Source organism: Chloroflexota bacterium (assembly GCA_034717495.1).
Taxonomy (GTDB): domain Bacteria; phylum Chloroflexota; class Anaerolineae; order JAAEKA01; family JAAEKA01; genus JAYELL01.
Genome location: JAYELL010000084.1, coordinates 2,761 through 60,431 on the forward strand (window position 1 = coordinate 2,761; position 57,671 = coordinate 60,431).

The window sequence follows — 57,671 nt, forward strand, 5'->3', positions numbered from 1 at the left end:
CAAGCGTATTGCCGCTGGCAGCCATGGCCTCGCCGAAGCTACCAGGCGTATCTTCGCCGCTGAGCGTAAGCATGGCATCAATCGCATCGGTATCAGCCCAGCCATTGGCCGGCTTATTCCACACGAAGACAGCGCCGGAATTCCCATCGGGAAAACTATCGTCGTGGTAGTAGCTGTCCCCGGCGAGGATCGAATCGCCCATGATGGCTACAGATCCACCAGGACCAGCTTCATAGCCGCCGCTGACAAAACGTAACCTGGCGGTCTCGGTCATATCCTGCCAACCACCGGGCGGCTTGATAAATACGTATACTGGACTGTAGAACTCACCGACCACGATGAGATCATCACTGATAGCGACTGAAAGGCCAAATTCGTCTATGGCATATCCCGTGCTGGAGGTGAGGGTGGCTGTCTCATGCGCGTCCTCCCATTCACCATCTTCCGGCTTTGTGAAGACCCGAACCAGGCCTACATCATCGTGGTAGATGTCACGTTCGGGGACGCCGGCGACGATAGTATTGCCATCTTGGCTGATGGCAAGAATGTCGCCAAAGCCATCACCCTGCCCTTGTGACTCGCTAAGTTCGGCCAGATGCACCCAGGGTGCGTAGGGGGGCGGCTCGTCCATGGGTTCCGAAAGCCCGACCTGTGATTCTGTCGCTCCAACTTCTGTGCTGTCTCCGGCTGCCGGATTCGGGAGCAGGAGACAGCCGAACAGCATTGCGATGAATGTCAGTGCTGCGAAGTGATATGAGTTAACCCGAAGCGAAGAGATAGACGTTGCGGAATATCTGGTCATAGTCGGTCCTCACGAATGATGGGGATTGGTGGCTCCGCCGAAAAATGTTCGCCGGAAGGTACTGTCACCTGACGAAAAACCACCCCCTTTATAGAAAACAGTGTACAACAGTTCCAAATGTGGCGCAAGCGAGTTACAAGAATCGTGTAGAACGGACCTGATCAATCATAGGTGTAGAGTCCGGCCGACACGACAGCCTGAGCATCGGGATTGATGACTGTCAGGTTGACCGTTCCTGTGCCAGACGGCGCCTCCATTCTGATCCACTGGGGCGTCAACACCGTGACGGTGGTCGCCTGTTGCGTGCCAAATCTGACAACCGTGCTGGTGGACCCGGGCACAAAATTCTGTCCGTAGATATACACCGTCGTACCGCCACCCGCGGGGCCATGGGTCGGTGTGAAAAACACGATGCAGGGTGGGGGGTCGGCGCTGTAGGCGTAGGGCACGGGAGAGGTCCCCTGGAGCCCATCAGGATTTGTCACTTCGAGTTCAATCTGTCCAGTACCGGAGGGGGCTGCCACCGTGATGAGATTCGGTGTGACAGATTCAACGGTGGCCGGCCTGTCGCCGAACAACACGGTGGCACCGGGCTGGAAGCCATATCCACCGAGCCAGACCGTGTTGCCACCATCCAGTGGCCCTGCTTCAGGTACGATCTTGAGCAAGGTTGGCGGATAGACGAAGGTGAAGGCATCCAACAGTTCGCCTGTCTGGAAATCGGGATTGAGCACCAGGACCCTGGCAACGCCATTACCCATGGGCGTCACTGCCTGGATCTGCGTGTCACTTAACACAGCGACATCGGTTGCCTCCAGGTTGCCAAACCAGACTCTGGTGTCGCTTGATCCGGCGAAGAACCCCTGCCCGCTGATAGTGACCTGGGTCCCACCGGTCGATGATCCCGAATCTGGTGTCACCGATAGAACCGTCGGAGGAGGCACAAAGGTGTAACCGCCGGTCAACACGGCTGTTTGAAGATCGGGATTGGTGACGACGACGTCAACGGTTCCCAGTCCAACGCCCGGCGGGGTATAGGCTGTGATCGCGGTGGGATAGACGTCGACCTGCGTAGCGGGGATACCACCGAACAGAACCTGGGTGTCGGTCGAGCCGGTCACGAAGTTTTCGCCCTCGATCATAACCCAGCGACCACCTGTTTCGGGGCCGCTGTTGGAGGAAATACTGGTGATCGTCGGTGGTGGATCGTAGACATAGGCATTCGGTTTAGTGCGAGTCCGACCATCGGGACTCTCTATCGTCACCCCGACCGTACCGCTGCCGGCCGGCGAGACCGCAGTGATCGTACTTGAATCAACCACCACGCCGTCGGTGGCTGTCATATTGCCGAATTTCACAACGGTAATGCTGCCCGGCAGAAAATTCTTTCCCGTAATCGTCACTACTTGATTAGCACCGGGACCGCTTTGCGGTCCATGGTCAGGAGTGACCCCCGTTACGACCAGAATGTTGGTGGCGGTGGCAATGTTTTCATAGGTTTGACCGGTTCCCGTCATGATGCCATTACGCATATTATCGTAGGCGGCCAACTGGTTTGACAGGATCCGATTGGCGGGCGTCATCAGAATTGCGTCGCCATAATTCAGGTAGGAAAACAGGTACCAGGTTCCCCAGGGGGTGAAGGTCGTTAATCCCTTGGCACGTGAGACATGGCTGAAGAGTTCCAGGAATTTCTGGTCCAGCGGTTCCCAGTAGCTGTAGACATCCCTGGAAAGAACCTCCGGGGAAATAACAGGGTAGGTGCCCAGTTCGCCGGCAGTGGCTTTATACATCCATGAGGGGCCAATGGTAACCAGCTTGTTGGGGTCATGAGAGCGCACCAGATCGGTCCAGGCAAGGACAGTTTCGAAGTAATTCTGATGGTCGTTGGTAGCAGGATAGATGTGAAAGTCAATGTAATCGAGTTGGGGCATGGGAGCAAAGAGATTCATGTACTCCTCGGTGTCCCAGGTGCCGGCACCCGCGCCGAGCATAGTATCATGGGACGGATAGAGTCCAATCGCCGATACCAGGTAGTCTCTCCATTGAACTGGCGTGCCAAGAACCTCGCCATCGATGAGTCCAAACGCAGCGTTCAAGGTACCCGGCTCTTCCAGAAGAGTAAGATAGTCGGGAGCGAGTTGCGTCAGGATGAGATAGCTTTCCTGAGCCCGCTCCTGGTTATGGCGCTGACGAGCGACGGTCGGACCAAAAACCCTGATGGTATCGAAATAGAAACGAGGGTCAACTACAGCAAAATCTCCGAAAATGATCCCATGCTCGATGTGGACTGCGAGACCTCGCGCCCGGGTTCTCGCAATCACCTCGGCATAGAAATCGATGTAATCAGCGACAGTTTTGTCGTAGTTGCTGTTCTGGCTGTTCAGGTAGGTGTGAAAGGCAGGGGTCAGAAGCGGATATGCGATGTTTATGGCTATCGTATTCACGCCCATCTCGGTCAGGCTATCCAGTTCCATCTCGACATTCTGCATGTTCCATTCAGCCAACAGATCGGGCCCCATGTTGCTGCTGGCAAGGGTCAGATGTGCAGCGTAGTTCGGGTAATAGCCTGGATTAGCAATGCCGATTCCACAGGCAGTTTGCTGAAAATCAAGCAGATAGGATGCCAACTCCTGGCAGTGATCGGCGGGCGCACCCGCTGGTGCGGCGACACATAGCTCCTCCGCCGTGAAAGGGGTACAGGCATCCGCACTGGCTTCGCCGGGGTAAAAAACCATGGTGAGAATCGCGACCAGTATTGCAAATGCAACGCTCATTGGTCGATGCACAATGTTCATGAAGTGTGGGCTCCTTAAGGAAACGTGTGAGATTCGATCGAGCGAATATTTCTATCGGGAGTTACGCACTTGGCAACATTCGGGTCAAATGCCGCCCTTCGAAGTCCTCCCGGACCTCCTGCTGGCTCACGCACCGCCTAGCTCACGCATCGTCTGCTGACGTGCTGGCGTGGCGAGGCTCAGGATGTCATTTGACCCGTTCGCACACTTCGATCGCTCCCCTCGGTCGCACTCAGTATGCGAACTGCGTAACTCTAGTTACTATCTCACGAAACAGGTCGATTGATCAATAGGACTTTCGTACTAGAACGCACACGCGGAAGGTGTACCTCTCCTTGAAATCCGACCATACTGTCGTCAAGACCAGGTCTGCCCTTTTTTGGGGACGGGGATTCTTTCTCGACGTTCCAGAGGGAGGTGTCAGCACCCTGAAAGAGCGAAAGGAACGTGCCAAAGAGATAATAGCAGAGGTGAACGGGAATCGCCAAATCTGTTTGTGAATAATTTTTCGTTATTGGGGAGAAGATGTGGGGATGGGCAAAAGGTCGGGCAGAGCCAGCGCCTCCTGCTGATCGGGATCTAAGTTCAGGTAAGATCTTTCATAGGAAGCGAAGCTGGCTATCGCCTCCAGGGGGATTCCGTGCAATGTTCGCAACAACGTCAAGGAAAACGGGTCGTAGGAAGATAAGAGGCGCAGGCGCAGCTCCGACGCCTGCATCCCCAGTTCGGCGATTGTGGAAATCGATGCATTGGGCACCGCCATCAGGTCAATTCTGATCGGAACGGCCGCGCCCTGATCATTCAGAAACACCAGGGGCTTGGCCCGCTGGCGCAAGCTGATCAGAAACTCCGACCTGTCAAATTCGGGTACAGCCTGAGACAAGACCGCCTCCACGTTGACCTCGGCCGGCGCCTCGGGGCGGCTCAGCCTGGCCGCATATCGCTCGATGGCCAGGCTCATCGCCTCTGCGAGATTGGGCTCAGGGGGAGAGGCTGCATGGTCCCCATCCAGTGCCGTCGTTTTTACAGGAATCGTGCGCAGCCAGGCCTGACTGATGCCCTCCTCGGTGTCTGGCGACCCCTTGAAGACCACAGGCGCTACGTCCTGGTCCGGAAGATGGGCCGAGCGGTCGCGAAACTCTTCGTACAGTTCTTCCTGGGCAAGAGGTTGACGGACGAAGGAATGGGGCACAGTCAATGGCTCGCTCAACTGCGTCGCCAGGACATTGCGGTCCTCTTCCAGGCTACTCAGCGTAGCCGAAAGCGCCTGCTCCCGTTGAGCAACGGCTCTTTGCAAACCGGCCAACAACTTGTCGAGATCGCTGGCAAGGGATGCGTTGGCCAACGCATCTACCCGCCTCTGCCGCATGGATCGATAGGCATCCACCCGGCCTTGAACCGTTTTCTTCAGCACCCGGCGCAGGGCCAGGCTGAGAAGCAGCACAACAATCCCAGCCCCCACCGAGGCCGCGGCCAACGCCCCGGTATCGACCCCTCTTTGGTTCAACACAACAGCTACGATGAGCATCGTTAGCAACCCGACCCCTGCTGTGATCGCCAGCCAGAGCCAGGGTTGTTTGACCAGATGTTCGAGCTGTGCCCACCGCGACCACTGAGCATCCTTTTCCACAGGTTCAGGCTCGGGTCGGTGAAGCCGTTGCCATTCATGAATGGCGGCGCGCCGCCGCTCCAGCTGCGAATGAAAGGCAATTACCATCGACAGAGCCGCTTGCAGGCCCTGGTCGTGATCAAGTATCAGGGAAAGAATCTCATCGTCGAGCTGTTTGAGCGTTGTGGGCCGGCTATCGGCATCGCCGGCATCGGCCGCTTGCGACAGGGAATCGGCCAGGACCGCTCCGGTCTTCTGCCACTCAGATAAACCCTCTTGCTCGAAACGATCGAATTGTTCACTGACATCAGCGACCCGCGAGACAAGGTCGGCATCCTTTTCGGGAGTCTCAGCCGGCGCTGGCGGGACCACCGCTCGAACCTGGGGAATATCGACGGCCTCGCCGCCGTGCATGGCCTGGGAACTCCCGCCCGCTCGTGCCATTGAATCCGAGGCCAAAAAGCGTTCAGCCAGTCGATCCAGATCGAGGAAAATATCGGCCAGACTGCCGGCAATCCGCTCGGCCTCGGCCTGCTGTATTTCAGATAGAGCAAGCAGGAAACGATCGCGCAGCAGTTCCAGCATGAGGCGTTGCCGGGCCTGGGTCCACATCTCGTCCAGCGGGATATAGACTGCCGCGGCCCCGATGCTGCTAAAGGGACCCAATTCGCGCAGCGCCGCCGTATCTGGCGCCAGTGCGTTTCGCAGATAGATGTTGGCGTCTGCCGTCAGAAAGGCCTCCAGCACATTGCCCACGACTGTGGTCAATTCCCCCTCATCCTTGACCAGCGCTCCACTGGTCTTAACCCGATCGAACAGGTAGCTACGGTCGAAGGGACTAAACTCTGAGGCCACCGTCTGAAGGGAATCCATGAAATCATTGCCGCCGCGGGCACCTGGTGTGGTCAGATGAACCAGTTCCCGGGCAGCCAGGTGCACCGAGGCCTCCTCGCGTCTTCGTTCAGGAGGGGGCGTGAAGACAGCGGAGCTCAGCAGGCCGATCTGTTCCAGTATCCCCCCGACCTGATTTCGCAGAAGATCGGTCAACGGCCAGAGCAGTGCGGTGGCATGTTCATCCGCCAGGGAAGCCACCACGAAAACGGATAGCTGACTCTCTTCCTCCTCTGGTTCCGTTTCATCGTACCTGGCCTGCTCGATGATGGCAAGGAGATCGGCAGCTATCGCTGGCTGGCTGCGACAGAAATGCTGGTACCAGAGACGACGGGACATGGAGGACCCTGTATCATCAGGGGCAGCATAGTGCCCCACGATATCCAGGGTGGGCCAGAGCAGGCGGTGTGTATCCCGCTGCATTTCCAGCACGCTGGGATGGCTGTCAGACAGCGCCCGGGCAGGATCTTCAAGCGACTCACGGGCCAGGAACTGCTGCCGGTAAAAGCTCACATCATCCCAACGGTCGGGCCCTGGACGAGCCACAGTGATGCTGCCATCTTCGTCGGGAAGGACAAGCACATAGCTAACGATATCGCTGAGGAGCGGCAGCCCCATGAATCGACTCGCGACTCCACGCCCCCGCCCGGCAGTCCCGGCAAAAAGGCTGGGCGCCAGAACACGGGAGCGGTCGCGAGTACGTAACCGAGGCCACATGTGTGCCACGACCCGCGCACCCCATCCGCCCACTCCGACGATGGCGGCTCGATTGCGACTTCCTTGATGCATGGTAGCCCTTACTTTTGCGGGAAACGATCGCTGTCTCCAGCGTCAATCTCCGTAGGCGTGAGATCCTCAACAATCAACTTGCCGTTTCCTTGCAAATCGCCTTGCAGAACAATATCCGGCAGGTTACGCCAGCTGCTATCGAGATGCAACGGACCGCGCTTGATAAAGTCCAGGTAATGGCGAAAGTAATCGCTCATCGCCTCCAGGTAGGTGATCGGAAGGCCATGTTCGATCCGACAGGCATCGATCCGGGTGGGATCACCGGTCGAGACCCGTTCATACTCAGCGTAATCCCTCAGCAACCCGTCGTAAAGCTTGACATGCCGGAGGTCGTCGTCGACACCAACCAGGATCGTGTGTTCCAGATCCTGTTCATCAAACCCACCCTTGTCCAGATCGTAGCGCCAGAATGGATGGCAGCGAGAGAAAAGCTGCTTGAAGCGCTCCCCGAGCATGGCCCGGTTGGCAGCCAGAATGCGTTCGAGACGGAACTCCTCCACCGGAATCGCGTGGTCGACAACACGCCGGCTATGAGCCATCAGGTATTCGTGCATATCGAGCCAACTCAAGGGCCGGCTCTCTGCCTCACCCAATACCTGGCCCGCGTCGGTCCGCAGGGAGAGGGTCTCGCTGAACGAGGATTCCAGCAAGGTTCGACGCTCGGCCAGCGTTACCTGCACCTGGAAAATGAGGGGGTCGCCCACCAGGTTGTCAAGGGAGTCCTCGAGACGGTGGGCCAGGATACGGCGCCAATTGTCGGGTTCAAACTCATCAGTGATATATGCTTCGTCGACGGCATCGCTGGTCAGATCATAGATCGTCTCCTGTTCCGCTTGCCGGCGCAATCGGAAGAAAAGGCGCATCCCTTCCGTAATACCCTTATTGCGAGCGGTCTCTGCCTCACCGATACGTCCTTCGATGCTACCTTCCATGCCATCGAAAACGGGTAGCAGCCGACTCCAAACCCCCTTGGCGGCCTGTTCCATGCGCAGATCGTATTGCAATTGACCGAGATGATCGGAGAGTACCATCCGTTCCTGTTGGGTGGCACGCTTCAGGTTGTTGACGAAAAGCATGTCGAAGGGCCAGAAGCCCAGCAGATTGACGATCGCTGGATCCCGTACCTGCCTGAGCCGGTTCTCTACAGTCTCGATGCGCTGAATCAACGCCTCCTCGTCGGCACGACTGGCCTGCTGGCGCGCCGTGTTCAGCCGGTGCAGGGCACTGGCGAAGAAGAGGGCACCGCGCAGCCCATAGCGGCGAGCGGCGTCATGGATTTCAGCCTGCAACTCGTCGAGCAGCCGGTGAAACGACTCCGGCGACCATTGAGCGGCATCTGCCGCCGCCTGGGGTTCATCCACTTCCTCCTCCCAGGGAGAAGATGGCGAAGTCGCCGAGTCGTCCCATTCCTCCTCCTCGTCCCACGCCTCCTGGGGGGCCGAACCAGGATCGACCGGCGTTGTCTGTCCACCCGCGGCAGCGTGCCGGTGGTGCAACACATCATCCAACTGCAGGGTCAGTGCATCGGCCCGCCCCTCCAGGCTGTTCATATCAGCCGGGGTCAACTCCCGGAGCAGGCCCTGATCGAGTAACCGGGCGGCGTATTGCAATGCACAATACTCCCGCATGCGCTCCTGCGGCACAACCAACGAAGAGGTAGCAAAGCTACTGTAGGCCAACAGACTTTGGCCGGCATCACTACGCTCTTGAGTGATATTGACATCATAGGCCCAGATGTGGGAGCCTATGTGGGATACGGTCTCCAGAAATATCTGGTGCCCGCTCATCTCCATCACATCCTCGATGCTGTCCAGGACCTCACCCCGTCGATTCTGGCGATCTACCAGGTAGATCCGATCAAAGGGCCGGCTGATCACAAGAGCTTGCTCGCCAGGATATTGAACCTCAAAATCGTGGCCGCTCTGGAAGTAGTCCAGCTCTTTCAACGCGGCATAGGCGTTGGCCTGAACGCGGGATTTCTGCAGGTCGCTATCAAGTTCATCCACGAAAACAGACGGCAAAGTGAAAACCCCGGTAATGATCGCCTGCTCCTGAAAGGTATCCCGAAGCTTTTGTGCCACGTCGAGGAAGATTCCAGATCCGGTGCCACCGCATAAGGAGGACACCACGTAAATGTGACGTAATCCTCCCTGGCGAACAACCGGATAACCCTGGTTTTCAGCCTCCTCGATGGTTGCGACCGACGCCATTCGATTCAGCTTCGGTTCCAGGTGATTCCAGAAGGTGCGATAGCGGCGGAAGAAAGAGAGCCGGCCAACGCAGCGAGTCTGGCGGGCACCGCTGTGAATCTGGCCAAGAGGCACCTGCCGGGCATCCCAGTTCCACCAGGCACTCACCGTAGGGTGATTTTCCAGGTGGCGAAGCACCTGGGTAGCATTATAGCCACCGATGTAGGCATATTCGTGTCGCTGCAGATACTCCTCGCCGGGCAGATTCGTCCAGGGAACGGTATCCACACCCAACAACTGGATGATCCCCGGTCCCTCCTCGCCGGGCGGGATGCCCCAGGCCTGACGCAGGCGTCGTTTGAAGGCGCGCACCGTGCCCACGCCGGTGCCACCCAGGCCAACGATCAGGGTCGGAACCAGGGTTGGTTTGCGTTGCATCCAGCCGTTGTCTTTGATATGGCTGTCACCATCTGCCATCGTATCCTCCAACGAAGTCCTTGTTAATCGATTGCGTAACGAAAGTGGTAGCGCGCGCCGCGATCGGGAAGCCGCAGGCGGATTCGGGCGCCATTCCACAGGATCTGCCCGTCTTCCTTGATTAAACGCCAGCGATTGCTCTTTCGCTGCCAATAGGCCAGGCGCACATCCTCCGGAGCCAGCGGATTCGGCCTCACGACCGGACGCCACACGAGCTGCTCATCCCTGGTATCGACTTGCTGTTCGAAGCTAACTGTGGCCAGTGCACGGGGCCTGTCTTGTTTTTTGTGACTGAGGACCACGTTGCTGCCATTTGTTACCAGGTAAAGAGGACTATTGTCGCGGACAGATGCTTCCTTGCCGGTCTCCTCGGCGTGAATGACGCCCTTGGTCTGGTTATTGCCTGGCCTCAAGCGCAACAGCGTATTGATGAGCAACAGCAGTAACAGCCATCCCACCAGACCCTGGAAGCGAGGGAACGGCAACGGCACAAACCAGGTAGTCAGGAAACTGGCGACCGGAGAAAGCCGTTGTTGCCAGACCTGCAATGGCGTCAATTGTCTCACCAGGAAGCCAAACTCCGATGGCTGCAGCAGTACATCGTCGAGCGTCTCGACCCTCAACCGGCCTTGATAGAGTCCTGGTACAGGTCGGCCCGCTGAGCTGACAAAAAGTGGCAACTCAAAAGTGCCGTCACCCAGAGCCCGTGCAGTACCTGTGCTGACCGTCAAATCCTCCACGCTGCCTGCTTCAAGCTGGTCATGGTTAAGATCGAGCATCGTGATCTGAAGGAGCGGCGGTTGGTCGAGAATGGATTGGTTGAGGGTTAGGCTGGTGCTGATCGGCTGTGCCAGATTCGCTGAGGCGCCGAAGTCCAGCAGATCGCCCGGTACCAGAAACGATGTAACCGGTTGAGGCACATTGAACGCCACCTGCATCCGGTGGGGTTCCACACTGAGGCCCTCGGGCGAGGAGAATTGAATAGTCCCCTGATAAAGCCCTGGCTTCGGGCGCGTTACCGCGCTGAGGTAAACCGGCACATTATGACGATGTGAGCCAGCCTGCTCAGGTTGAGCGGTCCCCACCCTGACCTGAAAATCGCCGCTGTCTACGGCACGGCCACCCGAAGTGAATTCTACCAATTGAGCCTGAATATCACTGGCCTCACCGCTGAAGGTCGCCTGGACGTTAAACTGGCGCGGCTCTCCCGCACGGGCAAGATCACCCAGGTCGGTCGAGGCGGGCAGCGTCAAATCGATCTCCGGCGTTGGGATCGAAAATTGCAGCGCCACAGCGGAAGGTTCCACCGCCACGCCCTCCGAGGAACTGAAGCGAATACGGCCACCATATTCACCGGGTGGCAATGCATCGAAGCCAGTTAATTGCAGCATCGAAACATATCGATCGCCCTCTTTGTGTGTCGGCTGTGACAGAGTCATGCCCAAGGCGCCTGGGGGCACCTCCAGACCTGGCGAGGTCAACTCCAGTTCGGCATCGAGTTCGACCGCCTCATCAGTCAACGCGGTCAATACCAGTTCCCGCTGGATTGTATCCTCATAGGTGGGCACCTGACCAAAATCGAGGATCGGTGGCAGCGAGTCCATGCGCAAAGCATCCCGCATGGTCAAGCCGCCTTGAGCGAAATCGGTATAGGGCGTTCCGTCGGCAGCGATTGCATCCGTCACAAAGACGACGTCATAGCGGCGCCCTTCGATCGGCACAAAGCTGCGGTCCTCACAGATGCCGTCGGCGTTGCAGGGAATCTCCACAGATGTGACCGTTTCATCAGCGGAGTCAGATACAAAGGCCACGACCCGGGCCTGCGCCGGCGGGGTTTCCCCGTCGAAGCGAGCCCTTAGCAGCATCCGTCCATCCTCCAGCAGCCCGCTGGCCCGCTCCGTCGGCGAATCAGCCAATAGACGGGGCAGGTCTGCTGCAACCAGGGAAAACTCCTTCCACAGGCGAATCGGGGTCACCTCGTTGCCGATCTGCACCTCAACAGGCGTAGACTCCCCGACCACATTGCTTTTGTCCGGGGAAACGATAGTCCAGAAGAGGCTACCGTCGTCGGCAAGGCCACTTGCCTGCATGGGATGCTGCACGCCGTCCACAACAGCCTGAACCTGCAGGTCCGATGATCTCCTGCCGGCCTGTTCCACAGCCGCAGCAAGCAATACCGGCTTCCCCGCGGGATAAAAGCGCGGCGCTGCCGTACTGGCGATGTCGTCGGCGCCGGGATACTGGAGCACGAGAGAGGCCGCCGAGTCAGCCACCAACAGGGCACGGGCCTCGCCATCAGGGGTGCCGGCTGTGGTGGCGGTCCACTCGCCCACCAACGGCGCATTGTGTTCCAGAGTCACTACGTCGTAGTGGGTATCGCCATTTCGGACCACCGTGGCGCCGTTATCCAGAATCTCCCGATCGAGGATCGACTGGCCGTTCAGGGAAAGATCAGTATACCCCTGGGCGGTCTCAGGAGCTTTGGGCACAATTACGCTGACGCTGGTGATACCTTGATCGGGGCTGGTGCGAAAGGTGGCCAGCCGGCCATCGGCCAGATCCACTTCGTTGACATAGCGCTCCGGCTGAACGAAGCCGTAGATTTTGGCATACGCGGGCAGAAGGTCACCAGGCCGGTCGATCGATTGAATCAACCCATTTGTTTTTTGCGCCATGCGCTCGGCCACTTCCAGATCCACATCATTGCCCAGCAGAACCGGGAAGATAGTCACACCCTGGTCGGCCAATTGATTGATTTTGGCAAACAGCTCTGAACGTTGGTCCGGAGGCCATGGGCGGCCGTCGGTAAGAAAAACGATATACTGGCGATTGCCCGTCTGGTTGGCCTCCAGGATATCGCTGGCCAGTCCCAGGGCTTTGCGGATATCGGTCAGGCGTTCCTCGGGTGCAGGGGTGGTTGGCTGCACAATAGCTGACTGAAGATCCCGCTTGCTGGCCGCGCCAGCGATCGTGGTCAGGCGTCCCTCGGCTGTCTCGCCGAGACCGCTGGGGTCGGTATGGAAGGAGATCACGCCGACCCGATCTCCATCTGTGGCAAGATCAATGAACATACGGGCCGCGCTATGGCGCAGGCCTTCCGGATCGTTGGGCGCGCGCGTGCCGCCGGCCCAACGATCGCTCATGCTACCCGAGTCGTCGACCAGTAACATGACATCGACGGGCCCGTCCGGGTCTTGCTGAGCGAGGGCAGGTTGAGGCAATCCCCACCAGACGGCGAGGAGAACGAGCAACAGCAATAGTCGCCTGGTCAGCATGTTCCTATCCTCCTGGCTGTCGCCGTCAGGGCCGATTTCTGCCCGAAGAACCCAAAAAACGCTTGTTGGCGACACACCAGTCAACATAAATACCAATTATACCAGATAATGGAGGGTCAAGACTGGACTGATCCAACACGTTTGTCCGACAAAAACCATACGCACCGGCCACAGACAGCCTGGCCTGCAGAAAATGGCTGTAACGCCAACAACGATTCGTCGTACTTATCCACGATGAAAGACGTAATCCACAATGACAGGGTTCCCCGATCGTGCAACTGCAACCCGGATGATTTGACAGTCGTTTCCAATGGCATTAAAATATGGACCAGTTCACTAGTGATACTTAATCTCAACAATGGAGAGCGGAATGAATGCTGCTGGCCGGAAAAAACCTTTTATCAATCTGCTATTTTTCACAAGCTTGATTGCCTTGCTGGTGGCAAGCTGTTCGACGCCGGCCGGAGGTTCAATTGCTTCCGCTCCCCAAAGCAGCGAAGATCATGAACACGTTTCTGGCGCGGCAATTGAAATGCTTACACTGCCAATCCTGGAGCCAGCGGCTCTGAATGGCGATCTTTTGCAGGTAGTAGCAACGACCAGTATCATCGGCGACGTCGTACATCACGTGGGTGGTGAAAACATTGAGCTGACCACGCTGATGAAGCCCGGCCAGGACCCCCACAGCTTCGAACCGGCAGCGCAGGACCTGACGACGGTTTCAGCAGCCGATGTCATCTTTGTCAACGGCTGGAACCTGGAAGAAGCCCTCGTCTCCAATCTGACGGCCATCGGCCAGGACATCCCGCAGGTTCCTGTCTCAGCCGGCATTGCGCCCCTGGCGTTCGGCCAGGATGACGATGTCCTCGCCCACAACACAGCCGATCCCCATGCATGGTTCAGTGTCGAAAACGTAAAGCAGTGGGTGAAAAATGTTCAACAGGCCTTGACTGCCCTGGATCCGGACAACACACAGGCCTTCGAAAGCAACGCCAGAGAGTATCTGCTCGAACTTGAAGACCTCGAGCGTTATGCCGAAGCGGAGCTGGCACATATCCCGACCGGAAACCGATTTTTGGTTACCAATCACGACTCCCTGGGCTACTTTGCCGATGAATATGGCTTTGAGATCCTGGGCACAGTCATTCCAGGTGCCAGCACCCTGGCTGAACCCTCTGCCAGAGACATGGTGGGACTGATCAAGGTCATGCAGGCCCATGGCATCTGCACCATCTTTTCCGACAGCACCAACAGCGACGCCCTGGCGAAAACAGTAGCGGCCGAGTTGACCGGCTGCGATGATGTCCAGGTCCTGCCACTCTACACAGGGGCGACCGGACCTGCAGGCAGCGGCGCCGACAGTTATATTGGCATGTTTCGGGCGAATGTTGAGACGATCGCCCGTGGTTTGCAGTAGCAGCGCGCTTTGCCGGCTGAGCGCCTGGCAGAATACACTTTCTATCCTATGGATGACCTGGTACGACCGAGAGCCTATCGGGGCACGGTGCATACACTTGATGCACCAACCCTGGAGATGCAAAACGTATATGTGGCCTATGCCGCCGGAGGCAATGGTGCCACCGTAAACAAGGCGGAGCAGTACGCGCTGCAAGCTGTCTCCTTCCAGGCAGAGGTGGGAGAACAGATCGCAGTGGTCGGTCCCAATGGCGCCGGAAAGAGTACTCTGTTCAAGCTCATTGTGGGCACCATCAAACCGAGCAGGGGAACGGTTCAGTTGTATGGCCACTCCCCCGACAAGCATATCTGCATCGCCTACGTGCCCCAACGGAGCCAGATCGACTGGTCCTTCCCTGCCACAGTGGAGGATGTGGTGATGATGGGACGCGTCGGACGAATCGGTCTTTTCCGGCGTCCAAAAAAACAGGATTGGGAACTCGTCCGCGCCAGCCTGGACCGTGTCAACGCCAACCATCTTGCCCGGAAGCAGATCGGTGAACTCTCAGGCGGCCAACAGCAGCGGGTTTTCATCGCCCGGGCCCTGGCCCAGGAAGCGGAGCTATTATTGCTGGACGAGCCGTTGTCCGGCCTGGATTTACCCAGTCAGCAGGCCATCTTCAAGGTCCTGGAGAGCCTGCGCCCCGATGGGGTGACCGTATTGCTTGCGACTCACGATCTGACTCTGGCGGCGGAACGCTTCGACCGGGTGATGTTGCTCAACAGGCGTCTGGTTGCTTTCGATCGGGGACCCTCCGTTCTTACAGCGGAAAACTTGCTGGCTGCCTACGGCGGCCACATGCACCGCATCGACGAAGAGGGCGCCATGCTGTTGGCGGACACCTGCTGCGATCACGATGAGCCTCATTAAGCAATGAGCGTCCACTTGCCGGCCACCGTCTTCTGGCCCTCCAACACTCTGACATTCTGATAATCTGACACTCTGACAATGCACTGGCTACTCGAACCCCTTCAATACGATTTTATCGTCCGGGCCATGCTCGCGGCGATCATCGTGGGCATCGTCTGCTCGGTATTGGGAACCTACGTGGTCCTGCGAGGCATGGCCTTTTTTGGCGATGCCCTTGCCCACACCATTCTTCCCGGCGTGGTGATCGCTTTTTTGATCGGCTGGCCCCTGGCCATCGGCGCCTTGATCTTTGGCATTCTGACCGCGTTGGGCATCGGCGTATTGACGGAGCGAGGCACACTCAAGGAGGATACGGCAATCGGCGTGATCTTTGCCGCACTGTTCGCGCTCGGGGTTGCCCTGTTATCGATGTCAGGCAATTACACGGTCGACCTGGCTCACTTTCTCTTCGGCAATCTGCTTGGCGTCTCGACCACCGATCTGCTGGTAATTGCCGGACTGAGCGCAATCGTGCTGGTCACTGTTATTCTCTTTTACAAGGAATTCCTGGTCATCTCCTTTGATCCGATCCTGGCCATCACCCTGCGACTTCCAAGTACACTCCTGCGCTACCTCCTGCTGGTACTGATTGCTATCACCATCGTGACTGCCTTGCAGGTAGTAGGCATCGCCCTGATGCTGGCCATGTTTGTCACGCCTGCGGCGGCGGCCTCCCTGCTGACGCGGCGCTTGCCAGCGATGATGGGGGTCGCTGCGTTCATCGGCGCCCTTTCCGGCATTCTTGGAGTCTATGCGTCCTATTATCTCAACATCGCTTCGGGTGCAGCAGTGGTATTGGTCGCCACGGCGATTTTCCTGATCGTATTCCTGTTTGCACCGCAACGGGGCTACATCTGGCGGTGGGCATAAAAAGGCGATCTTATGACCAGTCAGGCTGAACAACTGACCAATGCGTTGGCAGACAACGACTACCGGATAACCCATGCCCGGCAGGCGATCATCAAGTGTCTGGTGCAAAGTGGCGGCCATATCAGCGCCGACGGTCTGGCAACGTTGGTTCGGGCGGATGCGCCGCATGTGGGGCGTGCAACCGTCTTCCGCACGCTGGAATTGCTCAGCGAATTGGGCATGATTCGGCCGGTATACCAGGGAACGGGAGCAGCCCACTATGTGCTGATGGATCGGGGAAGTCACCACCACTTGATCTGCTGTCGCTGTCACCAGGTCATCGAATTCGACGATTGCCTGGAACATGAGATCACTCAGGCGCTCGGCCAACGGTTCAGGTTCCAGGTTCAGAGTCATCTGCTTGAAGTGTTTGGTCTCTGTGAGGCCTGCTGGCGAGCATGAACAATAAACTCTTTGAGCATGCCAAAGCCCTGTCTCAGCGACAGCGGGAAATGTTCGCGCTGCTGCTCATTCTGATCGTCGCCACCCTCTTTCGCAGCTGGAAACTGGACCTTTTCCCGCCGGGCCTGTTTGGCGATGAGGCTGTCAATGGCCTCGATGCCCTGGATGTGCTGGCTGGACGCCCGCAGGTCTTCTTTCCCGCCAACTATGGCCGGGAAGGGCTGCACATGTTGGTGCTTGCGCCGTTTATCCAGGTTTTTGGCCCAACGGCCCTTGCCCTGCGCCTTCCCTCCGTCATCGCTGGCGTGCTGACAGCCCTCGCCACCTATTGGTTGGGGCGTGAACTCTTTGCCCGCACCCGCTGGCGGGGTGTCCTGGTGCCTCTCCTGGCCGCCCTGTTTCTCAGCACAAGCTACTGGCACGTCCATTTCAGCCGTTTTGGCATCCGTGGCGTGTTCACCCCTCTGATGGCTGCCCTGGCCTTCGCTGCGTTCTGGCGTGGCGCCAACCAGATCGGCGCCAGGACAGGGCATCCTTATCTCTGGTTTCCGCTGGCAGGTGTGTTCCTTGGATCAGGTGCCCACTTCTACACCGCCAGCCGGCTGGTTCCGATTTTCCTCGGACTATTTCTTTTGGCACAATGGGTACTGGTTTGGCTGATCGATCGCGCCAGCCATCGACAACCAAGCCATCCGCCGCTGCTCAGGAACGCTTTTTGGCCATTGGTCGCCATGTACGGAGTGGCGGCGATAGTATTCGCCCCTCTGGGACTTTTCTTCCTGCGCAACCCCGGTAGTCTAACCCAGCGGGCTGGCGCGGTCTCCCTGTTCAACCCCGAAATCAGCGCTGGTGACCCGCTGGGGCTCATGTGGCAGGCGATCAGCGCCAACTTCCTGCAGTTTTTCATCCCCGGAGCAGGCGATCAGGCCATCTTCTATAACCTGCCAGGCCGTCCTGTGTTTGACCTGGTAACAGCCTTCCTGCTCGGCGCGGGAATCCTGATCTGCCTCTGGGCCGTATGGCGGGGATCGTCGCCCAATCTCTTTCTGCTAATGTGGTTTCCATTGATGATGGTGCCCACTTTTCTGGCGGTGGACCGATTCCCCACCCTGCCCCGAGCGCTGGCAGTGATGCCCGGTATCTTTTTCTTCCCGGCCCTGGCGCTGGGAGAATTCCTGCGCCAGGGCCGCCAATCAGGCCAACGAGCCTGGCTTGGCCGGTTGGCCGCTATTCTGCTGGTGCTCGCGGTGGTTTGGCATGCCAGCCTGACCTGGAGAGACTACTTTTTTCGCTGGGGTCCCTCCCCGGAAACCTTTGATTCCTTCGAGGGAGATGTGGCTGAGACTGCACAATGGTTGGAGACACGGCCGGATGCTGAGGTCTATCTGTCAACCGACATCTACCGTCACCCCACGTTTGTGTTCCTCCATGAACAGGTGCCGCTCACCGAGTTCCTGACCTACACCAATCCACAGGTCCACCAGTTCGACGGCCGCAACAGTCTCCCGTTACCATCGCAGGATCAGGAAGCCACCTACCTGTTTACCCACAATGCCGGGCCGGACCAGACCTTGAATCTGTTGCCAGGTTGGCAAGGTTTTTCAAGCATGGAGTCGACACCCGGCCCCGGTCAGCCTGCTCTGCAGATAGCGCGATTGGCACCGGCGACAGCGGCGACCGACCCACCAGCAGGTCTCAGCGACGACGCCCTCTTCCCTGTGGATATCGCCTTTTCTCCGGCTTTGCGGCTGGCTGGTGTTTGGCAGGAGCAGACGAAAGAAGACGAAACGACGCTCTTCCTGCTCTGGGATGTGGCAGGCCCCCTGCCGGGCCAGTATCATGGTTTACAGGTTCAGGTGGGATTACAATCGTTGGGCGAAGTGGAGCAATTGACTCAGGCCAGCAGCGAACTGACCTACCGGCCAACCGAGTGGGCAGCTGACGGTCAGGTTTTGTCCTGGTCGCGTGTGCCGCTGCCCCCGGAGATTCCTGAGGGAACGCAGTGGGTAATCAGGGTAGTTGATCGGGCAACCGGTGTTCCCCTTCAGCCGGAAGGGGCTGACAAGGAGGGTTGGGTGCTGCTTCCACCTGGCTTCTAATGTGTTGCCACTGCCGGGTCAATCCCTCTTCCAGGCTGAGTTGGGCCTGAAAGCCCAGGTGTTGCCTGGCCTGGGCTGTGTCGGCCCACGTATCCCGCACGTCCCCGGGCTGGTGGGCCAGGTAGCGCACATGTAACTCCTGACCGGTGATCTGGGCCACCAGGGATAAGACCTCGCGGATAGATGCCCGCGAACCGCCGGCAATGTTGAAGCGCCGGCCCCGTCCGTCAGCAGAATCACGCCCGGAGTGAAACAAGTCTGCGGCCAGCCGAAATGCCCTGACGACGTCGCCGACATAGGTGAAGTCGCGGGTCTGGGTGCCATCGCCGTAAATGGTGATCTCCTGCCCAACCCTTTGAGCAGTAAGGAAGCGCTGGAAGGCCATATCGGGACGCTGGCGAGGTCCATAGACCGTAAACAGGCGTAGCGAGACGGTGGGCAGACCGTGGACCGCCGAATAGAGTCCACACAGGTGCTCAGCCGCCAACTTGGTGACCCCATAGGGACTCACCGGCGCAGGCACCATATCCTCCTGCAACGGCATCGTGGGAAGGTTGCCGTAAAGAGACGAAGAAGAGGCGTAAACCACAGGGACGCCACCTGCCTCAAGGGAACTCTCGAGCAGGCGCTGAGTTGCCAGGATGTTGTTACGTGCGTAGACCTCAAACTGTTGGCCCCAACTTCCCCGGACCCCTGGCTGCCCCGCCAGATGATAGACCAGATTTACTTCCTTGAAAATGGCAGGCAGATCGGCCTGCAACAGATCGGCCTCGATGAAACGAAAACGGGGTGACGCCAGGGCGTCCGCCAGGTTGGCCCCCTTGACCTTTCGATCATAATAATCGGTAAAGCTGTCCAGGCCGATGACCTGATGCCCATCTGCGAGCAAGGCGTCACAGAGATTGGAGCCGATAAAGCCGGCCGCACCGGTCACCAAAACCGGTTGATTGATTTCGTCCATTGTCAAAGATTCCCTATCCATATTTCAGATTTGATCTCCCTTTCGAACCTGGACAAGCCAGATAAACGCTGATTACGCAGACCTCCGGTGCTGATCTTATCCGATGTCTGATCAGCGTTTATCTGCGTTGATCCCTTCGGCTACGCTCAGGACAGCGCAGCGGTCATGCTTTTTTTTCAGGTTACGTCGAGGCCTCGGGCTCCGGTCCCAGGCGCTCGCGAACAACGTAGATAGGTTTGTCCTGGGACTCGAAGTAGGTGCGCGTGATCATCTCGGCCAACAGCCCCATGCTGACCATCTGCACACCCAGGATCACCAACATTACCGCCAGTAGCAGGAGGGGACGGTCGCCAATGTCCTGCTCCAGTGCAAACTTGGCGAATGTCAGGTACAGCCCTATCAGAAACCCCAGACCGAAGGATATCAAGCCCAGGCCGCCAAAAACATGCAACGGCCTGGTGGAGTAACCCAGGAAGAAGCGCACAGCGATCAGGTCGAGGAAGACCCGAAAGGTACGGCTGATACCGTACTTGCTTGTCCCGTGAAGCCGGGCGCGGTCGTTCACCGGTACTTCGGCCACCACCACGCCCATCCAACTGGCCAGCGCCGGGATAAAACGGTGCAATTCGCCGTACAGGTTGATGCCCTTGACTACCTCGTTGCTGTAAGCCTTCAGGGAGCAGCCGTAGTCGTGCAAAACGACGTCCGTTGCATCGGAGATCATCCGGTTTGCGATGATGGAAGGCAGGCGGCGGGTCAGAAAGGGTTCTTTTCGGTCAACGCGCCAACCGCTGACGATATCATAGCCTTCAGCCATCTTGTCCAGCAGCTTGGAAATGTCTTGTGGATCGTTCTGAAGATCGGCATCGCTGGTGATGACGATGTCCCCTCGCGCGGCGTCGAAACCGGCAGCGAAACCGGCTGATTGTCCAAAATTGCGGCGAAAGCGTATGATTTGCCAGCGAGGATCGCGCTCATGAATATCCCGTAGCAGCGAAAAACTGTTGTCAGTGCTGCCATCATCGATCACGATCACCTCGTAGGGCCGGCCGATTTGGGTCAAGGCCGCGGTCAACTCGTCATACAGAGGCTGGACATTATCCGCTTCATTGTAAAGGGGAATTACGATTGAGAGTTCCGGATTCATCTTGTTTTTTACGTCGTTCCTCGAACCCGCCGCAGTCCTTGGGTCAGGTAGAGAATCCCGCCTATCAACCCGGTGCCTACGGTGATGACGTAGACGCCCAGGGAAAGGGCCAGGGCACTCGATTTGGGTACGCCGATACTGCTAAGCAAGGCAACATAGGTCAACTCGCGCACGCCAAGGCCACCAAATGCTGGCAGCAACAGCGCTACGGAGGTCAACGGCACAAAAACCAGGTAGGCCGTCAGCGACAGATGCAGGTCCAATCCCTGCGCGATGGCCATGTTCCAGCCGATCAGAAGCAGGTTAAAAACCAGGGAAATCAGCAGGACCTTAGCAATGCCGGCCGGCGTGTAGTGCGTCAGGGCAGAGGAGATGGTCGGAAGCCCCGACTTTTGTACGACCCGACCAAAGAGATCCTCTCGCTCCTGCCAACGCTGCCACCAGGGGCGAGTTAGAGCCCAGGCTGCCACCAGGCCGCCGAAAAACAGGGTGCCAATTACAATCAGTACCTGGGGCGGAGCGACGGCTGGCTGCAACAGACCCGCGGTCAAGCCCATTGCCAGTAACACCATCAACCCCATATAACGATCGACCAGCACGCTGTTCAATACCGGTCCGGGCTGGTGGGTATCCTGGGAAAGCTCCACAACCCGCACTGCGTCTCCCCCGAAGCCGGTCGGCAAGATGACGTTGAAGAATCCTCCCACGAAATACCACATCGTCAACTCATTGAGAGGGCGGTGTACCCCCAGATCGTTCAACAGGACCTGCCATCGGGCGGCTCGAACGACGACACCCAACAGAAACAGCGCGAATGCGACGCCGAGCCATGCCAGATCCATGCGGGATAACGCATCTTTTAACTCGTGCCACCCAATCTGGCGCAGGACAATAGTCAGGAAAGCAATGCTGATCGCCACCTGAACGACGCCACGGATGTGTTTTCGACTAATGGGCAGGCGCCCCGGCTTATCATCGGGAGTCATGCTTGTAGTGTACTGCAAAGTGAAGAGGAATACCAGAATCCACCGAAGCGCGGAAGGTGCCTCACAACTTGCACAGCTTAAAAGAGCCCATCCAGACCAAGAACCGGCAGTAACAGAGCATCGGACCCATCATCCAACAGCAGCCGTTCCCCGGTGGAGGGCCGATAGAGGCCCAAATGAATTGTGTAATCACCAGAAGGAGCGTCGGGCGGGATCGACAGGCGATGTCTGTCAGGGACGATGTCAGCAACCCGCCACCGAGAGGTGGGATAGCCGGCCATGTCTGGTGGGGCATCATGCTGCCCCACCAACCTGCCCTGGTCGTCGACCACGTGAACGAAGACGGTGTAATCGGTATCGATCTCTTGCTGAGTTCGCCAGTAAAGGGTAACCTCCAGACCTTCGCCTGAACGTATCCTGCGCGGGCTGATGTCGTATCCGAGCAACTGTATTCCGTTGATCCAATCACGCTCGGTGGAGTAAATACCTCGGGGCAGCTCGAATTCGCTCGCTGGCTCAATGGGCACAGGCATTTCACCGACATCAGTTCGAAAGCTCATCAATTCCACCAGAGTATCTTCGTCGGCAAGCCGGTAACGGGCGGTGGGTTCGTCAAGGATCTCCGCTTTCAGACGCGCACTCACATCCCATGCTTCCTTATCCGTTAAGACAGCCACAGCCACGCTGTATTCGTCGTATTGTGCCGTCCACCAGGGCATGTTCCGCATCGGTACGGTGACTGTATCGGTTACCGGCCATCTCGATGTAGGATACCAGAACTGGAGGCCTGGTTCCCAACGATAATCAGGTCCGCCCACGACCTCCCCGTTCGCATCCAGCAGGTAGAGCGCGATTTGATAGTTCTCCTCCAACGGTTCCAGCGTTTGCCAATAGAGATCGAACTGGAGCGGGGTCTGGGGCATCTCAGTACGCCGAGCGGCACTGACATCGAATCCGATCAGGCGCAACACATCGCCGAAGACGATGTCTACAGGATACTCAGGCTGCACCTGGGGGTTCCCCCGGTCATCCAACGGGATCCGGGCGAAGCCAAAGAAGTCATCGGTCAGGTTGAGATCGGAAGATTTCCCTCTTTCCAGTAACAAATACCCATCCTCCGCATGCACCAGACCGAACTCATCGCCGTTGAGAATCTTTCTGGTTATTCCATACAGGCCTCCGCCAACATTTTCGAAGTCGGCCAGATCCACAAATATGACATCGGCACCGTCGATGTAAGGATAACGAAACAGGGTTTCACGGCCGCTCACCTGAGGATTCAAATAGCGCTCGGCCGACACCGCTACATCGACCGGTATCTCATTAGCAATCCTGTTGCCCAATCGATCGTGCTCGGTAACCTGATAGGGTTCAAACGCCCGAGCCAACGGTGTATAGCCGTGATAATATTGGTAATAGGCCGTCGATACCAACACGACAAAGACCAAGAGCAACGCCACTGAGCGCTTTGAAAGTCTTGACCGTTTTGCCGCCATCCCCGCCAGCCAGGCAGTTCCCAAAATAGCTGAAATCATCACACCGGGCACCAGAGGGGCCGTGTAGTGATACTTTTGCACGAAATGCATCGGCTCGTGGTCGCTCAACAGGTTGATCGCCAGGTCGGGAAAGGAAAAGGCCATGGTCAGGGGGTTAAGGAAGGAAAGAAAGGCAACCGGCGTGTAGAGATCGATCAGGTAGTCGATGTTGCGTGCGGAAAACGCCTTTGCCAGGAGCCCCTCAATTGAACCTGACCCAGCTGCTTCGCTCGGGGTATCGCTGATCAAGTGTTGAAAGTAACTCAGATAGGGTGAACCACCTCCTTCAAATGAAGGAATGATCACGAAGACTGCCGCGAAAAACCAGATGATTGCCACCATCGATAGGGCCAGGCCATGGCGCGCCGCGAGCATCGCAAGAAACGACCGCTGGGAGGATTCGGAATCAATTTGAGCGGAGGATCCAGAAAGACTGCTTTGCCGCATGCCCTGGATGATGAAAAAGAGGCCAATTACAAAGACTGTGAGGGGAATCTCCTCCTTGGTGGCCATGGCGAGTATGGCGAACACCCATAACAGCCACCAACGGCCCGCCTGGCCGTAATAGAAGGCAAAGAGCAGCAGTGGAGCAGCCAATGCCACGGCATGGAATTCCCAGAGATTGGCTGCCTGCAGTCCGGGAAAGAGCAGATAGACGGCCGCAAAGGCGATGCCAGCGACCCGGCTTTCGAGATGATCACGGGCAAGCCAATAGACAGGCCAGGCCCCCAGGGCAAGGATCACCGTCTGAAGAACCAGCAGGGTCTCCGGCTTCTGCCACAGTGCATAGATGGGCGCAATGAGGAAGTAGATCGGCTCGACATGCATAGCGAGCCGACTGTCAGTAGCCAGAGACAGTTCAACGCCCCGCCAGTTGGTGAAAAAAAGTGGACGACCACGCACCGTGTTCCAGAAAGCCTGGTTCACATTTCCCAGATCGTAGGCCTGACTGTGATGCGACTGATGTCGGGTTACCGACAACCAGATGAACAATGCGCTATAAGTCAGAATCAGCAACCACACTACAGCACGGGCCACTGCGGGATCGACCTCAAAACGGCGCTTCATCCTGTTTGCTTCAATCCTCTCCGGTCATCATTCTACCCTGACCGGACCTATTGCTCGGTTCCCTCAACAAGGGCAACACGATAGTGCTCATCCCGAAACAGTTCAATCAGACCGGGACATCCGTCCGGGACCTGGCTATGTTCAAGAACCACATGGGTGATCCCGTGGCGCCCGGCCAGATCACCAAGCTTTTCGCAACTCGGCTGCTGGTAGAAGTCGTCGGCGGAAACAATCCGCTTCTGCCATTCGACAACTTCTACATCCTTGTAGGGATGGGATTTCCAGGTAATGAACTGAGGCGCTCCGGTCTCCAGCCGGAACTCCATGATATTCGTTGGGGTCAGGTAAAGCTGACCCGGGGCCCTCGTGCTATGCACGTATTCCAACATGGGGATTCGAACATTCGCGCGGCGCTCCTGGAAACCGTCGCGCGTGGCCACGCTGCCCCGGTACACCAGCAAAACCAGCCACAGCAAGCTAAGCGCGATGATTATCCACTCAAAACGTGCCACGAACCTCGGAAAGCGCTGGAAGAGGATAGCTATCAACCACGCCACGATCATCGCACTGGAGAGAGGTACCAACAGGGCCGAGATTCGCCAGGGAGCGATGAAGGCCAGGCTATCGCTTCCGGTCAACACCTGCGCCACCGTGCCCAGAACGGCAACCGAAGAGGCCAGCAGCATGATGGGAAAAAGACGAGAGCGACGCACCAGCACCAATGCAACGACCACGACAGCCAATTTGACCAGCACGGTATTGTCGAACCAAATGGCTGGCAGGGAATGATGAGGGATGCGGAAGTTGACGATGATGTCCTGGGCCTGCTGCCACACCTTCGGAGACGTCGGCGCGAAGAGCACACTGCTGTAGATCACGGCGGGTGCCACCACCGCCAGAGAGAGCAGGCCAGTGATCAAGGCGGGGCGTATTGCATTCCGCAGCCCGCGCCCCGCACGCCAGCCATCAACCAGGATGATGAGCATATAAGAGAGGGTCAGCGTCGCCGATGTGGGGAGATATGCTGAATGAAACACGCTCGCCAGGGCTGCCAGCACGACTGCCCAATAGCTGCGGCCAATCAGAAAGAGATAGATAGAGGCGACAAGCAATACCCCAAAGGTACTGGGCTGAAAAATGGGATTTAACAGATATTGGCCGGCTACTCCCGCGTGCAGAAGCCATCCCAAGGTAGCATCCTTTACCTCAGTGATATCCAGTACCTCATAGGAAAAGGGAGGCAGCAGCCTGGCATGCAGGGCAATGATCACGACAGCGAAGAGGATCAACCCGGCACGCGTCTGCTTCAACGGGAAGACCTCGCCAGCGATGCCGGCGATGCTGGCCAGGTAGACACCCAGAAGCAGCGCGTGGTAGAGGTAAAAAATGAAGAGAGGCAGGATGCTACTGGTCAGACGCACCAACCAGCTGAATGCTGGAAGGGGATCCAGGGTGTTGGCCAGCCAATCCTCACCCAGGTAACCGAAGCCTGCGCCGGCCAAACCGTGAAGGAACTTGGTGTTCTGGTTTCCAGAAAAGAGGGGCCATTGGGTATAGGCAAGGCCGAAAGCTGCTGCCCAGAAGAGAAAAAGGACAAGCAGCGGCAACCAGCGCCTGTTGAAATCCAAAGTCTTCTCGTTTTTTTCGTTCGTCATGTCACATCATGGTGTCGACAGGCTCAAGAGTAGGCCCGGCATCAAATTGATCCCTGCATCAGCAAGGAGAACTTTGCGGCCTATCATCATTCCTCAGACCTTCGAGTCATCATATCGTATGCGTCCTTATTCGCCCAGACTCGCCAGAAGAAGGCGCTCGTCGGGCACCAGCTGGCCTGCCACACTGAGGGGAAGCCGCTGACCATCGGGCAGGTAGGCGCCGACGAAGACGCGGTAGACAGAAGATGTCTCATCGCCCGGAAGAAGGGGAAGTCGTATCCTGTGCCGAAGAAGCGTATCGGTCGGCCAAACAGCTTCAACCTGATTGGGCATGGCGCCCAGTATGCCGTCCCGCTGGGACACAATCGTATCGTTTTCATCCACCACGTGCACAAAATACTTGATGCCCTCGGGCGGCGACCCCAGGTTCTGCCAGAGCAGTTCCAGATCGAAATGATCTCCCTCAACATCCATGCGATGGCCCAGGAATCGCACAGCATCGCCGAAGAGAATCGTTTCGCCCGGGGGATCGATCTCCAGGTCGGTGACTTGATGCCGGCGGGCAGGCAGAATGTCAACCGTGTCAAGCGCAAAGGGCTCTCCCGCCACAGGCGCTATCTCCAACCGATACCTGCCAGCCAGCAATCCAACCGGGGGATGAAGCATCAATGTTTGAGCGATCGCCGGTTGTTCCAACCAGCCGCTCACAATGGCACTCTTTTCATCAAGCGCGGGCGCGACAGCCGTGGCCCAGACATCACCCGCCACATCCTTCATCCAGATCGAGATTGAAGGCAACCCGGCAGCGCCTCGCGACAGATGCCCGGCGTCCCAGAAAAGAGTCACCGGCAGACCCGATGCCGGATCATGCTCCCCAACGGTCCAGCCGGTGAGGGTCAGGCCAGGTGCCAATTCGCGCACGGTCGTGTGCTCGAATGGTTTGGGCCAGGAATAGACCTCCGCCAATGGTACGCTTCCGTTTGAGCTGGTCATGATCGGCTTTCCCAACAGCGCCAAAACGCTGCCATCGAGCCTGTCGCGTTGCATCTGATTGACGTAGGTGACCACGAAATCTACATCTTTGGCGTACAGATCTGCCGCCGTGGGCAGATCGTAGTACGAGTCATAGCTCTCGCCATCGAAAAAGGCGCCGAACACATTGCGTCCATACCAGGAAGCCACCCGTTTATCTGCAGCGTTATCCTGTTGATTCAGGAAATCGGCCGCCTCCTCCAGGCCCTCGCCCCAGCCGACCACCATGGTTTTTTCGGCTGTGCGGATACCGCCGACCAGCGGATTGTAAGCAGTCAGGTAAGTGGGCAGATTTACCAGGGCCGACCAGGCCTGGCCTGCTATCAGAGCGACTCCCAACGCCACCGCCAGCCAACAGTGTCCATTGTTGAAATTGGCTGGTCGGCCCTTCTCACCCGACTTTGTCGGAAAGAGTCGCATCAGCCAGACAATCGCGGCGGTCCCTCCCCAGGCCGCCAAAATATCCAACGATGGGAAAACGGGCAATAGATAGCGATCGAATTTTTTGTCGCCAAAGCTAAGTATGGTGCCGAACCAGAGCACATACAGTGCAAGCCCGGCCATTGTGGTCCTCTCGAAACCCTGCATCCCGCGGCTCTGATCGGGGGATATGGAATCCGCAGCCTCGCCAGATCCCGGGCGCAACCATCCAATCACGCCCACCACCAGAGCGAGTAGCAGACCAATGGCAGTGACCACAGTTGTTCGCAGCAAGAGCGCGGCTGGATAGAAAAGATAGCCGGGGTCTGCCACCGGTTGGCCCAACCAGAAGTTCCCCAGTTCGTGGCCAACACCACCATAGGTGGTCATCAGCGATACCACACGGTCGGTGGTTGCCAGCGGCGCTATCCACAACGATGGCCAACCCGCAATGATGACAAGGAGTGTGGGCAGCCCCACTGCCACCAGGTCAATAGCAGCCTCGCCCAACCAGGTTGTTGCCGGCTGTTTGGATCGGCTGCGCCAAAAGAGGATCCAACCCAGCATCAGAGGACCCAGCACCAGCGCCGGTGACTTGGTCAGAATTGCCAATCCCATAGCCAAGCCACTGAACAGGTGATAGCGGCGTTTGCCTGTTCGTGTTGCCACCAGCAGGGCCACCCACGCGATTGTCATGAAGGTAGTCAACAAGGCATCCATCTGCAGCACCCGGCCGTGGCTCAGAAGAAAAGGGTCAAATACGATGAACGCAGCAGCCAGAATAGCTACCCACTCGCGCATGAGCTTGCGCGAAAGCAGATAGATGAGAACAACCCCCAGCGAGGTTAACAGGGCCACCGGCAGGCGTAGCCACGGAAGAAAATCGAGGCGCACGGGATCGTCCAGCAGCATCTGGGCTGCATCTCGCAAAGTATCCGCTCCGGCTGGCGGGGCAATGAGCCCTTTTGCGACCAGACCAGCCATGCCCGCCCAACTGGTGGTGACACCAGGATGACCGCTAACGTTGGTCGCGGCCCAATCCTGATCTTCCATAGCCTGGAGAAATATTGCCGAGTGCACAGACCACACCGACTCATCCGGGGTCAGAAAACCATCCAGATGGGGCAAGCGCAAAAGAAGGCTGGCGACGAAGATCAGCAGCGCAACAAGTGCCACAGTGATGCGACTCATGACACCCATGATACACGCAACGGACGGAAAGGTGAATTGCGGGGATTAGGCTCGGAGAAAATGGATTTGAAAGCTTGGCCGGTCTGAAGTAAAATGGGTGATACCTGGTCGCCATTGGCCTCCCTGTGGCGCCCTTTGCAACAAATGTAAGGAGAGACATGCTCGATCAACTCAAAGAAGAACTGTATCAATTGCACCTTGAACTTCCCAAAAACGACCTGGTGAAGTGGACTGGTGGCAATGTCAGCGCCCGGGACCCGGAGTCTGGTTTCGTGGTGATCAAGCCCAGCGGTATCCGATACGAACACTTGCAGCCGCAAGATCACGTTGTCCTTGACCTGGAGGGTGATGTGATCGAAGGCAGGCTGAAACCTTCTTCCGACACGGCGAGCCATCTGTATATCTATCGCCACCGTCCAGACGTCAACGGGGTGGTTCACACCCACTCCCCCTACGCTACCGCTTTCGCCGCTGTAGGCAAACCGATCCCATGTTGCCTGACTGCCATTGCCGACGAGTTTGGCGGGCCGATTCCCTGTGCTGGATTTGCCTTGATCGGTAGTGAGGATATCGGCAGGCAGGTTCTCGACAACATTGGCACATCCCAGGCTGTTTTATTGCAGCAACATGGTGTCTTCACTATCGGAAAAACTGCTGAATCAGCGGTCAAAGCTGCTGTGATGACCGAAGATGTTGCCAAAGCAGTCTGGTTGGCCATGCAATTGGGTCAGGTCAGAGAAATAGCGCCTAAGGATGTCGCCAGGCTGCACGACCGTTACACCAATGTCTACGGACAGTAGCCTATGGCGACACGGAAACCATCAAAGCATCAGTTTTGATCGTCAACACATCGAAGATTCTTCTGCAGCACCTGTTCAAAACCCTTGTCGTGGGCGAGGTCTTTCCAGATTGACCTGGCGCGTGGCACCTGTTTCAGATTGTGCACCGATCAATGATTTTCGAATACTCCAAATCGCACAGTCTATGGTATAATATGGCCTATAGGCGCTTGGGCCCCGGGTGCTCAAGCTAGATGTCGGTTATAACCCGATCGTATCGCGTCCCTCAGTTGCGATCGCCGGGTTGTAGTTTTCCTTTTTCCTACCTTAACTGAATCGAAATTGCACAGGAGGCAGAAATGGATTCTCAGAGCTGGCTAGCCATGAACTGGCAGCCCCTTCTCATCGGTGGAGTGATCGGCCTGATCCTGGGTTGGTTGTTCACCTGGCTTTCTTACCGCGGCCGCGTCAGCGACCTGGAGGCCCAGGTGAGTTCGCTCAACAGCAAGCTACGCAACGCTGAAAAAGACCTTTCCGAAGCCCAGCGCCAGGCCAAGGTCCTTGAAGGCAACGTAAACGACGCAGAAATCACGGCGTCGGAAGCACGGGCCGAGCTCGTGGCCACCCAGAGAGACATGCAATCGTTGACGGTAGAACATGAAGAGGTCCAGGCAGAAGCCGCGAACCTGAGGTCCCAGTACAGCGAGTTGCAGGACAACTCTGTTCTGCTTATTTCCCAGCAGGACGCGATGGAAGGGGAACGATCGACGATCGACGATCAGATAGCAGAAACGCTGGCCGAGACAGAAACCCTCAAGGCCAATCTGGAGGAAACGTCGGTCGAACTGGCACTATGCAGGGAAGAAAATGTTGTCAGCAAGGAAACCCTGGACAACAAGGAGATTGCTCTCAACGAAGCATACCTGCGTGCCGCCAATCTCCAGCGCGAGGTGATGGAGCAACAACGCCTCCTGGCAAGCACCGAGAGCGAATTGAGAGAACTACGCAGCAACGTATCCGTCCTGACAAGCCTCAATGCCGATTTGGAGTCCAATCTGGAGAACGCTCGGGGCGAAGTGGCTGGTGAACTGGCACTGCTCACCTCCACCATGTTGCGCATGAAGGAAGATGAGCTAGCAGACGCCAATGTACGCATCGCCGCCTTGACCAGCGAACTTGAGATGCTAACAGGCAACCCCAGCACCTCGGAGTGAGGACAGCCATGGAAACTCCCCCAGAAATCAAGAACAGCGATCTACGCTCCAAAGCCTCCGACGTCATTGTCGACCGCACGACGATGCGCAAGAGCTTAAGCGTGTTGACATCGGTCGGTGCGGACCTTTCGGTCGCCCTGGATAGGTGTAACGAGGAGAACGAGGCGCTACGGGAGCTTGTTTTAGCCTTGCCGCCAGAGATCGTGGAGGCGGCCAAGGCCGGCACCGACTTTCCTGACTATGCTGCGCTTCGTGCCCAGGTGGAACAGGCCGAGGCTGAACGAGCCGCTATCGAGTTGATGCTGAGCGAACGGGAACACAAAGTCCACGATCTGGAAATCCAGGCGGCTGATCTCGGCGAAGCCGAAACCAAAGCCGAAACTGAAGCTGAGACGCTATCAGGCCAGGTCAATCACCTACAGGCTGATCTGGAGGCCGCTGTCTCCGAAAAGAATCAGGTACTGGAACAGCTGGATGCGCGTGAGGCAAAGCTGGTGGAAATCAACAGCCGGCTCGATAGCCTGAATGAGCAGCTTCGAGAAATCGTGGCCGACGAAACCCTTGAGCCCGAGCAGATCACCGAGGACGATGTCGAGGATACGAGAAGTGCGGAACCGGTCAGCGATGAAGCAGAGGCACCAGCGGAGCTTGCCGGCGTTACTGTGTTGGCCGCGACTGTGTCGGAGGCCGTTTCCAGATGCCAGGAGAAGGTAGTTGAACTGGAAAACGCCAGCGCACAGATCGAGGCCACCCAGACAGACGTGGCGACCCTTCAAACCCAATTGGATGCAACACTCTTGGAGAAAGAGCAGATTCAGCTCCAGCTCGACGAGCGGGAAGCTGAACTGGATGCGTTGAATAGCCAATTTGATAGCTTCGAGCAACAGTTGCGCGCGGTGCTGCCTGAAGATGCCTTCGTCGTGGAAGATGAAGCTGAGGAGCCAGCAGCGGAAGAAGGTGAGGTTGAAGAGATAATAACGGAAGGTGATGGCGAGGAAATGGACGAGGTCGAACCGAGTCCGCCATCCAAGACCACAGCTGTGGCTGCTGGCCTTGCCGCCGCCCTGGCTGCCAACCAGAAGAGCATCGACGAACTCGAGGCCGGTCTGCAGGAAAAGGACGCTGCTGTTGCCGACCTGCAGGCCCAGCTGGACGACCTTCTTTTGGAAAAATCCGCCGTCAAAACCCAGCTCGACGAGCGGGAAGCTGAACTCGGCGATCTGGATGAGGCCAAACAGCAGATTGCTGACCAGTCGGACCAACTGCAGGCCCTGACTGCCAGAACGGCTGAACTGGAAGGAAATCTCCAGGAAAAGGAAGCAGGCGAAGTAGACCTGCAGAGTCAGCTGGATAGCGCGCTTTCAGAGAAGGCTCAACTGGAAGCAGAGCTTGACGAGCGAGAAGCTGAGTTAAACGATCTGGGCAACCAGATCGACAGCTTCCAGGAAGAGCTGCAGGCCATTCTGCCCGAGGATGCTTTCCCTGCCGAGGATGAGGTTGGTGAAGAGGCCGAAACAGCAGCTCCAAGCAGAACCGCTGTGTTGGCTACGGGCACTACGGCTGCCCTGGCTGCCAATCAAAAGCGTTCCTCTGAGCTGGCCGAGGCCAGCGCTCAGGTTACCTCCCTGAGCGAACAACTGGACTCTCTGACCATCGAACTGGCCCTTCTCCAGGATAGTATCCAGGAGAAGGATGCAGCTATGGCAGACCTTCAGGCCCAGCTGGACGGCTACACTGCTGAAAAGACGGAACTGGAAACCCAGCTGGCCGATCAGAAGGCAGGAGCGGAAGCTGCCCTTCAGGAGAAGCAGGATGCAATTGCTGAGCTGCAATCCCAACTGGACAGCGCGGTCGAGGAAAAGGCTGAACTTCAGGCCCAACTCGGGGAACAAAGCGCCGAGTTGGACAAGTTGAATGCCGAGATCGACAGCCTGGAAGAATCGCTTCAAACGATCATCCCCGAGGACGCGTTGGCTGAGGCCGAGGATTCCGATCTGCCCAAAACGGTTCTGCTATCTACGGGGATAGCTGCTGCCCTGGCCAGCAACAAGAAGCAGTCGGATGAATTGAACGAAGCGACTACCCAACTCGCTTCCCTTCAGGAACAGCTTGACGGCCTCACCGCCGAGAAGGTTGGCACAGAGGAAAGCCTGGCGGAATGCACCGGCGATGTGGAACGCTTGACTGCCGAGTTAACCGAGTTTCAAACGAAGGCAATAGAATCTGAGCCTTACGAAAGGGCTGCCAGCGTAGCAGCCTCCCTCGCCGATTTGCCACCGGTCAAGACGAGTGCCGCCAGTGCAGCGCTGGTCGCAGGTTTGGATCCCCTCTTTACGGGCAAACTCCAACAACTGACACTGGTACAGAATATTGGCACTAAACGCCAGCAACTTCTCTACAACGCCGGCGTCGGTACCTTCTGGGAGCTGGCCCATGTTCCCGACCAGGAATTGGCAGCGATCTTACAGCTAAGTGATACGCAGGCTGAGCAGTTTGACTTTACGGCAATCCGCTTCAGCGCCGACCAACTGGCCAGGGAGACGGACACGGTTGGCCATATCTGGGAAGGGCGACGAGTCGATGACTTCGACGCCATTTCCGGTATCGGCGATAAGTTCGAACAGCGTCTTTACGAAGCTGGTATATGCACCTTTGAACATCTCGCCAATGCAACAGAGGAACAATTGGCCGAGATAGTCCGGGCACCGAAGATGCAGCATCCTGACTTTGGCGAGTGGATTGCGGAGGCCGCCGTGCTGGCCGAGGCAAGCGAAGTCGATGTCGAGCTGCTGCGAGCCGCAGAGATCGTCGAAATCGAGATAACAATCGACGATGAAATCGTCTCGGTTGAGGTAGAACCGGTCGCAACGATCATCGAAATCGATGTTGAAGATGATGAAAACTCCGAGGATGACGACATAAAGTCTTAAGGGAGCCACATTCGGCACTCGAAGAGGCCCCGCATGAATGGACTCGCACACCGGCAAACTCCGGTGTGCGAGTTTTTATTTCTGCCATTTCTGAACATGGCGGTAGTGAAAACAAACGCCCCTGAAGTGTCCCGCAGCTCGGGCTACACTCAGGGGCTTCTCTTTTCTCCAGGGCAGACGGCCTTCCAGCTGCCTGCCCTGTCATAGTTATCTGAACGTTACATATCTATGGGACATCAGCACAGATTGCATAGGCTGTCACAGCCCAACCGTCACAGTCGCAGCCACAAGCGCCCGCCCGCTGAATGCGAGTGTACCAGGCATCAGCACTTACGTACCAGGACGTATCGGACACAGGATAACTGTCCTGAAGCGTCAGTAGCCAATCATCGGAGTCGGGGCCATCGATGTTAGCACCGCCGCCGATAAGCAGGTACCCACTGGGACAGACAGCTTCAGCAGTTTTTGTGGGCTCACAGTCGACTTCACTCGACTCATGTACAGTGACAATTCCCAGGATACCAGAAATACCCTGGGGACCGGGAGCGCCGGCAGGACCAGACTCACCTTGCGGTCCAACAGGTCCTGTATGGCCGGTGGCACCCATTGGTCCGGGTTCACCCTGAGGGCCAGTTGCTCCAGGCTTGCCGCTTGGGCCGGGCCAACCCTGGAAGCCCTGGGGACCAGCTTCACCTTGCGGGCCAGTAGCTCCAGTGGAGCCGGGCTCACCTTGCGGTCCAACAGGTCCAGTATGACCGGTGGCGCCCATGGGACCAAGCTCACCCTGAGGGCCAACAGGTCCTACGGGACCCTGAGGGCCAGTTGCTCCCCGGGGACCAGCGCAGTCCCAGATATCATGTTCACCGTCGGCATTGACATCTTCATTCTCGTCGCCGACGCCGTCACCATCAAGATCCCAGCAACTCAGGCCAACAGGTCCTTGCGGTCCAGTAGCTCCAGTGGGGCCAGTGTCACCCTGGGGGCCAACAGGTCCAGTATGGCCGGTGGCGCCCATGGGACCAGGCTCACCCTGCGGGCCAGTAGCTCCAATGGGGCCAGTGTCACCCTGGGGACCAACAGGTCCGGTATGGCCGGTGGCGCCCATCTTTCCGGGCTCACCCTGCGGGCCAGTAGCTCCAGTGGGGCCAGTGTCACCCTGGGGACCAACAGGTCCGGTATGGCCGGTGGCGCCCATGGGACCAGGCTCACCCTGCGGGCCAGTAGCTCCAATGGGGCCAGTGTCACCCTCAGGACCAACAGGTCCAGTATGACCGGTGGCGCCCATCGGTCCAGTTTCACCTTGCGAGCCAACAGGTCCGGTATGGCCGGTGGCGCCCATCTTTCCGGGCTCACCCTGCGGGCCAACAGGTCCAACAGGGCCTACGGGACCCTGCGGGCCAGTTGCTCCCCGGGGACCAGCGCAGTCCCAGATATCATATTCACCGTCGGCGTTGACATCTTCATTCTTGTCGGCGATGCCGTCACCATCAAGGTCCCAGCAACTCAAGCCAACAGGTCCTTGCGGTCCGGGAGGTCCGGCAGGTCCAGGCTTACCCTGGGAACCGACAGGCCCAGTAGCACCCATCGGGCCAGACTCGCCCTGGGAACCGACTTCGCCTTGAGGGCCAAGCGGACCGACGGGACCAGGCCCACCATGCGGGCCAACTTCACCTTGCGGGCCGGGAGGTCCGGCAGGACCAGGTTCACCCTGGGGACCGACAGGCCCTGTGTGACCCTTAATGCCCATCGGGCCAGGATCACCATGCGGGCCAACTTCACCTTGCGGTCCGGGAGGTCCGGCAGGGCCAGGTTCACCCTCAGGACCAACAGGTCCAGCGTGACCGGTGGCACCCGTCTTTCCAGGCTCACCCTCAGGACCAACAGGTCCAGTATGGCCGGTGGCGCCTGTCTTTCCGGGCTCACCCTGGAGGCCGGTTTCGCCTTGTTGTCCAGGAGGTCCGACAGGTCCTGTATGACCCTTGACGCCCATCGGGCCTGGCTCACCCTGTGGTCCAGGAGGTCCGGCAGGGCCAGGTTCACCCTCGGGACCTACAGGTCCAGTATGGCCGGTGGCGCCCGTCGGCCCAGGTTCACCCTGAGAACCAACTTCGCCTTGAGGACCATGAGGTCCGGCAGGACCAGCAGGACCCACAGAACCGTGAGCGCCAGTTGCTCCCACGGGACCAGCGCAATCCCAGATATCATATTCACCGTCGGCGTTGACATCTTCATTCTTGTCGGCGATGCCATCACCGTTGAGGTCCCAACAACTCAGACCAACAGGTCCTTGTGGTCCAGGAGGTCCGGCAGGTCCAGGTTCACCCTGGGGACCGACAGGCCCATTAGCACCGGTAGCACCCATTGGGCCAGACTCGCCCTGGGGACCAACCTCACCTTTGGGGCCAAGCGGACCGACGGGACCTGGCCCGCCATGTGGGCCTGCTTCACCTTGTGGTCCAGGAGGTCCGGCAGGTCCAGGTTCACCTTGGGAGCCAACAGGTCCTGTATGACCCTTAACGCCCATCGGGCCAGGCTCACCCTGGGGACCAGACTCGCCCTGCAGGCCAACTTTGCCCTGTGAACCATTAGCACCGGTGGCACCCATCGGGCCAGGCTCGCCCTGGGAGCCAACTTCACCTTGCGGACCAGGTGGTCCGGCGGGACCGGGTTCGCCCAGAGGACCAACTTTGCCTTGAGGTCCGGTTTTTCCATGGGGACCGACGGCACCAGGCTCGCCTTGTGGGCCAACTTCGCCCTGTGAACCAGTAGCACCGGTGGCACCCATCGGGCCAGGCTCACCTTGCGGGCCTACCTCACCTTGTGGGCCGGAAGGACCAGAACAGTCCCAGCTATCGAATTCGCCATCCTCGTTGACATCTTCCTCCGGATCGGCGAGACCATTGCCATTGAGATCCCAGCAATTCAAGCCTTCTTCACCTTGTGGACCAGAGGGACCGGCAGGACCAGGCTCGCCCTGTGAACCAGCAGCACCCATCGGGCCGGGTACGCCCAAGGGACCAACTTCACCCTGCGGGCCGGGAGGTCCGGCAGGACCAGGCTCGCCCTGTGAACCAGCAGCACCCATCGGGCCGGGTACGCCCAAGGGACCAACTTCACCCTGCGGGCCAGGAGGACCGGCGGGACCAGGCTCGCCCTGCGAACCAACTTTGCCCTGGGGTCCGGTTTTTCCATGGGGACCGGCGGGACCAGGCTCGCCCTGGGGACCAACAGCGCCGGTGGCACCCATCGGACCAGACTCGCCCTGTGAACCGGCTTCACCCTGGGGTCCGGAAGGACCGGCAGGACCAGGCTCGCCCTGTGGACCAACAGCGCCGGTGGCACCCATCGGGCCAGACTCGCCCTGCGAACCGGCTTCACCCTGGGGTCCGGAAGGACCGGCGGGGCCAGGCTCGCCCTGCGAACCGGCTTCACCCTGGGGTCCGGAAGGACCGGCGGGGCCAGGCTCGCCCTGGAGACCGGCTTCACCCTCGGGTCCAACAGGACCGGCGGGACCAGGTTCGCCCTGGGGACCAGTAGCGCCGGTGGCACCCATCGGGCCAGGCTCGCCCTGCGAACCAACTTCGCCCTGGGGACCAACAGGACCGGTCGGACCGGCAGGGCCTGGAGGACAGGTGGTGCACTCTGTAACAGGCTGCTCCTGTGAATATACAGGGCCTGCCGGGAAGACAGCCATATCCTGCACGTCCGCATTGACCGGGTCAACGAAACGAACGCCATAGGGCATGTAGACCACCTGCTCTGAGTCGGTCAGGTTAGTGATGACAAGAGTGCCCTTGCCCAGATATTCTGGATCTGAGATATTGAGACAGTCGGTCAACGCGACGGAAATGATACCCGATTCCATTGCTTCTATCAACGATGGAATCTCCAGATCGGCATCGGTTGGTGCGACGCCACTGGTCGCATAATCGACAATCTGGCGGGCCAGGCCATCGGGAGCTTCTGGTTCCAGATCGTCAATCAGAGACCAGACGGCCAGCTGTGGTTCCCAGTAATCATCCTGGGTGAAGCCTTGCCCGACGCTATGGCTGATCGCAACTCGAACCTCATCGGGCACGAGTTCAGCCGGTTCGAGTGTCGATCCGGGAAACGGTTTGCCGCGATGCATACAGAGGCCATAAACCGGCACCTCCACGGTCTGCCTGGGCGCCATTGTTATGATAAGGGGTTCAGCATCTGCCTGAGCCGATACAGCAGCAGGTAACACTGCCATCAGGGAAAAGATCAACGATAAGATCACAAACGCATTTACCAGCTTACTCCCATAATGAGTAACCGATCTTGATGCGCCAGGAATCGCTATTGGTGATCCCGAAGATTGTCTGTCCATGAGATGATATTCCTTTCTCCCTTACTGTGTGGAAACGGATGAGTTTCAGGACAACTGCCACGGCAGATGATCTTTCGGTTGTTTCCTAACGAGATCCCAACCAAAACTGACATCGTTTAAACAACCAATCATAAGAGACCAGAGCTTTGGCGCAGTGCCAAACGAGTTGGCATTTCTGCAGATCAGTCTGCAACTTCTACCCCAGGCCCGGTTTCTATCAAATGGTGGCGACTCCTCTAATGTTTGGGACGAAAAAAGCGGAGATAAGTTTCGGTGAAACGTCCCGGATTGGGAAAAAAGCCCCTTTTTCAACTTTCATTGACCTTCGTAAGCATCTGTGGAACCGATACTGGGGACGAGGCCAAGAAATTCGATGGTCTTCAACGTCGTCGACAGTGCAGCCGATTGCACACTGACGATCACAAGTTTACCATAAATTCAGGCGCATGGCAACCCTTTTCTGCCAATACAGAAAAAACGTCGCTCTGGTATGATTTACTCGACTTTGGAGAAGTCTGCTTCCCCTTTTTTCCACTTCCAACAAACTTCCTGCCGCAAAAGACCCTCAATGCCGTTGACATCGAGGGTTTTTCTTTGATTCCGATTCCGACTTCGGTTGATTTGACCGCGACACGACTCAGGGTAGATATAGCATGGGATTGTACCTGCGACCGGAAAAAGAGACTTCAAAATGAAGATGGGGCCCGGTCGAACGCCCGGTGGAGCCGACCGTTCCAATCAGTTCAGCTCTGGCTACATTTTCACCCACTGAGATATTGATGGAATCCAGGTGGGCGTAAAGCGTCCGATACCCATCAGGATGGCTGATGACTACGTGATTCCCGTAACCCTCGGAGCTCCAGACGGTAACCACGACCCGGCCAGCGTCCGCAGCCCGTACTGGCGTGCCCAGTGGAGACCCGATGTCAATAGCAGGGTGAGCAGGCAGCCAGAAAACCTGGGTCAGGCGTCCATAGGCTGGCCAGACGAAATCCTGAGCGCGCCAGGGTGCCAGAGGCCCCTGGCTGGCTGGCGGTTCTGGTAGCGTTCGGTCGCCGCCGGGCACCACCAAAATCTGACCAGCGGTCAAGGGACTGTTAATAGCAGCCACCTGATTTGGAGCCCAGGCAACGATCTTTTCAGGTTCCGTGTCATATTCCGTCGCCACAGCCTCAACCGTATCGCCATCTTCGACGGTGTGCAACACCCCATCAACCGGAGGAATATCCAGCATCTGGCCCACGGCCATCACGAAGGGTTTACTCAGGTCGTCGTGATTACTCCAAACCACGGTGTTGGGATTCAAACCAAACTGCCTGGCAATACCCAGCACCGTATCATCGATCTGTACGGTGTAGGAAACAACCTCCAACCGAGGGCGGTCAGGGATCTCAGTGAAGGGGACCGGTGCCCTGAGCAAAGCACCGCTTTCTTCCAGAAGGCTACCTCCGACCGGCGCCTGAACAAGGGCTGGTGCTGGCTGCCTCTCAACCCGATCCGGCGAGGCAGGCTCAGAGCGAACGACCTCCCATCGAGGAAAATCGATCTGTGCAAACAACAGAACCAATCCCGCAACCATCAGAAGCGCCACATGAGAAGCCAGACGAACCGGCGTCACCTGGTCTGTTAGCAACGATCGCCAGGCGCGGACAGACTGTGCGCCAAGGCGCTGCAACGCCGCAGGAATCGCACCGCTTCCCTGTGGCTCCCCAGACGGCATTTCCTCTTGTTGGGCTGGCAAGCTATCGCTCTGAAGATCGGCGTTGTCTTCGTCAGTGGATTCTGGCATAGTCACCGCGTCTACATCGACAGGTGGAGGGTCGAGAGGAACTCTTCATTATTTTGTGTGCGAACGACCCGCTCAAGCACAGGTTGGAGAGCATCCATACCACCGCCGAGCGCGTCGATCATGCGCCGCAACGTCCAAACTCGCTGGAGGGTCTGTTCATCCAACAGCAGTTCTTCCCGTCGGGTACTGGAGCGTTCGATATCAAAGGCTGGGAATATGCGCCGTTCCGCAAGTCGACGGCTTAGATGCAACTCCATGTTTCCCGTTCCCTTGAACTCCTCATAAATCACATCGTCCATGCGACTGCCCGTATCCACCAGGGCAGTAGCGACAATGGTCAAACTGCCACCATGCTCGATATTACGTGCTGCTCCGAAGAAGTGTTTGGGCGGATAAAGAGCGGCAGGATCAAGACCACCCGAAAGGGTGCGTCCACTGGGTGGAACTACCAGGTTATAGGCCCGTGAAAGGCGCGTGATCGAGTCAAGCAAGATCACCACATCCCTGCCCCCTTCGACGAGTCGTTTGGCGCGGGCCAAAGCCATCTCTGCCACCCTGACGTGACTTTGAACCGGATCGTCGAAGGTCGAGCTGATCACTTCTGCCTGGACCGACCGATCCATATCGGTTACTTCCTCAGGGCGCTCGCCAATCAGCACAACCATCATATGCAGATCGTCGTAGTTGGCGGTCATGCCATTGGCGATCTCTTTAAGAATAGTGGTTTTGCCTGCCTTTGGCGGCGAAACGATCAGGCCACGTTGCCCGCGACCAATAGGCGCGATCAGATCGAGCATCCGAGTCGATAGAATTCTCGGCTCGCTCGACAGTACTATCCGTTCATCCGGAAAAATGGGAACCAGGCGCTCAAAAGTGGGGCGCATCTTGGCCTCTTCGGGGTCAAGACCGTTAACCGTTTCAACCTTGAGCAGTCCGTAGTACTTTTCGGTATCCTTAGGAGGGCGAACCTGACCCACGACCAGGTCGCCAGTGCGGAGGCCAAATCGCCTGATCTGGCTCTGAGAAACGTATACATCCTCCCGTCCGGGCAAGAGATGGTCAGAGCGCAGAAAGCCGATGCCATCCTGGACAACCTCCAGTACACCACCCCCAAAGATGTATCCCTGAGCCTCTGCGTTAGCGCGCAGAAGCTGCATGATCAGATCACCCTTTTTCAGGCGTGAGTATCTGGGAATCTCCAAATCCTTGGCAAGGCTCTGGAGCTCCTCCAGGTTTTTGTTTTCAAGTTCAGCTATGTTCACGTAATTTTCTCCTGAGTCATCTGATTTGGTAGTCAGACAAACCGGTTTTCCGCTGGGCCTGCGAATGCGATCGCATAGTCAGAATACCGCGCCATAAGCCATAAGGCGGTGTCTGTGCGAAAACATGCAACAGAAAGATTCCCGCTCCCGATCCCAAAACCGCACAGCGATCCCACCAGTCAGTTCACCTGACGGCCAATGACCGGAAAAAGCGTTGATAGTGCCACATTGCCGGCAGACCACCCTTGGTCTACCAGCGTCTATGTCTTGGCGCTTCGGGAAAAACTTCGGTGGAAAGATACAACTTGCAGCCAGGCTGGCTGCCTTCAAGGCTCCTCATCAAAAGCCATGATAGCCCAGCATGGAATTTCCTGACGGAGATAACTGCGGAAGTCGACCATAAAGATCGCTCTATCAATAAAGGCTGGTGAGGAACGTTTAGAGGTTACGCGCTATGACGCGGATCATTGCTGTCGACAGACGACCCCTTGTGTAGGATCAAGAGGACAGGGCAGGCCAGACAATCAGATAATATGATCAATGGCACTGCCAGGAACCTGAGCAAGAAAATTATAGCACCACTTGACAGGAGCGTCAAATTGCCTGTACCTGACTGATTTTGGGCAAAATCGTGGAATTCCAGGCAATTGGCGAGAGGCTTCCTTTGGCCCGCAAACATGCAACGTGTTACAATGACCCTCCGAGCCGCCTTCGTTAAGGAAATGGCTCTAAAGAATTGATACTACACAGTTCTGCCGACCAACGATCGCCGTCTGCGGTCCGCCGTCCGTCGTCTTCTGGTTGCCGTCGGGTAGCGAGGCACGATGGGATTATTGCCAGGAGGCAACCGCCAGTGTAAACACGATAAGGTTACCTCCCCTGGGTTATTGTGATCTCAGTCTACCCTGAACGCGACCTTCACCGTAGCGCGATACCTGGTGATTTCGCCATCTTCGACAGAAGCAGTCCAACCCACGACCTCGATACCGGATATCCCGTGCAAGGTCTTGTGGGCACCAGTCAAAGCGTTCCTGGCCGCATCTTCCCAACCTTCGTCCGAACTACCCACCAACTCGATAATCTTTGCAATCGTCATAGCTTTCCTCCTGTTGTGTATGAATGTTTGGGAATTTCGATCGGTGATTCGATATTACCATAGGTCAAGAGCAACTGCCCAATTCCCGTTTCAACCAGACGGAGAGTGTAGTATAATGATATCGCATTCGAAATTCGAGGTCTGATCGTGCGCATTGCCATGTTGTCAAAAGCTGTCGTCGTCGGCGTTTACCAGCGTAAGCTGGAGGAGTTGGCGCGCCTCCCGGAAATCCAACTGACGGTGATCGTGCCGCCCGCATGGCGAGATAGTCGCGGCGAAACCAGGTTGGAGAGGGCTTACATCGAGGGCTACACACTGGTGGAAACGCCCATTGCCTTAAATGGTCATTTTCACGCGCACTTTTACCCCCAGCTTGGCCAGGCATTACACGAGGCTCGCCCCGATCTTGTCCATGTTGATGAAGAGCCATACAATCTGGCAACATGGCAGGCGATTCGCTGGGCGGCAAAACACGAGCGACCCGCACTCTTTTTCACCTGGCAGAACCTGATCCGCCAGTATCCCCCACCCTTCAAATGGATCGAAAATTTCAACTACCGTCACGCTGCTGCCGCAATCGCCGGAAATCGCGAGGCAGAACTCGTACTTCGAAGCAAGGGGTTCCGCCAACCGGTCACTGTGATTCCCCAGTTCGGCGTGGATCCTGAGTTATTTGACACATCAGGCATTTCACCATTGTGGGAGCGTCCCACCGACGCCAGGCTGGTCGTCGGGTATGCGGGTGGCCTCTTGCCTGAAAAGGGGGTGGACCTACTGCTCTCTGCCATCCAACAATGCAACGCCACCCTCGGCGGCACCGACTGCTACCTGCTGCTTGCCGGCACTGGTACTCATGAAGACACGCTGACTGGCCAATCCATCGATCTGGGTCTGATTGATCAGGTAGCCTTTTTGGGACGGATATCCTCCACCCGGATGCCGGCCTTTTACCAGAGCATCGACGTTCTGGTCCTGCCAAGCCGAACCATGCCCAATTGGAAAGAGCAGTTTGGCCGTGTTCTGATCGAAGCTATGGCTTGCAGTGTGCCGGTGATCGGCTCAGACTCGGGCGAGATCCCCAACGTGATTGGTGATGCACAGTGGGTTTTTGCGGAGGAGGACACCGATGCATTGGCTGAAAAGTTGGTGCGCCTTGCTCAGAATCCCAGGCTGCGATTGGAGGTGGGACAACAGGGGCGCCAACGGGTGCTCGATCATTTCACGCAGGAAAAGATCGCACTGGCGACCGCAGATATTTATCGACGGGTGCTGAACGAGACGAGCGATCGTTCAGAGTAAACCTGGCCTAAACGCTGAGAGCGCCCTGGGTTGCCCGGCCCAGAGCGCTCTCTATCGGAAAAGGAGGAGAAGAAGAGACTGATCATCTCTATCAGCTATAATAACATAACCATAACCTAGGCTGCTGGACGCCAAACCTACGTTTTCCCTACGCTCCATAAAATCGAGGGCTGTTGGCATTCCGCGTTTCTCACGAATTCTCAGCGAACCCCCAGGTGCAACGCACTTCGTAAGCGCGTTGCACCTCCAAGAGTAGCTGGCGATTAAGCGGAATCCTCTTTGTCCGGGTCCACTTCATCGACGTCCCCATCAGCCTCAATCTCGCTCACATCGCCGGATACGGCCTCTTCTGTAACCACCGCCTCCGACTCAGCCAGGGCATCTTTGACATGTGAGAGAACCTCTTCCAGCGCCGCGTCCGACTGGGCAACCAGGTCTTCCAGATCAACGTTTGGGACGTTAGCCACCAAGGCTGTTTCAGACTCTTGGTCAGCCGGAACCACGTCGATCGTCTCGACAGGTGTAGCTTCCGCTTTTTCGCCAGGCTCAGATTCAGCCAGGGCCTCTTCGGCGCCGGAAATCGCTTTCGCCAGCGCACGATCCGATTCGACCACGATCTCGTCAAGCTCAAGGGAAGGCGCAACGATCTCCCCTTCCTCCACCAACTCTGCTACTTCGACAACAAGCTCGCTCTCAGGCCCATCATCTTCTTCTTTCGCAGCCTCGACAACAAGGTCCTCTTCTGCCGGCTTGGAATACTCGACATCAGAAACCCCGGTCTCGCTCAGCGCTTCTTCGACACCTTCAGCTTTTTCCTCAACCACTCCGGCTGCACCCAAGGCCATGGCTACGGCCGCAACTTCCTCCACGTCACCCGTGGATCTCCGGGTATCCTCCAGGCGCTTCCGCAGATCGGAAATGGTGCTCTTGCGATCGCCCAATGCCTTCTGCAACTGGGTTAACCGTTCGTTGCGACTGGCCAGACTCTCAGTGGCCTTGGACAATTGCTGGCGTAAAGCATTGATCTCTGCCTGTTGGCGCTTGATAGCCGCTTTCAAAGCACGGGAATCATCAGCTTCAGCGCGAATATTCGTCCGGAGATTTCCGAGAATCTGCTCTGATTCCTGAAGCTGGCTATCGCGCTGAGCTATTCCATTGTGAAGTTCAGCGATCGTTTGATCGCGCTGAGCGATGGTCGCCCCGATTTCCTCGGTACGCCTGACCATCTCCCTTTCCGCGGCCTGTCGAGCCCTCTCCTCTTCCTGAAGTTGGGCGATAGCCACGTCCCTCTGCTGGAGCTGCTGCTCCAGGTCCGCCAGGGCGTCCTCCAGGTCTGTTCTGCCATCTTCCAGGCTCTTGAGTTGACTCTCTGTTGCAATCTTCGTCTGTTCCTGCTCCCGCAGCGTTGCTTCAGCTTTGGATAGCTGCTCCTTTTTTTCCTTCAGCTCCTGGTCGCGAAACTTGAGGCGATCCTCCAGCTTGCCGGCTTCGACGCGCGCTTTGTTGAGTTCCGTTTCAAGATCGTTAACTTGTTCGGCCAACTGTTCAGACTCGCTCTGCAGCTGTTTGATGAACATGAACCTCATCAGAAGCCACATGACGACGAGGCCGGCAAGAAAACCAATAAGGGCACCGACCCACGGATCCATGATATCCTCCTTGTCGTCGAGAGCCGCATCACATACACGGTGACCGCGCGTCATGCGGCAGCGGAAGGCCGGCATCCCGGGGCCCGACCTGATGATGTTTAACTATGCGAGGGTCATAACACCAGAATCATGGTGTTCTGGCTGATAATGTATCATCTTTTTCGCAACTCGGCAAGTGACTTGCTGCGAAAAGGAACTTGAACCCAATCTTTTCTCCATCCTCCGGCGCTAGGGTATAATCGCACAATGGTTCGTTTACGACAGAAGCCTTCGATCACCCTGGTCCTGGCCGTTTCTGCCTGCTTGATTCTGGCTGTCACCAGTTGCCAACCAGTTCTGACAGCACCGCGGCAGTCGGTCTCACCCTCACCCACCGAAACCCTCTTGAACGCCCGTAGGGGCGAGCATGTTGAAGGTGATCCCCTTATCGGACGCCAACTTTGGGGCATCCTGGCTTGCCAATCGTGCCACGGCACGTTTGCAGAGGGTGTTTCGGGGCCATCCTTGCGCAGCCATACCCTTTCCCTTGAAGCATTTGCCGACCACCTTCGGTCTGAAAATCATGGTCTTCACCCGGTTCTTCCCGGCGAATTGCATAATATCGACGTTGCCAATCTGAATGCCTGGTTAAGTATCCTACCTCTGGATCTGCCTGGCCCCTTGCCAAACAAACTGGGCCTGACTACACCCCATCAACTGCGAGCCATGCTGTTCGCGGACCAACTGGAGCATCCATCCGCTCTCGCAACGGGACCAGATGATCAGCTTTATGTGGCGACCCTGGGATCTGACCCTCACGACCCGGCAAAGCCATCGGGTAGGATCTTGCGCCTGACCGACACCGACGGCGACGGCTTTGCCGATCGCCGGACAGTTGTAGTGACGGGCCTGGATCATCCCACCGGTTTAACCTGGCTGAATAACGCTGAAGAGGACCCCATCCTGCTGGTCACTGCCAAGGGTGGCGTATACGCTATCGACGACGACGGGCCCGTGCTTGTGGGACCTCTGCCGGGCGGCCTAACCAGGCAGGCGTACGATCTGGTCACCGGCACCGACGGCCAGCTCTATGTGGCTTCCGGACCGGCTGGTGATACCCTTGAGCCTGAACCGGGCGCGGTGTGGCGGTTCGATCCCGATCCCATAGTGAACGCTCTGAGCCCGGCTGCTCCAGAAACGTTCGTGACGGGCATGCGTACTGCCTCCAGTATCGCGTTCAGCCCATCCGGCGCCATTTACATCGCCGACAGTGGCCTGGCCTGGCCCTGGCGCGATAATGTGCCCGATGAGGTAAATCTGCTCCTTGGTGGTGGCGATTACGGCTGGCCAGATGTTTGGGGAAAACCAGGCGAGGACAGCCATACTATTGGACCGATGGCAGAACTGCCGCCGGGCGCAGGCGCTTCTGACCTGCTTTTCTACAGTGGAAGCATGTTTGACGAATACAGCACCGACCTCCTTGTAGCGCTCGCCGGTCAGGCTGGTGCTCCAGAAGAGACATCTGGTAAAGTGGTGAGGGTCGAAATCATCTCAGACGTTAGCGGTTACTACAGTTTCGTTCACGATATGATCGGCGGTTTTGGTCGACCGGTTGCGCTGGCTGAGGGCTCCGACGGATCGATCTACGTCGCGGACGCCGAAGCTGGCAGCGTGGTTCGTCTGTGGCGGGAAACTGACACGGTGAAGTGACTTTGATGAGGAGATTTGCACGATTCCTGAGGAGGCAATGCTTTGGCAAAGATATTGACAACGTTGGTGTATGTCATGCAGGATGATGAAGTCCTGATGATGTACCGCCATAAATCACCCAATTTACACAAGTGGATCGCACCGGGAGGTAAGATCGAGTTAGACGAATCGCCCACCGAGTGCGCAGTGCGCGAGCTAGAGGAGGAGACAGGACTGCTCGCCAGAGCACCTAAGCTTCGAGTGATTGCCGCTGAGACTTCACCGCGGCCCGACTGGCAGTGGCTCATGTTTATCTATCTGGCCCGGGATGTTGAGGGTACCGTGACCGGTTGCGACGAGGGTGATCTTGCCTGGGTTCCCATCAACGAGGTTCCTAACCTGTCGATTCCCCAGGCAGATGCCATCTTTTTTCCCTACGTGGTCGGGGATGACCAGGGGCCCATCAGCATGAAGTTCGAATATGACCACGATCTGCAGCTGGTGAATTGGCGCATCGAATGACCAGCGTTCGTGACTGGAAAATCCGGCCCACCATCAGCGATGACGATCCCTTTATCAAAGCATGGGTGAAACGCGCTCGACTGGATCGCACCGGGATGGCTAACCCTTCTGCGACCACCCATATTTGCCCACCAGTGGGACAAATGCTACCGGAGACAGGCGTTGTTCCCGGATTTCATCTCCCTCTCTTGATGCCAGCACAAGATCCTGAAACCCCCTTGGACCAATGGGCATGATGAGACGGCCACCTTCTGCCAGTTGATCGAGCAAGGGAGGCGGAATGGCTGCTGCCGCACATCCCACCAGGATAGCATCGTAGGCAGCGTGCTCCGGCCAGCCTTGACTGCCATCACCCGTCAGGTAGAAGACATTGGTGATCCCGAGCGACTCCAGTATTGCCCGTGCGTGGTCTGCCAATGGCCCAACCCGCTCGATCGTATAGACGCTCTTGACCAGGTGACTGAATATCGCTGTCTGATAGCCCGAACCGGTGCCGATCTCCAGAACCTTCTCTTCTCCTGCCAGCGAGAGCGCCTCGGTCATGTGGGCCACCACAAAGGGTTGAGAAATGGTTTGCCCTTCACCAATGGGCAGGGCGCCATCATAATAGGCCATATCCCGCTGCCGCTCCGGCACAAACAACTCCCGGGGCACCGATGCCATGGCATCCAGCACCCTGGGATCCCGGATACCCGAACCCTTAAGTTGGTTCTCAACCATCCAGGCGCGCTGCTGCGCGAAGGTCATACCCTTGGGTGGTGAGGAGCGAAAAAAACGATCAAACATAGCTCTTTCAGCTGCCTGTTACCCTCGACATTGTAGAAGCAGGTCAAGGTGAAGCGCGAGGGCAACTCGTTTCAAGAATTGCAGTTGGTTACAGAGCTTACAGGCCGGCCCACTCCGGCGAAGCACCAGTTCGATTCCAGCGTCGGATCGAACTGGTGACACCTCTGGCGCGACTCTCTATACGGCCGATGGCGCCCTGTCCGATCAGCACCATCAAGAATCGAGCCGCCAACCGACAGGTATCAGATAAAGGGGCTCCTGTTCCGGCGGCAAAGCAAGCGCTTGGGCCAGTCGACGGTCATCGAAGGAGCCTACAGGGCAGCCGATCAGGCCCAGGGCGGTAGCCTGCAAGAGAAGATTCTCGGCAGCGTGGCCTACATCCATGGGCACATAGCGTCTCTCCCCCCGCTCGCCATAGCGGGAAACGGTACGAGAGAAAACCGCGGCGATCGCAAACGTACAGGGTGCTGGCGCGATAAAATCCTGCGATGTAGCGTCAACCAGCAGAGATCGGATATCACCTTTAACTGTACAACGCAGGACATGTTGCCGGGGATCGTGAAGAAACACTCCCTGGGGCAGCACGGCGTAGAATTCCAGCGGAAAACGGGCACCCGCCGATGGCGCAGCTCGCTTGGCACTCAGCCGGTCGGTGATCCCATTCGCTGCCCACAGCAACTGCCCGAGAATTGCCTCCGGGAGGGGCTGCGTAGAGAACTCCCGTACGGTGCGCCGCCGAGCGATGGCCGCCTCTAACGACACGCTACCATCGAGATCAGGGGGCGGCAATTCAATTGTTTCAGGAACTTTGTTGATTGTCACTGAATACTCCTCTCTCGCCCTGCAGGGCTACCAGTAGGTCAAGCGAAAGCCGTTGAACTCGCCGGTGTATGGCTGATAATCAACATCGGCTTCAATTATATAGGCATTGGGTGAGCCACGGTAACACCACGCGACCATGTGCCTCACTGCCTTCTCAGATCCCTCAAATACAGCCTCCACCCGACCGTCTGGCAGGTTTCTCACCCACCCGGTTACCCCCAGGGCATTGGCCTGACGCCGGGTATAGTAGCGATATGAGACACCCTGAACATGTCCGCTGACAAAAACATGCGCTCGAGCATTGACCATGATGGGATAATCCAGGTTTGTTCCGGGGAAAAAACGACTGTACCCCCATTTGTATCATGGACCAGCGACGCTGTCAAGCGACCAGCCGAATCCCGCTTTTGACGCACCCTTCGATACTGTGGCATACTCATCTTGGGAGTCGGCCTTTGTCTGTTCAATTGCGAATTCATTCAGCTACCACCAAAGACCAGCAGGGTGTGCAGCGCCTGTTGCAGGAAGCCCGGCGCAGTTATGTGGCCTTTGGAGCGGAAGATCTTCCCCGGTTTCTCGATCGCGGCGCCTGTTTTGTCGCAGCAAGACTGGACTCTGACGGCGTGCGTGAGACGGACGAACTCTGGGCACTGATCTGCGCCACAACAGATCGCTCACGCTGGGCCTATCTGCGAGGCGCTGCCGTGATCGATGGATACCGAACAGACGATGGTATCCAGGCAGTCATGCCAGCCCTGGTAGAAGACCTGGCCGCTCGCAGCATTGCCCACCTGGCAGCCTATGGCACGGCCGTGTGGCTTGTGCCCGTTCTGACGCGGGTTGGCTTTGAGCGACTGGATTGGATCGTCACATTAGAACGGCATGCACGACCGGTCGAACTGACACCGCCGGCGGGATTGCTCCTGCGCCCCGTGGCTGCTCAAGACCTCATGGCACTGGCCAAACTCGATCGCCAGATATTCGAGCCTCCCTATCAGTTGGCCAGTGGTGAACTGATCGAACTGATGATCACCAGCGGATATTTCGCAGTGACCGTATGGGCTGGCCCTGGCCAGGCGGAGATTCCTGTCGGCTATGTTTGCACCGACATCCCGGGTGAAACTGGTCAGATCATCCGATTGGCAGTGCATCCCAGCCAGCAGCGCCAGGGTATCGGCCGAATGCTGCTGAACAGCGCGCTGGCATATTGCCATGGGCAAGGTGCGCGGCGCATTGTCCTGAACACCCAGGAAAGCAACAGCGCCTCTCTCAAACTCTATGAGCAGTCTGGTTTTCGGCGAGTAGGCCGGCGCATCCCCCTCCTGGTGCGGGCCGTAGAATGATGTCATGATAATATTGTATGCTATACTCTTTGCCATGTCTGAACGATCGTACCGGTTGCCGGGGTTGATTATTGCCCTGATCACCGCCGGACTCATAGCCAGCTGTCAAACAGTTCCGGTATTTGTTACCGAGGTTCCCAGGGCCGCGACCACCGACATGCCAACCGAAAACGCCAGGCCGATGCCGGCAACGGCGAATGCACCGGCGCCTGTTGCATCTACCGCCCCCCCCATCGCTGCTGACACACCCCTGGTACCTGCAAGGCCTGAAATCAGCCAGACTGCAACCCGACAAACCATTCCGCCGACAGATACGCCCATACCAACAGAAACCCCGGCGCCCCCGTTGATGCCAACACCCGATGGTTTCCGGCGACAGGTGACACTTCCGATTTTGATGTACCATTATGTCTCTGACCCCCCTGCCGGAGCCGATCGCTACCGTAGGGATCTATCCGTGTCACCGGCGCAGTTCGAGCAACAGCTGGCCTTCTTGAAGTCAAAAGGCTACCAGTCTATCAATCTCTATGATCTGTTCGATCACCTGACCAGGGGCCAGTCCCTTCCGGAAAAACCTGTTATCCTCACTTTTGATGACGGCTATCTGGATAACTACCAGAATGTCTTTCCGTTGCTTCAAGAACATGGGTTTAGCGGAACCTTTTTTGTCATCACAGAACTTGCAGCCCGGGCTTCCCGGAGCATGATCGCTGCCAACGGATTCGACTATGCTGCCGGTTACATGAATTGGCAGCAGCTGGGTGAGATGGCAGAAGCCGGTATGGATGTCGAGTGCCACGCACGAGTCCACGAGAATCTGACCAAAAACGACGACGACCGCCTCGTCTGGCAGGTGCTGGGCTGCCGCGAGATGATTGAGGAGGCCCTGGGACGACGCCCCCGTTTCATCGCGTATCCCGAGGGTGCCTACAATAGACGTGTCATCGACCTGTTTGCTTCGGACGCGTTTTGGGGTGGTATCACCACACAACAGGGCAACCTGCACACTTCGGATTCGCCCTTTGAAATCACACGTCTCCGGATGCGTAACTCCACTGGTTTGGATTCGTTTGCCAGGCTTCTGCTCGGAGAGCTGGAGGATTGATCCTCACCTGGCAGGATCGTCATCCTCGGAAAAAACATGACTTTTGATACATGGACAGTAGCGGCTGTCGCCGATGAGTTAACCAAATCCATTCTGGGGGGACGTGTCCAGCAGGTTGTGCAGGTAGACCAAACAACCGTTGCCCTGGAGGTGTATGCCAATCGTGTTCGCCACCATCTGTTGGCATCGGCCGATCGGCAGGCCCCCCGATTACATCTGGCCAGCGCCAAACCACGCCGCGGAGTGGATTCGCCATCACCCCTGCTACAGTTGCTGCGAAAGTTTGTGCGAGGTAGCGCGTTGGTCGCTGTTTCCCAGCCTCGTTGGGAACGCATGTTGATCCTGAAGTTCCAGCACCCCCAGTTGGGTGCCAGCGAGCTGGTGGCTGAGTTGATTGGGCGGTGGGCCAACCTGTTGTTGCTGCGCCCTGCCAAAAAGGCTGAGAATGAGTGGCGCATCCTGGAATGTGTCCATCGCTATCGACCAAAAAACGTCGATGCACGAACTGTGTTGCCAGGGAAAATCTACCAGCCGCCTCCGCCGCAATCTGGTTGGCCACCGGAAACCCTCAGTGAATATCGTCTCCGATCACTCCTGAGTGAGACGGAAACGGAGAGGAAAGTGTGGCAAGCGCTGGTCGAAGCCATGGTAGGCGTCAGCCCCGCATCAGCCCGGGAAATGGTGTTCAGGGCAACCGGCGACGCTCAGACACGTGTCGCACAGATCAAAAAACTCCAACCATTGGTGCATTCGGTTGAGGAATTTGTTTCCATGATCGAAGAGGATAACTGGCAGCCCTGTACCGTAGTGGACGAGGTTGGTCGGCGGAAAAGCTTCGCTGCTTACTGGCTGGGACATCGGCAAACTGCCGGATTCACAGTGCAAGGCCACGACACAATCAGCAACGCCGTCGAGTCAACTTTCGGCCAAAAGACCGCCATGGCCGACGATTCCTACGGCCAAGCCCGACGCCACGTCGATGAACTCATCGATAAGGCCACAAGAAAGGTGCAGAAGCGCCAGGAAGCCATTCAACGGGAAGTGCGATCTAAAGAGGAGATCGAGGCATTCCGCGTCAGTGGTGAGTGGATTTTGGCCCTGGCAACTCAGATCGCTCCCCGACAGCAAGAGCTTGACTTGCCCGACGGGGTGGATCTGGCGACGGGAAAAGTTGCCATGGATCCTGGCCTGACTCCCGCGGAGAATGCAGCGACTTATTTTAAGCGCTATCGCAAGGCGAAGCGTGCAACCGAGGCTGCTCAAGACAGGTTAATGGAAGGAGAAGCGGAACTGGCATATTTGGAGCAGCTAAGCACCGATCTGATCCTGGCCACTGATCGCAATGGCATCGATGCCGTACACGGCGCTCTTATTGAAGCAGGTTATGCCCGTCACCCGACAACACCCGGAGCGCGTCTGGCTCAGCCACCCGATCAGCCAAGACGATTCACCAGCCATGAGGGCTACGTGATTCTGGTCGGCCGAAACAGCCGACAGAACGAAAAATTGACGTTCACCATGGCTGATCCAACCGACCTCTGGCTGCACGCGCGAGGCTGGCCTGGCTCGCATGTGATCATCCGCAGTGGCGACCGCCCTGTCAGCGATGAAACCCTCCAGGCAGCTGCATCCCTGGCAGCCTATTATTCAAGAGCGCGCGACGAAACCTCGGTAGATGTGATTGTAACCCCGAAACGTCGGGTGCGGCGTGCACCCGGAAAGCGACCTGGCATGGTCCTGGTCGACGAAGAGAAGGTCGTTAGGGCCAGACCAAGACCCGACATGCCGTAGCACGCCAGATGTTCTGTTATCCCTTCCCCCGCTTGCCATCTCTGTTTTTCAGGCTTGACGCCGTCCAACGATGACCCTGGAGGCAAGCAGGCAGTCGTCGCCCTGGAGACGCGCCGTCCACGACCTCAACGTCTGACGCCAATCAGAATCGCTGTCGATGTAATTCCAACGAATCTGCAACGCATCACCGAGCGCATCCAGGCGCCTGGAAGTCAGAAAACCCTCAAGGAACATACCATCTTCCCGATTACCGGACGAATAAGCTGCTCCCGTCATCCGCCGGGCGACAAGGGCTCGCCCACAATCCTCTTCCTCGAAGAAAGGGGTATCCATGATGACGAGCAATCCATCGGGCGCCAGGACCCGCAAGGCTTCCCGGAGAGTTGTTTCGTAGTCTGAGGAGAAATGCAGAGAGTTATTGAAAACAGCGATGTCTGCCTGACAGTCGCGTATCGGAATATTGTCGAAATCGGCCTGCATCGGCGTGAATTGTAAGTCATAACAGGTGTGGGCACCCAGTCCATCCCAACGGTTGATCAGCAGGTCGATGGCAAATGCATGATGCCCGCGACCTGCGGCCCTGTAGGATAACCACCCGTTGCCGGCACCCAGGTCCAGGATGTTCAACGCCCGATCGAGCGACATTTCGACGGGCGACAGAAGTCGACGGGTTAGTGTGCGGTAACTTTGAGCTCGAAGTTGCCAGTCCTCTTCCAGTTCTCCCAGGAAGCCCACGAAGGGCAGTGCCCTTAGAAAAACTTCGCTTTCCCCACGCCGGCCCGTTGCCAGTTGACCCGCCTCATAATCCTGGATGATATCCCGGTATGAATCGATGCGCCGAGGATCCAGGAATCGCCAAATCCCGTCCAGACAAGGGAATTCCAGATCATCGGAAGCGCAGCGAAGCAGATCACTGGCTGCCAGTTCCAGGGGTCCGTAACAAACCGGACACACGAAGTCGGCCAGTACATTCATCCTCGGCGTTTACCCACCATCGATCGATTCCCGGGGGCGACAGATGCCAGTGTGAACATTTCTCCTACAATGAACCCTGAAATTGGTCAATTTCAATCTGGACGGGACTGGTAGCTGGAACAGGCTGTTGAGAAATTATAACCCTATCCTGAGATCGTGCAAGCATGCCACACGTCGGGGATGTTGTTATCCTCTGATGGCTGAACCGGTCGGGGCGCCGCTGCGAACTCGTCTACATTCTGAGCATTCAGGTCAGATGAATAACGCCCGCATTTGACAGGTACTCGTCGATCGTCGCCAGCAAGGTCCTCATATCATCGTCGGAAACATCCCCCATGTGGGCAATACGGAAAGTGCGATCCTTCAGGCTTCCGTAGCCGTTGGCGATGACCATGTGGCGCTCTTGCAGGAACCGGTTCAACGCGGTGATGTCAACGCCAGGGGTATTCTCAATACAGGTTACCGTGCGAGAGCGGTAACCATCTGCAGCGAAGAGAGAAAAACCGCGACTCAGCGCCCACTGCCTGGTCAACACCGCCAACCGGTGATGGCGAGCCACTCGATTGGCCATCCCCTCAGAAAGTATGTGGTCGAATTGCCGGTTGGCTGCCCACATCAGGCTGATCGCCGGCGTTGCAGGTGTGGTACTGCGCTGCAAGTAACGCTCGAGCAACAGGAAATCGAAGTACCAACCCCGGCCCCTCACCTCCTCTGCACGAGCGAGACAACGATCACTGACTGCAGCAAACGCCAAGCCAGGCGGCAACGCCAGGGCCTTCTGTGACGAAGTCAGGCATACGTCCAGTTCCCACTCATCCACCGAAATGGAATCCCCACCCAGGCTACTCACTGCATCGACCAGAATCAGAGTCTCCGGATACTTTGCCCGCAACAGTGCAGCGATCTCTTCAACAGGATTGACCAACCCCGTGCTGGTCTCATTGTGAACAATGGTGATGGCATCCCATTCATCGCCTCTCAGTGCTGCGTCCACGTCCTGGGGCCGAACCGGCTGTCCCCACGGAGTATCAAAACGAATGGCGGCCTTTCCACACCCGACGGCAACCTGGTGCCAGCGTTGGCCGAAAGCGCCATTTACGAAACTGGCGCAGCGCCTGTCCCCGCGAACGCCATTGCGGATCGCAGCCTCCTGAAGGCCAGACCCCGATGAAGCAAGAAGATAGACCCGGTGATCGGTCCTGAATATCTGACGCACCTTTCGTTGGATCTGAGCGAAGAGATCGTCGCACGCTACGCTGCGGTGACCGATCATCTTTTCAACCTGGGTATCCAGGATTTCCTGCCGGACCTCGCTGGGTCCCGGGATGAAAAGCTGTATGTGAGACATGGAAAAATCACCTCGATGAATGTGGCGCAGATTGGCAGCAACTCAATCTGACGACTATGTTTCTTGGAGCCAGTGACCGACGGGAGCATTGTACTCTTTGTGCCCGCGTGCGGCAACCGGAACGAACCCGGACGCGCAGACGCCGGGCTCCGAAGAAACCCGGCGTCATGTAATGCTAAAACCGATCTGCCATCGCATCAGTTCCAGGAGCTTGCCAACTCCTTGAGAGCAACGGGATCTGTCACGCAGATTCTTCGATACCCAAGTTCGACCATGCCATCAGCTTTGAAACCCCGGAGAATCGTGCTGACCGTCTCCCGGTAGGTACCGAGCATGTCAGCCAACGCCTGGTGGCTGGTGCGAATGGTATCCTCGTCACCGAGTGACATATCCAGCAAAAGCCTGGCAAGCCTCTGCGGCAGCTTCTTGTAAGCAACTTCCTCCAACCGATCCTCTACCTGACGGAGGCGTCGACCGAAGGTCTGCAACATACCCCACCCGATGATGGGATAGCGCTCGGTCATCGTCTTGGCATGCCCTTCCGGCAAGACCCAGATTGTGCAATCATCGAGAGCTTCAGCGAAGATCCCCGAAGACATATTCTGGTTCAGCATCGCACCATCACCAAAGATCGAACCGGGCCCGAGACGCGACACCATCATGCGCCGGCCTTCTTTGTTGTTACATACCAGTTGGGCACGACCATTCATGAGGATAAACAGCTTTTCAGTGAGTTCATCAGATCTTGCGATGATCTCACCCCGTCGCGCAGACCGCATGGTCACTGCATCCTGGAAATCGTTGTCTTCCCGGGTCATGGTGGCAATCAGTTTGGAGAGAGGGGTCTTGCGCTTCCTGTTTTTTGTCATGCTAAGCACCTTATTCTGGTGTATTCGGATCCGTGACTATGCACCGCATTTTGTGAGAGACCAACTACCTGCCCGTTACACTGTTCGGGAGGAAAATTGGTTCAATTCCACGGACCGGTTTTTGATTGATTGGCGGAGTTGATAAAGCCTTATACTATTTTCACAGCAATTATAGCGTAAATTATCTCTGCCGTCAAGTTGTTTTTCGGATCTTTAAGCAAACTCTAACACTGGCTTGCCCTCCCGTGTGGCACACAACCCGCTGGAAACGGTAGACTCCTGTAACATATTCCCCGCGCTGCACATGATTTTTTTTAGCAAAATGCTCTGAAGAGGGTATAATGAAGCCCATGCATGTGTTGGAACACAGCGCTGTTCGTGTGCGCCGTGGTGTGATCTACCTGACGACTCTTTTTCAAACCCTGGCCTATCCCGGTCGCAGGCAGCTGCTGCGGGATGTCGTTGCTTTGGGACGTGCCTTGCCACACCTGCTGGACCAACCGCTGCCTGTTGCACTGGAACAACTCACCCCACCGCCGGTGGCAAGCGACATTGATCCCGAGCAGATTCGGGAAATCGTGGATGCGACCACTTCGTTGGGACTCGGGCGTCCCCTTGGCATGTGCCTTCGCCGTTCCCTCCTCCGCCATTACTTTCTGCGGCAGGCAGGTATTCCCACCGTTGTGAACTTCGGCGCCAGGCGCCAGAACCACTCTGTGGGTGGGCACGCGTGGCTGACATTCAACGGAAAGCCGTATCACGAACGTCCAGAGCACTATCGCGGCTACACCCTGCTGTTCACCTATCCAGATCAGGACAAGCAGCGCCAGGAAGGATTGGCATCCGCCGGTCTGGGTTGACGGGCAGAAAACCCCTTTATCGTAAGATCGAAGATGGCCAACATATCTAGGAGTTATAGCGCTCCGCTTTCGCAAGTTATCGTATGCAGATTGGTTTTTCCACCCAATCACCTCAGGAGGAAGTTACATGTCAAATTCAGAATCTCTATCACAGGCCGCGATCAATACGATCCGCTTCCTGTCCGTAGATGGCGTCCAGAAGGCCAATGCAGGCCACCCCGGCGCACCGATGGGGCTGGCAGCACCCGCCTATGTCCTGTGGACCCGTTTTCTCAAACACAATCCTGCGGACCCCGCCTGGCCCAATCGCGACCGGTTTATCCTCTCGCCTGGGCACGCTTCGATGCTTCTGTACAGTCTGCTCCACCTGACTGGCTATGATCTGCCTTTGCAGGAGTTAAAGCAGTTTCGCCAGTTTGGCAGCCTGACACCCGGACACCCCGAGTTTGGTTTGACACCGGGGGTGGAGACGACTACAGGGCCACTCGGTCAGGGATTTGCCAACGGTGTTGGCATGGCCATCGCCCAGGCCCATATGGCAGCGACCTTCAATCGGGCTGGCTATGACATCGTCGATCACTATGTGTATGGAATCGTGTCCGACGGAGACCTG

General features: G+C 57.3%; 38 protein-coding genes (1 of these 38 running past the window's edge). 16 read left to right on the top strand and 22 right to left on the bottom strand.

Going from position 1 to position 57,671, the window contains the following annotated elements:
* From U9R25_15450 to U9R25_15470, 5 genes are all read right to left on the bottom strand, one after another.
* A partial coding sequence (locus tag U9R25_15450; protein ID MEA3337293.1) for an FG-GAP repeat protein occupies positions 1–802 on the bottom strand: 802 nt, incomplete at its 3' end.
* Positions 803–963: 161 nt separating this feature from the next.
* On the bottom strand, positions 964–3,600 hold the full coding sequence (locus U9R25_15455) for an IPT/TIG domain-containing protein (protein ID MEA3337294.1): 2,637 nt from the start codon (positions 3,598–3,600) through the stop codon (positions 964–966).
* A 511-nt stretch (positions 3,601–4,111) separates the two neighbouring features.
* On the bottom strand, positions 4,112–6,889 hold the full coding sequence (locus tag U9R25_15460; GenBank protein MEA3337295.1) for a tubulin-like doman-containing protein: 2,778 nt from the start codon (positions 6,887–6,889) through the stop codon (positions 4,112–4,114).
* Between the two features lie 8 nt (positions 6,890–6,897).
* Positions 6,898–9,555 (bottom strand): tubulin-like doman-containing protein, encoded by a 2,658-nt coding sequence (locus tag U9R25_15465; GenBank protein ID MEA3337296.1) that lies wholly within the window; start codon positions 9,553–9,555, stop codon positions 6,898–6,900.
* A gap of 23 nt (positions 9,556–9,578) precedes the next feature.
* Positions 9,579–12,830, bottom strand: a complete 3,252-nt coding sequence (locus tag U9R25_15470) for a vWA domain-containing protein (GenBank protein MEA3337297.1) — start codon at positions 12,828–12,830, stop codon at positions 9,579–9,581.
* Between the two features lie 370 nt (positions 12,831–13,200).
* Here U9R25_15470 and U9R25_15475 point away from each other — a divergent pair, with 370 nt between their 5' ends.
* The 5 genes from U9R25_15475 (at position 13,201) to U9R25_15495 (ending at position 18,605) form a co-directional block, all read left to right on the top strand.
* Complete coding sequence (locus U9R25_15475) at positions 13,201–14,247, top strand: metal ABC transporter substrate-binding protein (GenBank protein MEA3337298.1); 1,047 nt, start codon at positions 13,201–13,203, stop codon at positions 14,245–14,247.
* Positions 14,248–14,256: 9 nt separating this feature from the next.
* Positions 14,257–15,156 carry a metal ABC transporter ATP-binding protein gene (locus U9R25_15480; GenBank protein MEA3337299.1) on the top strand — a complete coding sequence of 300 codons (900 nt, stop codon included), beginning with the start codon at positions 14,257–14,259 and terminating at the stop codon, positions 15,154–15,156.
* A 78-nt stretch (positions 15,157–15,234) separates the two neighbouring features.
* On the top strand, positions 15,235–16,065 hold the full coding sequence (locus tag U9R25_15485) for a metal ABC transporter permease (GenBank protein MEA3337300.1): 831 nt from the start codon (positions 15,235–15,237) through the stop codon (positions 16,063–16,065).
* Positions 16,066–16,077: 12 nt separating this feature from the next.
* Positions 16,078–16,506, top strand: a complete 429-nt coding sequence (locus U9R25_15490; GenBank protein MEA3337301.1) for a Fur family transcriptional regulator — start codon at positions 16,078–16,080, stop codon at positions 16,504–16,506.
* Positions 16,503–18,605, top strand: a complete 2,103-nt coding sequence (locus U9R25_15495) for a hypothetical protein (GenBank protein MEA3337302.1) — start codon at positions 16,503–16,505, stop codon at positions 18,603–18,605. The genes U9R25_15490 and U9R25_15495 overlap by 4 nt, the downstream gene beginning before the upstream one ends.
* Here U9R25_15495 and U9R25_15500 read toward each other — a convergent pair.
* The 6 genes from U9R25_15500 to U9R25_15525 all read right to left on the bottom strand — a co-directional run bounded on the left by U9R25_15500 (position 18,517) and on the right by U9R25_15525 (position 28,600).
* The gene (locus tag U9R25_15500; protein MEA3337303.1) at positions 18,517–19,566 is read right to left on the bottom strand and encodes a GDP-mannose 4,6-dehydratase; all 1,050 of its coding nucleotides are present in this window, start codon (positions 19,564–19,566) and stop codon (positions 18,517–18,519) included. The two genes, U9R25_15495 and U9R25_15500, sit on opposite strands and share 89 nt — an antisense overlap.
* A 181-nt stretch (positions 19,567–19,747) precedes the next feature.
* Positions 19,748–20,713 carry a glycosyltransferase family 2 protein gene (locus U9R25_15505; protein ID MEA3337304.1) on the bottom strand — a complete coding sequence of 322 codons (966 nt, stop codon included), beginning with the start codon at positions 20,711–20,713 and terminating at the stop codon, positions 19,748–19,750.
* Positions 20,714–20,721: 8 nt separating this feature from the next.
* Entirely contained in the window at positions 20,722–21,699 is a 978-nt protein-coding gene (locus U9R25_15510) for a lysylphosphatidylglycerol synthase transmembrane domain-containing protein (protein ID MEA3337305.1), read from the bottom strand.
* Between the two features lie 77 nt (positions 21,700–21,776).
* Positions 21,777–24,302 carry a DUF2079 domain-containing protein gene (locus U9R25_15515; protein MEA3337306.1) on the bottom strand — a complete coding sequence of 842 codons (2,526 nt, stop codon included), beginning with the start codon at positions 24,300–24,302 and terminating at the stop codon, positions 21,777–21,779.
* 47 nt (positions 24,303–24,349) lie between these two features.
* Positions 24,350–25,957, bottom strand: a complete 1,608-nt coding sequence (locus U9R25_15520) for a DUF6798 domain-containing protein (protein MEA3337307.1) — start codon at positions 25,955–25,957, stop codon at positions 24,350–24,352.
* Between the two features lie 126 nt (positions 25,958–26,083).
* On the bottom strand, positions 26,084–28,600 hold the full coding sequence (locus U9R25_15525; GenBank protein MEA3337308.1) for a glycosyltransferase family 39 protein: 2,517 nt from the start codon (positions 28,598–28,600) through the stop codon (positions 26,084–26,086).
* 158 nt (positions 28,601–28,758) lie between these two features.
* Here U9R25_15525 and U9R25_15530 point away from each other — a divergent pair, with 158 nt between their 5' ends.
* The 3 genes from U9R25_15530 (at position 28,759) to U9R25_15540 (ending at position 33,523) form a co-directional block, all read left to right on the top strand.
* Complete coding sequence (locus U9R25_15530) at positions 28,759–29,400, top strand: L-ribulose-5-phosphate 4-epimerase (protein MEA3337309.1); 642 nt, start codon at positions 28,759–28,761, stop codon at positions 29,398–29,400.
* A gap of 338 nt (positions 29,401–29,738) precedes the next feature.
* Positions 29,739–30,593, top strand: coding sequence for a hypothetical protein (locus U9R25_15535; GenBank protein MEA3337310.1), 855 nt, complete (start codon positions 29,739–29,741; stop codon positions 30,591–30,593).
* Positions 30,594–30,601: 8 nt separating this feature from the next.
* On the top strand, positions 30,602–33,523 hold the full coding sequence (locus U9R25_15540; protein ID MEA3337311.1) for a helix-hairpin-helix domain-containing protein: 2,922 nt from the start codon (positions 30,602–30,604) through the stop codon (positions 33,521–33,523).
* A 226-nt stretch (positions 33,524–33,749) separates the two neighbouring features.
* Here the strand turns inward: U9R25_15540 and U9R25_15545 are convergent, their stop codons facing one another.
* The 4 genes from U9R25_15545 to U9R25_15560 form a co-directional block, all read right to left on the bottom strand.
* Positions 33,750–37,874: a collagen-like protein gene (locus U9R25_15545; GenBank protein ID MEA3337312.1), complete on the bottom strand. Its 4,125-nt coding sequence runs from the start codon at positions 37,872–37,874 to the stop codon at positions 33,750–33,752.
* Positions 37,875–38,511: 637 nt separating this feature from the next.
* Positions 38,512–39,663: a M23 family metallopeptidase gene (locus U9R25_15550; protein MEA3337313.1), complete on the bottom strand. Its 1,152-nt coding sequence runs from the start codon at positions 39,661–39,663 to the stop codon at positions 38,512–38,514.
* A gap of 11 nt (positions 39,664–39,674) precedes the next feature.
* Complete coding sequence (gene rho / locus U9R25_15555; protein MEA3337314.1) at positions 39,675–40,925, bottom strand: transcription termination factor Rho; 1,251 nt, start codon at positions 40,923–40,925, stop codon at positions 39,675–39,677.
* An 895-nt stretch (positions 40,926–41,820) separates the two neighbouring features.
* Positions 41,821–42,021 (bottom strand): dodecin family protein, encoded by a 201-nt coding sequence (locus tag U9R25_15560; protein ID MEA3337315.1) that lies wholly within the window; start codon positions 42,019–42,021, stop codon positions 41,821–41,823.
* A 159-nt stretch (positions 42,022–42,180) separates the two neighbouring features.
* Between U9R25_15560 and U9R25_15565 the strand changes: the two genes are divergently transcribed.
* Complete coding sequence (locus tag U9R25_15565; GenBank protein MEA3337316.1) at positions 42,181–43,320, top strand: glycosyltransferase; 1,140 nt, start codon at positions 42,181–42,183, stop codon at positions 43,318–43,320.
* A 263-nt stretch (positions 43,321–43,583) separates the two neighbouring features.
* Here U9R25_15565 and U9R25_15570 read toward each other — a convergent pair whose 3' ends face one another.
* Positions 43,584–44,969, bottom strand: a complete 1,386-nt coding sequence (locus U9R25_15570) for a hypothetical protein (GenBank protein MEA3337317.1) — start codon at positions 44,967–44,969, stop codon at positions 43,584–43,586.
* 246 nt (positions 44,970–45,215) lie between these two features.
* Between U9R25_15570 and U9R25_15575 the strand changes: the two genes are divergently transcribed.
* Positions 45,216–46,658, top strand: a complete 1,443-nt coding sequence (locus tag U9R25_15575) for a PQQ-dependent sugar dehydrogenase (protein ID MEA3337318.1) — start codon at positions 45,216–45,218, stop codon at positions 46,656–46,658.
* A 42-nt stretch (positions 46,659–46,700) separates the two neighbouring features.
* A complete protein-coding gene (locus tag U9R25_15580; protein ID MEA3337319.1) occupies positions 46,701–47,159 on the top strand; it encodes an 8-oxo-dGTP diphosphatase in 459 nt (152 codons plus the stop codon).
* A 99-nt stretch (positions 47,160–47,258) separates the two neighbouring features.
* Here the strand turns inward: U9R25_15580 and U9R25_15585 are convergent, their stop codons facing one another.
* From U9R25_15585 to U9R25_15595, 3 genes are all read right to left on the bottom strand, one after another.
* A complete protein-coding gene (locus U9R25_15585; GenBank protein MEA3337320.1) occupies positions 47,259–47,906 on the bottom strand; it encodes a protein-L-isoaspartate(D-aspartate) O-methyltransferase in 648 nt (215 codons plus the stop codon).
* A gap of 252 nt (positions 47,907–48,158) precedes the next feature.
* Positions 48,159–48,767, bottom strand: coding sequence for a SagB/ThcOx family dehydrogenase (locus tag U9R25_15590; GenBank protein ID MEA3337321.1), 609 nt, complete (start codon positions 48,765–48,767; stop codon positions 48,159–48,161).
* A gap of 27 nt (positions 48,768–48,794) precedes the next feature.
* Positions 48,795–49,076, bottom strand: a complete 282-nt coding sequence (locus U9R25_15595; GenBank protein MEA3337322.1) for an acylphosphatase — start codon at positions 49,074–49,076, stop codon at positions 48,795–48,797.
* Positions 49,077–49,222: 146 nt separating this feature from the next.
* Between U9R25_15595 and U9R25_15600 the strand changes: the two genes are divergently transcribed.
* From U9R25_15600 to U9R25_15610, 3 genes are read left to right on the top strand one after another with little or no spacing between them, the layout of a single operon-like run.
* On the top strand, positions 49,223–50,110 hold the full coding sequence (locus U9R25_15600; protein ID MEA3337323.1) for a GNAT family N-acetyltransferase: 888 nt from the start codon (positions 49,223–49,225) through the stop codon (positions 50,108–50,110).
* Positions 50,111–50,114: 4 nt separating this feature from the next.
* Complete coding sequence (locus tag U9R25_15605) at positions 50,115–51,215, top strand: polysaccharide deacetylase family protein (GenBank protein MEA3337324.1); 1,101 nt, start codon at positions 50,115–50,117, stop codon at positions 51,213–51,215.
* A gap of 36 nt (positions 51,216–51,251) precedes the next feature.
* Entirely contained in the window at positions 51,252–53,006 is a 1,755-nt protein-coding gene (locus U9R25_15610; GenBank protein ID MEA3337325.1) for an NFACT RNA binding domain-containing protein, read from the top strand.
* 48 nt (positions 53,007–53,054) lie between these two features.
* Here U9R25_15610 and U9R25_15615 read toward each other — a convergent pair whose 3' ends face one another.
* The 3 genes from U9R25_15615 to U9R25_15625 all read right to left on the bottom strand — a co-directional run bounded on the left by U9R25_15615 (position 53,055) and on the right by U9R25_15625 (position 56,198).
* Positions 53,055–53,981: a methyltransferase domain-containing protein gene (locus tag U9R25_15615; GenBank protein ID MEA3337326.1), complete on the bottom strand. Its 927-nt coding sequence runs from the start codon at positions 53,979–53,981 to the stop codon at positions 53,055–53,057.
* Between the two features lie 247 nt (positions 53,982–54,228).
* Positions 54,229–55,329, bottom strand: a complete 1,101-nt coding sequence (locus U9R25_15620) for an alanine--glyoxylate aminotransferase family protein (GenBank protein ID MEA3337327.1) — start codon at positions 55,327–55,329, stop codon at positions 54,229–54,231.
* A gap of 197 nt (positions 55,330–55,526) precedes the next feature.
* On the bottom strand, positions 55,527–56,198 hold the full coding sequence (locus tag U9R25_15625; protein ID MEA3337328.1) for a Crp/Fnr family transcriptional regulator: 672 nt from the start codon (positions 56,196–56,198) through the stop codon (positions 55,527–55,529).
* Positions 56,199–56,539: 341 nt separating this feature from the next.
* Here U9R25_15625 and U9R25_15630 point away from each other — a divergent pair, with 341 nt between their 5' ends.
* Together U9R25_15630 and tkt are read left to right on the top strand one after the other, a co-directional pair.
* Positions 56,540–57,058, top strand: coding sequence for a lasso peptide biosynthesis B2 protein (locus U9R25_15630; protein MEA3337329.1), 519 nt, complete (start codon positions 56,540–56,542; stop codon positions 57,056–57,058).
* Positions 57,059–57,185: 127 nt separating this feature from the next.
* Positions 57,186–57,671, top strand: the 5' end (the start) of a protein-coding gene (tkt, locus tag U9R25_15635; GenBank protein ID MEA3337330.1) for a transketolase. 1,533 nt of this gene lie beyond the right edge of the window; only the first 486 of its 2,019 coding nucleotides appear in the window; it begins with the start codon at positions 57,186–57,188; its stop codon lies beyond the right edge, outside the window.

What these genes read in the sequence shown, in the direction of transcription:
- U9R25_15455 (MEA3337294.1), bottom strand. Translation starts at nt 3,600, where the DNA reads ATGAACATTGTGCATCGACCAATGAGCGTTGCATTTGCAATACTGGTC.
- U9R25_15460 (MEA3337295.1), bottom strand. Translation starts at nt 6,889, where the DNA reads ATGCATCAAGGAAGTCGCAATCGAGCCGCCATCGTCGGAGTGGGCGGA.
- U9R25_15465 (MEA3337296.1), bottom strand. Translation starts at nt 9,555, where the DNA reads ATGGCAGATGGTGACAGCCATATCAAAGACAACGGCTGGATGCAACGC.
- U9R25_15470 (MEA3337297.1), bottom strand. Translation starts at nt 12,830, where the DNA reads ATGCTGACCAGGCGACTATTGCTGTTGCTCGTTCTCCTCGCCGTCTGG.
- U9R25_15475 (MEA3337298.1), top strand. Translation starts at nt 13,201, where the DNA reads ATGAATGCTGCTGGCCGGAAAAAACCTTTTATCAATCTGCTATTTTTC.
- U9R25_15485 (MEA3337300.1), top strand. Translation starts at nt 15,235, where the DNA reads ATGCACTGGCTACTCGAACCCCTTCAATACGATTTTATCGTCCGGGCC.
- U9R25_15490 (MEA3337301.1), top strand. Translation starts at nt 16,078, where the DNA reads ATGACCAGTCAGGCTGAACAACTGACCAATGCGTTGGCAGACAACGAC.
- U9R25_15495 (MEA3337302.1), top strand. Translation starts at nt 16,503, where the DNA reads ATGAACAATAAACTCTTTGAGCATGCCAAAGCCCTGTCTCAGCGACAG.
- U9R25_15500 (MEA3337303.1), bottom strand. Translation starts at nt 19,566, where the DNA reads ATGGACGAAATCAATCAACCGGTTTTGGTGACCGGTGCGGCCGGCTTT.
- U9R25_15505 (MEA3337304.1), bottom strand. Translation starts at nt 20,713, where the DNA reads ATGAATCCGGAACTCTCAATCGTAATTCCCCTTTACAATGAAGCGGAT.
- U9R25_15510 (MEA3337305.1), bottom strand. Translation starts at nt 21,699, where the DNA reads ATGACTCCCGATGATAAGCCGGGGCGCCTGCCCATTAGTCGAAAACAC.
- U9R25_15515 (MEA3337306.1), bottom strand. Translation starts at nt 24,302, where the DNA reads ATGAAGCGCCGTTTTGAGGTCGATCCCGCAGTGGCCCGTGCTGTAGTG.
- U9R25_15520 (MEA3337307.1), bottom strand. Translation starts at nt 25,957, where the DNA reads ATGACGAACGAAAAAAACGAGAAGACTTTGGATTTCAACAGGCGCTGG.
- U9R25_15525 (MEA3337308.1), bottom strand. Translation starts at nt 28,600, where the DNA reads ATGAGTCGCATCACTGTGGCACTTGTTGCGCTGCTGATCTTCGTCGCC.
- U9R25_15530 (MEA3337309.1), top strand. Translation starts at nt 28,759, where the DNA reads ATGCTCGATCAACTCAAAGAAGAACTGTATCAATTGCACCTTGAACTT.
- U9R25_15535 (MEA3337310.1), top strand. Translation starts at nt 29,739, where the DNA reads ATGGATTCTCAGAGCTGGCTAGCCATGAACTGGCAGCCCCTTCTCATC.
- U9R25_15540 (MEA3337311.1), top strand. Translation starts at nt 30,602, where the DNA reads ATGGAAACTCCCCCAGAAATCAAGAACAGCGATCTACGCTCCAAAGCC.
- U9R25_15545 (MEA3337312.1), bottom strand. Translation starts at nt 37,874, where the DNA reads ATGGACAGACAATCTTCGGGATCACCAATAGCGATTCCTGGCGCATCA.
- U9R25_15550 (MEA3337313.1), bottom strand. Translation starts at nt 39,663, where the DNA reads ATGCCAGAATCCACTGACGAAGACAACGCCGATCTTCAGAGCGATAGC.
- U9R25_15560 (MEA3337315.1), bottom strand. Translation starts at nt 42,021, where the DNA reads ATGACGATTGCAAAGATTATCGAGTTGGTGGGTAGTTCGGACGAAGGT.
- U9R25_15565 (MEA3337316.1), top strand. Translation starts at nt 42,181, where the DNA reads ATGTTGTCAAAAGCTGTCGTCGTCGGCGTTTACCAGCGTAAGCTGGAG.
- U9R25_15570 (MEA3337317.1), bottom strand. Translation starts at nt 44,969, where the DNA reads ATGGATCCGTGGGTCGGTGCCCTTATTGGTTTTCTTGCCGGCCTCGTC.
- U9R25_15575 (MEA3337318.1), top strand. Translation starts at nt 45,216, where the DNA reads ATGGTTCGTTTACGACAGAAGCCTTCGATCACCCTGGTCCTGGCCGTT.
- U9R25_15585 (MEA3337320.1), bottom strand. Translation starts at nt 47,906, where the DNA reads ATGACCTTCGCGCAGCAGCGCGCCTGGATGGTTGAGAACCAACTTAAG.
- U9R25_15595 (MEA3337322.1), bottom strand. Translation starts at nt 49,076, where the DNA reads ATGGTCAATGCTCGAGCGCATGTTTTTGTCAGCGGACATGTTCAGGGT.
- U9R25_15605 (MEA3337324.1), top strand. Translation starts at nt 50,115, where the DNA reads ATGATAATATTGTATGCTATACTCTTTGCCATGTCTGAACGATCGTAC.
- U9R25_15610 (MEA3337325.1), top strand. Translation starts at nt 51,252, where the DNA reads ATGACTTTTGATACATGGACAGTAGCGGCTGTCGCCGATGAGTTAACC.
- U9R25_15615 (MEA3337326.1), bottom strand. Translation starts at nt 53,981, where the DNA reads ATGAATGTACTGGCCGACTTCGTGTGTCCGGTTTGTTACGGACCCCTG.
- U9R25_15620 (MEA3337327.1), bottom strand. Translation starts at nt 55,329, where the DNA reads ATGTCTCACATACAGCTTTTCATCCCGGGACCCAGCGAGGTCCGGCAG.
- U9R25_15625 (MEA3337328.1), bottom strand. Translation starts at nt 56,198, where the DNA reads ATGACAAAAAACAGGAAGCGCAAGACCCCTCTCTCCAAACTGATTGCC.
- U9R25_15630 (MEA3337329.1), top strand. Translation starts at nt 56,540, where the DNA reads ATGAAGCCCATGCATGTGTTGGAACACAGCGCTGTTCGTGTGCGCCGT.